This is a genomic window from Streptomyces sp. NPDC020965 (assembly GCF_044333555.1).
Taxonomy (GTDB): domain Bacteria; phylum Actinomycetota; class Actinomycetes; order Streptomycetales; family Streptomycetaceae; genus Streptomyces.
This window is the reverse complement of record NZ_JBIRRE010000003.1, coordinates 1-56,834: the sequence shown is the minus strand read 5'-3', so window position 1 is coordinate 56,834 and position 56,834 is coordinate 1. Positions and strand designations below refer to the sequence as shown.

Annotated in this window: 50 protein-coding genes (1 of these 50 running past the window's edge); 31 read left to right on the top strand and 19 right to left on the bottom strand. The window is 71.7% G+C overall.

All coding sequences use genetic code 11. From position 1 onward, the window contains the following. From ACH4S7_RS10685 to ACH4S7_RS10675, 3 genes are all read left to right on the top strand, one after another. Nucleotides 1–207, top strand: partial view of an ABC transporter permease gene (locus tag ACH4S7_RS10685; RefSeq protein WP_398520782.1) — the final stretch only. Its footprint begins 579 nt before the window's first position; 207 of the gene's 786 nt are visible here — the last part of the coding sequence; its start codon lies off the left edge, out of view; it ends in the stop codon at nt 205–207. A gap of 29 nt (nt 208–236) precedes the next feature. After that, a complete protein-coding gene (locus tag ACH4S7_RS10680; protein WP_398520781.1) occupies nt 237–1,205 on the top strand; it encodes an ABC transporter substrate-binding protein in 969 nt (322 codons plus the stop codon). Between the two features lie 93 nt (nt 1,206–1,298). Continuing rightward, a complete protein-coding gene (locus ACH4S7_RS10675; protein WP_398520780.1) occupies nt 1,299–2,393 on the top strand; it encodes a hypothetical protein in 1,095 nt (364 codons plus the stop codon). 86 nt (nt 2,394–2,479) lie between these two features. On the opposite strand, the gene ACH4S7_RS10670 is transcribed toward ACH4S7_RS10675, so the two are convergent. Together ACH4S7_RS10670 and ACH4S7_RS10665 are read right to left on the bottom strand one after the other, a co-directional pair. Then, the gene (locus ACH4S7_RS10670; RefSeq protein ID WP_398520779.1) at nt 2,480–3,622 is read right to left on the bottom strand and encodes an NADH-quinone oxidoreductase subunit D; all 1,143 of its coding nucleotides are present in this window, start codon (nt 3,620–3,622) and stop codon (nt 2,480–2,482) included. Nucleotides 3,623–3,673: 51 nt separating this feature from the next. Beyond that, nucleotides 3,674–4,678 (bottom strand): SAM-dependent methyltransferase, encoded by a 1,005-nt coding sequence (locus ACH4S7_RS10665; protein WP_398520778.1) that lies wholly within the window; start codon nt 4,676–4,678, stop codon nt 3,674–3,676. 90 nt (nt 4,679–4,768) lie between these two features. Between ACH4S7_RS10665 and ACH4S7_RS10660 the strand changes: the two genes are divergently transcribed. Together ACH4S7_RS10660 and ACH4S7_RS10655 are read left to right on the top strand one after the other, a co-directional pair. After that, nucleotides 4,769–5,965, top strand: coding sequence for a sensor histidine kinase (locus ACH4S7_RS10660; RefSeq protein WP_398520777.1), 1,197 nt, complete (start codon nt 4,769–4,771; stop codon nt 5,963–5,965). 174 nt (nt 5,966–6,139) lie between these two features. Then, nucleotides 6,140–6,817: a response regulator gene (locus ACH4S7_RS10655; protein ID WP_398520776.1), complete on the top strand. Its 678-nt coding sequence runs from the start codon at nt 6,140–6,142 to the stop codon at nt 6,815–6,817. Nucleotides 6,818–6,879: 62 nt separating this feature from the next. Here the strand turns inward: ACH4S7_RS10655 and ACH4S7_RS10650 are convergent, their stop codons facing one another. Beyond that, entirely contained in the window at nt 6,880–7,992 is a 1,113-nt protein-coding gene (locus tag ACH4S7_RS10650; protein ID WP_398521343.1) for a DUF5937 family protein, read from the bottom strand. Nucleotides 7,993–8,097: 105 nt separating this feature from the next. Between ACH4S7_RS10650 and ACH4S7_RS10645 the strand changes: the two genes are divergently transcribed. Then, nucleotides 8,098–8,358 (top strand): hypothetical protein, encoded by a 261-nt coding sequence (locus ACH4S7_RS10645; RefSeq protein ID WP_398520775.1) that lies wholly within the window; start codon nt 8,098–8,100, stop codon nt 8,356–8,358. 111 nt (nt 8,359–8,469) lie between these two features. Here ACH4S7_RS10645 and ACH4S7_RS10640 read toward each other — a convergent pair whose 3' ends face one another. Further along, complete coding sequence (locus tag ACH4S7_RS10640) at nt 8,470–9,639, bottom strand: threonine aldolase family protein (protein WP_398520774.1); 1,170 nt, start codon at nt 9,637–9,639, stop codon at nt 8,470–8,472. 116 nt (nt 9,640–9,755) lie between these two features. Here ACH4S7_RS10640 and ACH4S7_RS10635 point away from each other — a divergent pair, with 116 nt between their 5' ends. The 10 genes from ACH4S7_RS10635 to ACH4S7_RS10590 all read left to right on the top strand — a co-directional run bounded on the left by ACH4S7_RS10635 (nt 9,756) and on the right by ACH4S7_RS10590 (nt 18,657). Then, complete coding sequence (locus tag ACH4S7_RS10635; RefSeq protein ID WP_398520773.1) at nt 9,756–10,676, top strand: Rossmann-like and DUF2520 domain-containing protein; 921 nt, start codon at nt 9,756–9,758, stop codon at nt 10,674–10,676. Beyond that, nucleotides 10,673–11,962 (top strand): pantoate--beta-alanine ligase, encoded by a 1,290-nt coding sequence (gene panC, locus ACH4S7_RS10630; protein ID WP_398520772.1) that lies wholly within the window; start codon nt 10,673–10,675, stop codon nt 11,960–11,962. The genes ACH4S7_RS10635 and panC overlap by 4 nt, the downstream gene beginning before the upstream one ends. Before the next feature lie 113 nt (nt 11,963–12,075). Continuing rightward, nucleotides 12,076–13,902 (top strand): L-aspartate oxidase, encoded by a 1,827-nt coding sequence (locus tag ACH4S7_RS10625; protein ID WP_398521342.1) that lies wholly within the window; start codon nt 12,076–12,078, stop codon nt 13,900–13,902. Between the two features lie 2 nt (nt 13,903–13,904). Further along, nucleotides 13,905–14,897 carry a carboxylating nicotinate-nucleotide diphosphorylase gene (gene nadC, locus ACH4S7_RS10620; protein ID WP_398520771.1) on the top strand — a complete coding sequence of 331 codons (993 nt, stop codon included), beginning with the start codon at nt 13,905–13,907 and terminating at the stop codon, nt 14,895–14,897. Beyond that, entirely contained in the window at nt 14,897–15,694 is a 798-nt protein-coding gene (locus ACH4S7_RS10615) for a type III pantothenate kinase (RefSeq protein ID WP_398520770.1), read from the top strand. Before nadC ends, ACH4S7_RS10615 begins: the two co-directional genes overlap by 1 nt. 374 nt (nt 15,695–16,068) lie before the next feature. Further along, nucleotides 16,069–16,650: a hypothetical protein gene (locus ACH4S7_RS10610; RefSeq protein ID WP_398521341.1), complete on the top strand. Its 582-nt coding sequence runs from the start codon at nt 16,069–16,071 to the stop codon at nt 16,648–16,650. Nucleotides 16,651–16,718: 68 nt separating this feature from the next. Continuing rightward, nucleotides 16,719–16,892: a hypothetical protein gene (locus tag ACH4S7_RS10605; protein ID WP_398520769.1), complete on the top strand. Its 174-nt coding sequence runs from the start codon at nt 16,719–16,721 to the stop codon at nt 16,890–16,892. A gap of 187 nt (nt 16,893–17,079) precedes the next feature. Continuing rightward, nucleotides 17,080–17,592 (top strand): BlaI/MecI/CopY family transcriptional regulator, encoded by a 513-nt coding sequence (locus ACH4S7_RS10600; protein WP_398520768.1) that lies wholly within the window; start codon nt 17,080–17,082, stop codon nt 17,590–17,592. A gap of 9 nt (nt 17,593–17,601) precedes the next feature. Further along, entirely contained in the window at nt 17,602–18,123 is a 522-nt protein-coding gene (locus ACH4S7_RS10595; protein WP_398520767.1) for an amino-acid N-acetyltransferase, read from the top strand. Between the two features lie 198 nt (nt 18,124–18,321). Beyond that, nucleotides 18,322–18,657, top strand: coding sequence for an Lsr2 family protein (locus ACH4S7_RS10590; RefSeq protein ID WP_398520766.1), 336 nt, complete (start codon nt 18,322–18,324; stop codon nt 18,655–18,657). Between the two features lie 20 nt (nt 18,658–18,677). Here ACH4S7_RS10590 and ACH4S7_RS10585 read toward each other — a convergent pair whose 3' ends face one another. Beyond that, nucleotides 18,678–19,412: an SCO3374 family protein gene (locus ACH4S7_RS10585; RefSeq protein ID WP_398520765.1), complete on the bottom strand. Its 735-nt coding sequence runs from the start codon at nt 19,410–19,412 to the stop codon at nt 18,678–18,680. 432 nt (nt 19,413–19,844) lie between these two features. Here ACH4S7_RS10585 and ACH4S7_RS10580 point away from each other — a divergent pair, with 432 nt between their 5' ends. Beyond that, the gene (locus tag ACH4S7_RS10580) at nt 19,845–22,373 is read left to right on the top strand and encodes an ATP-dependent Clp protease ATP-binding subunit (RefSeq protein ID WP_398520764.1); all 2,529 of its coding nucleotides are present in this window, start codon (nt 19,845–19,847) and stop codon (nt 22,371–22,373) included. Between the two features lie 128 nt (nt 22,374–22,501). Here ACH4S7_RS10580 and ACH4S7_RS10575 read toward each other — a convergent pair whose 3' ends face one another. From ACH4S7_RS10575 to dacB, 3 genes are read right to left on the bottom strand one after another with little or no spacing between them, the layout of a single operon-like run. Then, nucleotides 22,502–25,597: an NACHT domain-containing protein gene (locus ACH4S7_RS10575; protein ID WP_398520763.1), complete on the bottom strand. Its 3,096-nt coding sequence runs from the start codon at nt 25,595–25,597 to the stop codon at nt 22,502–22,504. Further along, nucleotides 25,594–26,007, bottom strand: coding sequence for a trypco2 family protein (locus ACH4S7_RS10570; RefSeq protein ID WP_398520762.1), 414 nt, complete (start codon nt 26,005–26,007; stop codon nt 25,594–25,596). The genes ACH4S7_RS10575 and ACH4S7_RS10570 overlap by 4 nt, the downstream gene beginning before the upstream one ends. A 41-nt stretch (nt 26,008–26,048) precedes the next feature. Next, nucleotides 26,049–27,665, bottom strand: a complete 1,617-nt coding sequence (dacB, locus tag ACH4S7_RS10565) for a D-alanyl-D-alanine carboxypeptidase/D-alanyl-D-alanine-endopeptidase (protein WP_398520761.1) — start codon at nt 27,663–27,665, stop codon at nt 26,049–26,051. Between the two features lie 694 nt (nt 27,666–28,359). Here dacB and ACH4S7_RS10560 point away from each other — a divergent pair. Further along, nucleotides 28,360–29,028, top strand: coding sequence for a M23 family metallopeptidase (locus ACH4S7_RS10560; protein ID WP_398520760.1), 669 nt, complete (start codon nt 28,360–28,362; stop codon nt 29,026–29,028). Nucleotides 29,029–29,435: 407 nt separating this feature from the next. Here ACH4S7_RS10560 and cseC read toward each other — a convergent pair whose 3' ends face one another. The 6 genes from cseC to ACH4S7_RS10530 all read right to left on the bottom strand — a co-directional run bounded on the left by cseC (nt 29,436) and on the right by ACH4S7_RS10530 (nt 35,118). Further along, nucleotides 29,436–30,755, bottom strand: a complete 1,320-nt coding sequence (gene cseC, locus ACH4S7_RS10555; protein ID WP_398520759.1) for a two-component system sensor histidine kinase CseC — start codon at nt 30,753–30,755, stop codon at nt 29,436–29,438. 202 nt (nt 30,756–30,957) lie between these two features. Beyond that, nucleotides 30,958–31,656, bottom strand: coding sequence for a two-component system response regulator CseB (gene cseB, locus ACH4S7_RS10550; RefSeq protein ID WP_398520758.1), 699 nt, complete (start codon nt 31,654–31,656; stop codon nt 30,958–30,960). Between the two features lie 9 nt (nt 31,657–31,665). Next, the gene (locus ACH4S7_RS10545) at nt 31,666–32,352 is read right to left on the bottom strand and encodes a hypothetical protein (RefSeq protein WP_398520757.1); all 687 of its coding nucleotides are present in this window, start codon (nt 32,350–32,352) and stop codon (nt 31,666–31,668) included. After that, nucleotides 32,340–32,960 carry a SigE family RNA polymerase sigma factor gene (locus ACH4S7_RS10540; RefSeq protein WP_398520756.1) on the bottom strand — a complete coding sequence of 207 codons (621 nt, stop codon included), beginning with the start codon at nt 32,958–32,960 and terminating at the stop codon, nt 32,340–32,342. The genes ACH4S7_RS10545 and ACH4S7_RS10540 overlap by 13 nt, the downstream gene beginning before the upstream one ends. Before the next feature lie 167 nt (nt 32,961–33,127). After that, nucleotides 33,128–34,033 carry an A/G-specific adenine glycosylase gene (locus ACH4S7_RS10535; protein ID WP_398520755.1) on the bottom strand — a complete coding sequence of 302 codons (906 nt, stop codon included), beginning with the start codon at nt 34,031–34,033 and terminating at the stop codon, nt 33,128–33,130. Between the two features lie 452 nt (nt 34,034–34,485). Then, nucleotides 34,486–35,118, bottom strand: coding sequence for a phosphatase PAP2 family protein (locus ACH4S7_RS10530; RefSeq protein WP_398520754.1), 633 nt, complete (start codon nt 35,116–35,118; stop codon nt 34,486–34,488). A 184-nt stretch (nt 35,119–35,302) separates the two neighbouring features. Here ACH4S7_RS10530 and ACH4S7_RS10525 point away from each other — a divergent pair, with 184 nt between their 5' ends. Continuing rightward, complete coding sequence (locus tag ACH4S7_RS10525) at nt 35,303–36,142, top strand: hypothetical protein (protein ID WP_398521340.1); 840 nt, start codon at nt 35,303–35,305, stop codon at nt 36,140–36,142. Nucleotides 36,143–36,233: 91 nt separating this feature from the next. On the opposite strand, the gene disA is transcribed toward ACH4S7_RS10525, so the two are convergent. Both disA and radA read right to left on the bottom strand, forming a co-directional pair. Further along, the gene (disA, locus tag ACH4S7_RS10520; protein ID WP_398520753.1) at nt 36,234–37,358 is read right to left on the bottom strand and encodes a DNA integrity scanning diadenylate cyclase DisA; all 1,125 of its coding nucleotides are present in this window, start codon (nt 37,356–37,358) and stop codon (nt 36,234–36,236) included. Between the two features lie 194 nt (nt 37,359–37,552). Then, on the bottom strand, nt 37,553–38,983 hold the full coding sequence (gene radA, locus ACH4S7_RS10515) for a DNA repair protein RadA (RefSeq protein ID WP_398520752.1): 1,431 nt from the start codon (nt 38,981–38,983) through the stop codon (nt 37,553–37,555). A gap of 391 nt (nt 38,984–39,374) precedes the next feature. Here radA and ACH4S7_RS10510 point away from each other — a divergent pair, with 391 nt between their 5' ends. Continuing rightward, on the top strand, nt 39,375–41,204 hold the full coding sequence (locus ACH4S7_RS10510; protein ID WP_398520751.1) for a hypothetical protein: 1,830 nt from the start codon (nt 39,375–39,377) through the stop codon (nt 41,202–41,204). Nucleotides 41,205–41,262: 58 nt separating this feature from the next. On the opposite strand, the gene ACH4S7_RS10505 is transcribed toward ACH4S7_RS10510, so the two are convergent. Continuing rightward, nucleotides 41,263–42,069 (bottom strand): hypothetical protein, encoded by an 807-nt coding sequence (locus ACH4S7_RS10505; RefSeq protein WP_398520750.1) that lies wholly within the window; start codon nt 42,067–42,069, stop codon nt 41,263–41,265. Between the two features lie 40 nt (nt 42,070–42,109). On the opposite strand from ACH4S7_RS10505, the gene ACH4S7_RS10500 reads away from it, so the two are divergent. The 4 genes from ACH4S7_RS10500 to ilvD all read left to right on the top strand — a co-directional run bounded on the left by ACH4S7_RS10500 (nt 42,110) and on the right by ilvD (nt 46,556). Beyond that, the gene (locus ACH4S7_RS10500; RefSeq protein ID WP_398520749.1) at nt 42,110–43,042 is read left to right on the top strand and encodes a Ppx/GppA family phosphatase; all 933 of its coding nucleotides are present in this window, start codon (nt 42,110–42,112) and stop codon (nt 43,040–43,042) included. Between the two features lie 59 nt (nt 43,043–43,101). Continuing rightward, nucleotides 43,102–43,947 (top strand): sugar phosphate isomerase/epimerase family protein, encoded by an 846-nt coding sequence (locus tag ACH4S7_RS10495; RefSeq protein WP_398520748.1) that lies wholly within the window; start codon nt 43,102–43,104, stop codon nt 43,945–43,947. Beyond that, nucleotides 43,944–44,558: a TetR family transcriptional regulator gene (locus ACH4S7_RS10490; protein ID WP_398520747.1), complete on the top strand. Its 615-nt coding sequence runs from the start codon at nt 43,944–43,946 to the stop codon at nt 44,556–44,558. Before ACH4S7_RS10495 ends, ACH4S7_RS10490 begins: the two co-directional genes overlap by 4 nt. A 147-nt stretch (nt 44,559–44,705) precedes the next feature. Further along, the gene (ilvD, locus tag ACH4S7_RS10485) at nt 44,706–46,556 is read left to right on the top strand and encodes a dihydroxy-acid dehydratase (protein ID WP_398520746.1); all 1,851 of its coding nucleotides are present in this window, start codon (nt 44,706–44,708) and stop codon (nt 46,554–46,556) included. A gap of 276 nt (nt 46,557–46,832) precedes the next feature. Here ilvD and ACH4S7_RS10480 read toward each other — a convergent pair whose 3' ends face one another. After that, nucleotides 46,833–49,064 carry a PQQ-binding-like beta-propeller repeat protein gene (locus ACH4S7_RS10480; RefSeq protein WP_398520745.1) on the bottom strand — a complete coding sequence of 744 codons (2,232 nt, stop codon included), beginning with the start codon at nt 49,062–49,064 and terminating at the stop codon, nt 46,833–46,835. Nucleotides 49,065–49,201: 137 nt separating this feature from the next. Between ACH4S7_RS10480 and ACH4S7_RS10475 the strand changes: the two genes are divergently transcribed. The 7 genes from ACH4S7_RS10475 (at nt 49,202) to proC (ending at nt 55,268) form a co-directional block, all read left to right on the top strand. Then, nucleotides 49,202–49,561: a peptidase gene (locus tag ACH4S7_RS10475; protein WP_398520744.1), complete on the top strand. Its 360-nt coding sequence runs from the start codon at nt 49,202–49,204 to the stop codon at nt 49,559–49,561. 31 nt (nt 49,562–49,592) lie between these two features. Continuing rightward, complete coding sequence (locus tag ACH4S7_RS10470) at nt 49,593–50,117, top strand: hypothetical protein (RefSeq protein ID WP_398520743.1); 525 nt, start codon at nt 49,593–49,595, stop codon at nt 50,115–50,117. A 159-nt stretch (nt 50,118–50,276) separates the two neighbouring features. Beyond that, nucleotides 50,277–51,152, top strand: coding sequence for an RNA polymerase sigma factor SigJ (gene sigJ, locus ACH4S7_RS10465; RefSeq protein ID WP_398520742.1), 876 nt, complete (start codon nt 50,277–50,279; stop codon nt 51,150–51,152). Nucleotides 51,153–51,204: 52 nt separating this feature from the next. Next, nucleotides 51,205–52,350 (top strand): NAD(P)/FAD-dependent oxidoreductase, encoded by a 1,146-nt coding sequence (locus tag ACH4S7_RS10460; RefSeq protein ID WP_398520741.1) that lies wholly within the window; start codon nt 51,205–51,207, stop codon nt 52,348–52,350. Nucleotides 52,351–52,641: 291 nt separating this feature from the next. Continuing rightward, the gene (locus tag ACH4S7_RS10455; RefSeq protein WP_398520740.1) at nt 52,642–53,508 is read left to right on the top strand and encodes an ABC transporter ATP-binding protein; all 867 of its coding nucleotides are present in this window, start codon (nt 52,642–52,644) and stop codon (nt 53,506–53,508) included. Beyond that, nucleotides 53,505–54,242 (top strand): ABC transporter permease, encoded by a 738-nt coding sequence (locus tag ACH4S7_RS10450; RefSeq protein WP_398520739.1) that lies wholly within the window; start codon nt 53,505–53,507, stop codon nt 54,240–54,242. Before ACH4S7_RS10455 ends, ACH4S7_RS10450 begins: the two co-directional genes overlap by 4 nt. 216 nt (nt 54,243–54,458) lie before the next feature. Next, nucleotides 54,459–55,268: a pyrroline-5-carboxylate reductase gene (gene proC / locus ACH4S7_RS10445; protein ID WP_398520738.1), complete on the top strand. Its 810-nt coding sequence runs from the start codon at nt 54,459–54,461 to the stop codon at nt 55,266–55,268. 62 nt (nt 55,269–55,330) lie between these two features. Here the strand turns inward: proC and trpS are convergent, their stop codons facing one another. Next, nucleotides 55,331–56,326: a tryptophan--tRNA ligase gene (trpS, locus tag ACH4S7_RS10440; protein WP_398520737.1), complete on the bottom strand. Its 996-nt coding sequence runs from the start codon at nt 56,324–56,326 to the stop codon at nt 55,331–55,333. Between the last annotated feature and the right edge of the window lie 508 nt (nt 56,327–56,834).

Below are 56,834 nucleotides of genomic sequence, written 5' to 3'. Positions count from 1 at the left end.
GCGCTGCTCGCGGCGCTGCTGGCGCTGCTGGTGGAGGGGGTGCTGGTGGCCGCGGACCGGCTGATCGACCCCCGTCGCAGGGCGTCGGCGCGGTCGGCGTCGGCATCCGCGTCCCCGAAGGTCCCGGCGCCCACTGCGTCCTCGGGGCCCGCTGTGTCCCCGAACCCCCCGGCGGGTTCGCCGCGGGACCGGAAGACGGCCGTGTGAACCATGAGAATCCTTGGATGGAGAAGCTGATGAGAAAGCCCTCTCGTACCGCGGGAGCCGTGCTGGCGGTGCTGGCCCTGGCGGGCTCTCTCGCCGCCTGCGGCGACGGTGACAGCCTGGAGAAGTCGAAGGACGGCGCGGGCGGCGGCTCCGGCAAGAAGGGCTCGCTCGTCGTGGGCTCCGCGTCCTTCACCGAGTCCAAGGTGCTCGCCGAGCTGTACGCACGCGTCCTGGCCGACGCCGGCTACGACACGTCGGTGACCACGGTGAAGAACCGTGAGCTGTACGAACCCTCGCTGGAGAAGGGGGAGATCGATGTCGTACCCGAATATGCCGCGACCCTCGCCGAATTCCTCAACGCGAAGGTGAACGGCCCGAAGGCGCCCGATGAGAAGCCCGTCGCCACCAGTGATGTGAACACCACCGTCGCCGCGCTCACCAAGCTCGCCGAACCGCGCGGGTTGAAGATCCTTCCGGCCGGTCCCGCCGTTGATCAGAACGCGTTCGCGGTGAGCGAGGAATTCGCCGAGAAGAACAAGCTCAAGACTCTTAGTGATCTTGGAAAATCGAAGCTCAAGGTCAAGATCGCGGCGGGTGACGAGTGCGAGGTGCGGCCGTTCTGCGCACCCGGTCTGAAGTCGGTCTACGGCATCGCGGTCACCGGCGTCGACCCCAAGGGCGTCGGCACCCCGCAGTCCAAGCAGGCCGTCAGGGACGGCGTCGACCAGTTGGTGCTCACCACGACCACCGACGCGGTCCTGGACGGACTGGTCTTCCTCGCCGACGACAAGAAGTTGCAGAACGCGGACAACGTCCTTCCGGTGGTCAATGCGAAGGACGCGGGAGACGCCGGGATCGCCGATGCGCTCGGCGCGCTCACCAAGGTGCTGACGACGGAAGATCTCGCGGAGTTGAACCGCAAGGTCGATGCGGAGCGCGCCAAACCCCAGGATGCGGCGGCGGAGTATCTGAAGTCCAAGGGCCTGCTCAAGAAGTAAGAAACCGTCAAAAGCGCGCCCCGGGAGAGGCCGTGCGAGAGATTTGCCGGGCCGCTATCCCCCGCGGCTTCTCCGCACGGTAAATTTCAGGCCATGCCACGTGGACGCCACCGCCATTCCCCTCCCCTTCACAGGCTGCTGCCGCCGTCAGCGGTCGCCGGCGCGGCGGTGCTGTGCGCCGCCGGCGCGTGGCTGCTGACCGAACCCGTCATGCTCCGGGCGCTGGTCGCGGCGGCGGCGGCAGCGGCCGTCACCGGCGCGGTCATCATGCGCAGTTGGGACCGGGCGGCCGGCCGCCAGGTCGCCGACCTCACCCGGGGGCGCGCCAGCGACGCCTGGCAGACCGAGGAACGCATAGCCGAGCTGGAGGCCGACGCCGAGGGTTCGCGCGAGTTGCGGGCCAAGCTCGACGCCAAGCTGCGGGCCAAGCGGGTCGAACTGGCGGCACTGCGCGGTGAGCACGCCGCGCTGCTCCGCCGCTACGCGACCGCCGAGACGGAGCGGGCCACCGCGCTGGAGGGCCGCCGTCAGCTCGCGATCGAGGCGAGCGGCCCCGCCACCTCGACCGAGGCCACCGCATCCACCGCGGCCACCGACTCGACCGAAGCCACCGGGGCCGTGGGCACGGCCCCGGACAAGCCGACCGGCCCCAAGGCACTGCCCCCGGCCCGGTCCGCCACCCCCACCGCCGCCACCTTCCTGCGCGCCGCGCGGGCGTTGGACAACCTCTCCAGGACCGCGGCCGGTGCGGCCGGTGCCGCGGCAGCCGGGGACACGGCCGCGCCCACCGCGCGGACCGGAGAGGCGGACGAACCGCAGGGGAAGCCCTCGGCGGGCGCCGGGGGAGAGCAGCACACCCGCCCGACGACCGCCGCCCCCGCGCTCGCCCCGGCCCGACACTCCGCGCTCGCCGCCGCGATCGTCCCGTACGGACCGCGCCGTGCCCCCGTCCGCCACCGCCCCGACAACGGCTTCGACTTCTTCGGCACCCAGACGGCGGCCGGTCACCCGGCGAAGGCGATCGAGGCCGTGCAGGAGGAGGACCTTGCCGATGTGGTCGGCGAGGAGGCACTGGCCGAGAGCCGTTCCGGTGAGGCCCGCGCGGCCGGCGACGTCATCGATCTGACCGCCCACGACGAGACGGAGCAGTTGGACCTCGGACAGCTGAGGAACGCGGTCGGTTCCTGAACGTCAGATCCGCCCCAGGTCCACCTCATAGGTCCGCCCCAGGTCCTGTCCCTCCGGACAGGACCTGGGGCGGACCGCCGGTCGGGCTACTTGTCGATATCGCCGACGACGAAGAAGAGCGACCCCAGGATCGCCACCATGTCCGCGACCAGGGTGCCCGGCAGCAGCTCGGTGATCGCCTGGATGTTGTTGTACGACGCCGAGCGCAGCTTCAGCCGGTACGGGGTCTTCTCGCCCTTGGAGACCAGGTAGTAGCCGTTGATCCCGAGCGGGTTCTCCGTCCAGGTGTACGTGTGGCCCTCCGGGGCCTTCAGCACCTTCGGCAGCCGCTGGTTGATCGGACCGGGCGGCAGCTCGGCGATCCGGTCCAGACACGCCTCCGCCAGCTCCAGGGCGTTGTGCGTCTGATCGAGCAGCACCTCGAACCGGGCGAGACAGTCGCCCTCCTCCCGCGTGACCACCTTGAGGGTGTCCCGCAGTTCCCCGTAGGCGAGGTACGGCTCGTCGCGGCGGAGGTCGAAGTCGACACCGGAGGCACGGGCGATCGGCCCGCTGACGCCGTACGCGTGCACGGACGCGGCGGACAGGACGCCCACATCGCGGGTACGGCCCCGGAAGATCTCGTTCCCGAGCACCAGCCGGTCGTACACGTCCATGCGTGACCGCACCTCGGAGACGGCGTGCCGGACTCGTCCGAGCCAGCCGGCCGGGAGATCCTCCTTGAGGCCGCCGACCCGGTTGAACATGTAGTGCATCCGGCCGCCGGAGACCTCCTCCATGACGTTCTGGAGCTCTTCGCGCTCGCGGAAGGCGTGGAAGACGGCGGTGATGCCGCCCAGCTCCAGCGGGTAGGAACCGAGGAACATCAGATGGTTGAGCACCCGGTTCAGCTCGGCGAGCAGGGTCCGGGTCCAGACGGCGCGCTCGGGCACCTCCATGCCGAGCATCCGCTCGACCCCCATGACGACACCGAGTTCATTGGAGAACGCGGAGAGCCAGTCGTGGCGGTTGGCGAGCATGACGATCTGGCGGTAGTCCCGGGCCTCGAAGAGCTTCTCCGCGCCGCGGTGCATATAGCCGACGACCGGTTCGGCGTGCTGGATGACCTCGCCGTCGAGGATGAGGCGGAGGCGGAGGACGCCGTGGGTGGAGGGGTGCTGGGGGCCGATGTTGAGCACCATGTCGGTGCTTTCCGCGGCGCCGCCGATGCCGAACGTGGTCTCCGTCATGGCCTCAGTATCTCCCGCCCGGCACCGCCCAGGACCCGGGCCTCCCCCTCCTCAGCGCCCGGGCCCCCCGGGGCCCGGGACGGGCCTTCGCTGCTGGAGCCAGAGGAAGTCGCCGAGACCGCCCTGTGCCGTCAGCTCCGCGGCCTCGGAAGCCGCGGCGAGGGCCCGTACGTAGGCCGCGGGATCCGTCGACGCCAGCGTCAGCGGCGGCCGGGCGGCGGAGACGCCCAGCGCCCGGAGCGCGTCGCGCTGGGAGGTGAGGGTCGCGCCGGGCAGGGCGCACGCGTCCAGCGCCACGTGCGCGGTGAGGTCGCGGGTGCCGTCGGGCACCGGTGGCGCCTCCCGGCCCGCGCGGAACCCGGTCAGCGTGCCGAAGGGGGGTCGCGCGGCCGCCCGGTGCCCGTAGTCGACGGCGACCGCGAGACCGGCCCGTACGGTGGCCACCGCGTCCGCCCACGCCTCGTCGCGCGGCAGCCCGATCTCCGCCCGGGTCCCGGGCTCGGTCAGCGGCCACCAGCGGGCCAGCCACTCCGCGTCCGCCCCGGTCACCGGGGCGCCAAGGCGTTCGGTGCCGTCGGGGCAGACGAGCACCCGCCGCACCACTCCGTCCTCGTCCACCTCGGCGACGTCGACGGGCACGTTGTCCAGCCACTCATTGGCGAAGAGAAGTCCGGTGATCCCCCGCGGCGGCTCCCGGACCCACTCGATGCGCGGGTCGAGGCCGGCGGGGCGCGCCGCGCGCTCCACCGCGTACGCCCGTACCGCGAACTCTGGCGGGAGCGCCGCCAGCACCCCCGTCAGCAGCTCTCCCCGGCCCGCGCCCATGTCCACGATGCTGAGTTCGGGGACCGGTCCCAGCTCGTCCGCCGTGGTCAGCAGTAGCTGGGCGACCGCCATCGCGAAGAGGGGCGAGGCGTGCACCGACGTCCGGAAGTGTCCTGCCGGCCCCTCGGGCCGCAGATAGAACCCGTCCGGCCCGTACAGAGCGGCCTCCGCCGCTTCCCGCCAGCCCCGCCATCGACACGTCTCGCCCGCCGGCTCGTCCGTCACGGGCATAAGTCTCCACCTTGCGGAGTACGCCCACGTCCTTCGGATCGCTCTGGCGGTTGACCCCTACACCTGTCAGCCTTCCCTACTCTGGGTTACGTGCAGCGCGTCTATGACTTCCTCCGCGGACATCCGACGGGCGTCGACACCTTCTGGGCCGTCGTCCTCCTGCTGTTCTCCGTCCTCGGGCTGGCGACGGACTCAGTGAACGACAGCCCCGCCTGGGTCTCGGTGCCAGTAGTACTGGCGCTGAGTCTGGTGGTCGCGCTGCGCCGACGCATGCCCGAGAAGATGTTGGTGCTCGCGGTGCTGGCGGGCGTCGCCCAGCTCGTGCTGGACGTCCCGACCGCGCCGGGTGACTTCGCGATGCTGGTGATCATCTACACGGTCGCCGCGCAGGACTCGTCCCGCTGGGCATCCCGGCTGGCGTTCGTCGGTGGTCTCGCCGCGGCCCCGCTGTCCCAGCTCCGCTGGCCGGTGGAGGAGGTCAGCACGCTGGGAAGGATCTTCTTCACCGTCGTACTGACCGTGCCGTTCGCCCTCGCCTGGGTACTCGGGGATTCGATACGTACCCGTCGGGCGTACTTCGCCCAGTTGGAGGAGCGTGCGATGCGGCTGGAGAAGGAACGCGAGGCGCAGTCGAAGGTCGCGGTCGCGGCCGAGCGGGCCAGGATCGCCCGCGAGCTGCACGATGTCGTCGCGCACAACGTCTCGGTGATGGTGGTGCAGGCGGACGGCGCGGCCTATGTGCTGGACGCGGCGCCCGACCAGGCGAAGCAGGCGCTGGAGACCATCTCCACCACCGGCCGGCAGGCGCTCGCCGAGATGCGCCGGCTGCTGGGGGTGCTGCGCACCGGTGACGCCCCGGAGAGCGGTGAGTACGTCCCGCAGCCCGATGTGGGGCAGATCGAGGACCTGGTCGAGCAGGTGCGCAGGTCGGGCCTGACCGTGGACTTCAAGATCGAGGGGACGCCGAGGCCGCTGCCGAGCGGTGTCGAGCTGACGGCGTACCGCATCGTCCAGGAGGCGCTCACCAACTCCCGCAAGCACGGTGGCCCCGAGGTCGGCGCCAGCGTACGGCTGGTCTACTTCGACGACGGGCTCGGGCTGCTGGTCGAGGACGACGGCCGGGGTGCGTCGCACGAGCTCTACGAGGACGGGGGCGCCGACGGCCAGGGACACGGGCTCATCGGGATGCGCGAGCGGATCGGTATGGTCGGCGGCACGCTGGACGCCGGGCCGAGACCGGGCGGCGGCTTCCGGATCAGCGCCCTGCTGCCCCTCAAGCCCGCGTGACCCCCCTGATCCACCGATTCGCCTGCCCCCCCGCCTGCTGATCCCGACCGCCCCTTGCAGCGCTTGCAGGTCTTTACCCGCCCGTACTGCTCCCGCCCGTACTGCTCCCGCCCGTACCGCTCCCGCCCGTACCGCTTGGCCCGAGAATGACGAGAGAACGAGGACCCCGCTGACATGTCCATCCGTGTGATGCTCGTGGACGACCAGGTACTGCTGCGCACCGGCTTCCGGATGGTGCTCGCCGCCCAGCCGGACATGGACGTCGTCGCGGAGGCGGGCGACGGCGCGGAGGCGATCGAGATCCTGCGCTCCACGGCCGTGGACGTCGTCCTGATGGACGTGCGGATGCCGAGGCTCGACGGCGTCGAGGCGACCCGGCGTATCTGCGCCGCGCCGAATCCCCCGAAGGTACTGATCCTGACCACCTTCGACCTGGACGAGTACGCGTTCTCCGGGCTGAAGGCGGGCGCCAGCGGCTTCATGCTCAAGGACGTGCCGCCCGCCGAGCTGCTGGGCGCGATCCGCTCGGTCCACAGCGGCGACGCGGTCGTCGCGCCGTCCACCACCCGCCGTCTGCTGGACCGTTTCTCCCCGATGCTGCCGAGCGCCGGTTCGGAGCCGGGCAACAAGGACGTCGACCGGCTGACCGACCGCGAGCGCGAGGTGATGCTGCTGGTCGCCCAGGGCCTGTCGAACGGCGAGATCGCGGCGCGGCTGGTGCTCTCCGAGGCCACGGTGAAGACCCATGTGGGCCGCATCCTGACCAAGCTGAACCTGCGGGACCGGGTGCAGGTGGTCGTGCTGGCGTACGAGACGGGTCTGGTCCGGGCGGGCGGCGGCCCGGCCGCCTGACACCCCCTCCGGCCCCTCCACCCCCTCCGGCCCCTCCACCCCCTCCGGCCCCTCCGGGCCGGTCAGCGCAGCACGGTCTCCAGGAAGTCGCTGCCGATGCGAGCGACGGCGGAGACGTCGAGCTGGTGCAGGACGTACCGGCCGCGCCTGCGGGTGGTGATCAGCCCGGCCTTCTTGAGGACGGCGAGATGCCGGGAGACCTCGGGCGCGGTGATGTCGTACGCCTCGGCCAATTCGCCGGTCGTGTACGGGGTACGGGCGAGGTTCCGGCAGAGCCGCATCCGCATGGGGTGCGCCAGGGCCTCCATGCGCAGCATCAGCACCTCGACCGGGGCGGGTCCTGGGAGCGACGGTGAGCCGATCGGATAGTGGATCACCGGCCGCCAGCCGGGTGCGTTCAGCACCATCAGATGCGGCCAGCCGTAGCTGGACGGGAGGAGGGTGAGCCCCGCACCGACGGTGGGGTCGACGGCCGTCGTCCCGGCCGTGGCGAGTTTGTCGACGGTGATGCGGGACCGGTCCTCGTCCACCGTGATGGCGGCGGAGACGTCGTGCAGCGCCTCCGCGAGCCCCTTGCGGCGCAGCAGCTCGGTCTTGTGGCGGGCGTCGGCGGCGAGCTGGGGAGCGACCCGGCGCCAGGTGTCCCCGAAGAACGCCTGCTCGCAGTCCTCGAAGAGCCTGCGGACCCAGGCCCGTACGGCGGCCGGGTCCCGCAGCAGCCGTTGGGTGAAGTCGAGCGCCTGCGGACCGCGGGTGGCGGCGAGATCGAGGGCGCGGGCCCGGGTGACGGAGTTACTGAGGGCGGAGGGCCGGCCGCTGGTGTAACTGCTCGCGCAGGTGAACTCCAGGGCGGCGGAGACGAACCGCTCGTCGTCCAGGCGGTCGAGCAGGTCCAGATCGTCGGCGAGGGTCGCGCTCGGCCGGACGCGGTCAGCGGGGAGCCCGGCGAACGCCATGAACACGTCCGAGAAGGTCGACCGCCAGAGGAAGTCCGCCTCGTGCAGTCGATCGGCGAGATCGGGCTTGAGTGAGGCACTGGTGGCGGTGGCCCAGCCGTGCAGCCCGGGGTGGTGTCCCGGCTCGGAGAGGGCGTGCAGGGCCACACCCAGCTCGGCGAGGGGGGAGATGTCGAAGACGATGCGCTCCGGGGGGAGCCCGCTGATGTCGATGGTCACGCTCACCCCTCCATGGTGCCGGGCGCGCGTGACCTGCGGGGTGTCGGTTGACGGGGCTCGTCAATCGACGTGACGGGCGGGACGGGCGGGCGCAGCGTTGGGGCCATGAACGCGATGCATCAGTACATGCTGGACACCTATCGGGCGACCCGGCGCGGGGACCGGCTGCCGCCGCAGCCGGGGCTGAACGACTGGCAGGTGCTGCGGGAGCTGGGTGAGGGGTTCGCGAGCACATCCCCTTCGGCGGCGGCGCGGCCCGCCCGCTCCCGGGCGGGGCGCGCCGCCGCCGAAGGGGCCGGGGCGGGCGGGCTCAGAGGGGTGTGGAGACGACTCCGCCGCCGTGACCGGACGCGACGGCGCGGCTGAACCGCCCCTGGGGATGTGATGGTGTGGCCTGAACCGCCCTGAGGATGTGATGGTGTGGCCTGAACCGCCCTCGGGACGCGATGGTGCGGCTGAACCGCCCCCGTGGCCTTCTCACTCACTCAGCCCGGCGCGCTCCACCTGCGCTATCCGCCGTAGGAACTCCGCCACCGCCGTGTGGATGTCCTCCTCCTCCCACGCCAGCCCCTCCGCCGCCACGGTCATCTCCGTCACCGACACCCCCGGCGGCCGCCCCGTCGCGAACCACCTCCGGAACAGCGTCACCCCCGTCTCCTCCGCCTGCCGCACCGACGCCTCGTCCAGCACCTCGGGCCCGTACGGCAGCCAGACCTGGAACTGATGGGTCCGCGGAGGCGTCGGATGCACCTGGAACCAGGGCACGCCCCCCGCCCGGAGTGCCTCCGTCAGCGCCGCCGCCATCCGCCCCGCGTGCGCCACGTACGACGGCAGCCGGGGCAGCTCCCGCTCCAGGCCCAGCAGTGCCGACAGCGCCGTCGGGTACTGCTGGAACATCAGGCCGCCGTAGCGGTGGCGCCAGGCGCGGGCCTCCGCCATCACCTCGGCCGGGCCCGCCAGTGCGGCCCCGGCCAGCGCGTTGAGGGACTTGTAGAACGACACGTACACGCTGTCCGCCAGCGAGCCGATCTCGGCGAGACCCCTGCCGAAATGCGCCGCGCACTCCCAGAGCCGGGCGCCGTCGAAGTGGACCACCGCGTCCCGCTCCCGCGCCGCCGCCACCACCGCCACCAGTTCGTCCCAGGAGGGGAGCACGAAACCGGCGTCCCGCAGCGGCAGCTCCAGCATCAGCGTCCCGAAGGGTTCCTCGAACTCCGCCACCTCCGCCGCCGTCGGCAGCCGGGGCTCACTCGTCGGATGGACCGTTCGCAAGCCGCTCACCACCCCGAACGCACCCCGCTCGTGCACCTCGGGATGGCCCAGCGGATGCAGCGCCACGGTCGCGTTCCCCGTCCGCCCGGCCCAGCAGCGGAGCGCCACCTGCTGTGCCATCGTCCCGGTCGGGAAGAACACCGCGTCCGGGTGTCCGAGCAGCGCCGCCACCCGGCTCTCCACCTTCTCGACGACACCGTCGCCGTAGATGTCGGCGGGCTGGTCCAGGTCGTACACCTGCCCCGCGTCCGCCACGAGGGCGGTGAGCCGGTCGCCGATCCGGTGCTCCGCCGAGCCCCGCCACAGCACCCGGTCCGACCCGCGCCAGGCGGCCAGCCTGCGCCGCCGCTGTTCCTGCTCGCTCGTCTCCGTCATCCGCCGATCATCGCCCACAGGCTGTGGACAACTCGGGGGAGGGACGTGGCGCTGGCGTAGCATGACGGGCACATCGTCCGGTACCCCCCGCGGACTGGAACGGAAGGCCGTACCGCGTGAACCCCACAGCACCACACGAGCCGCTCGACGCCCGGGACCGGCCCGCCCGCCTCACCGTGGGCGTCGTCGGCGCGGGCCGGGTCGGCCCGGCCCTCGCCGCCTCGCTCCAGCTCGCCGGGCACCGGCCCGTCGCCGTCTCCGGCGTCTCCGACGCGTCCCGACAGCGCGCGGCGGCGCTGCTGCCCGACGTCCCGGTCGTCCCGCCGGCTGAGGTCCTCGCCCGCGCCGAGCTGGTGCTGCTGACCGTGCCGGACGACGCGCTCCCCGCGCTGGTCGACGGCCTCGTGGAGACCGGTGCCGTGCGCCCGGGGCAGTTGCTGGCGCACACCTCCGGCCGGTACGGCGCGCGGGTGCTGGATCCCGCCACCCGCGCGGGGGCGCTGCCGCTCGCACTGCACCCGGCGATGACGTTCACCGGCACCGGCGTGGACGTCCAGCGACTGGCCGGCTGCTCGTTCGGCGTCACTGCGCCCGATGAGCTGCGGCTGGCCGCCGAGGCGCTGGTCATCGAGATGGGCGGGGAGCCCGAATGGATCGCGGAGGAGTCCCGTCCGCTCTACCACGCGGCCCTCGCCCTCGGCGCGAATCATCTGGTGACGCTGGTGGCCCAGTCGATGGAGCTGCTGCGTACGGCGGGGGTCTCGGCGCCCGACCGGATGCTCGGCCCGCTCCTCGGCGCGGCCCTCGACAACACCCTGCGGGCGGGGGACGCGGCCCTGACCGGTCCCGTCGCCCGGGGTGACGCCGGCACCGTCGCGGCCCATGTCGCGGAGTTGCGCGCACACGCGCCGGGCATGGTCGCCGGGTATCTCGCGATGGCCCGCGCCACGGCCGACCGGGCGCTGGCGCATGGACTGCTCAAGGCGGAGCTGGCCGAAGACCTGCTGGGCGTGCTGGCGGAGGACGATCCACGATGAGCACCCATGCCACCGATCCCTCCGGCACCTCCGATCCCTCCGGTACCTCTGGTACCGCTGGCACGTCCGGCACCGCCGATCTCTCTGGCGCCTCCGGCACCTCCGGCACTCAAGCGGTGGCGGACACCGGCCCGGACACCGGCCCGGACACCGGCTTCGCGCTCGTGCCGACCGTCGCCGAACTGCACGACGCCATCGACCGGCACCGGAGCCGAAGCGCCGACCTGGACCAGAGCGCCGACTTGGACCAGAGCGCCACCGGGAGCCGAAGTGCCGACCCGCACCGCGGTACGGAACAGGACCGGAGCGCCGACCAGGCCCCCCGTACCCCCGCTCGCGCCGCCGCCCCCCGTACCGCTGTCGTCATGACCATGGGTGCGCTCCACCAGGGCCATGCCGCCCTGATCCGCGCCGCCCGGGAGCGGGTCGGCGCCGCGGGCCTCGTCACCGTCACCGTCTTCGTCAACCCGCTCCAGTTCGGCGCCGGCGAGGACCTGGACCGGTACCCCCGTACCCTCGACGCCGATCTCGCCACCGCCGAGCGGTCCGGCGCCGATCTCGTCTTCGCCCCCGCCGCCGCCGAGGTCTACCCCGGCGGCGAGCCCCTGGTCCGGATCAGTGCCGGCGGGATCGGTGCGCGGCTCGAAGGCGCCAGCCGCCCCGGCCACTTCGACGGAATGCTCACCGTCGTCGCCAAGCTGCTCCATCTCACCCGCCCCGACCTGGCCTTCTTCGGACAGAAGGACGCCCAGCAGCTCGCGCTGATCCGTCGGATGGTCCGCGATCTGAACTTCCCGGTGGACATCGTCGGGGTGGAGACCGTCCGCGAGGACGACGGTCTGGCCCGGTCCAGCCGTAACCGCTTCCTCTCGCCCGCCGAGCGGGACACCGCCCTGTCGCTCTCCCGCGCCCTGTTCGCGGCCCGCGACCGCCTCGCCGCCCAGCAGGCGCTGCTGGCCAGGGCGGAGGCCACCCCGGGCACCCTCGCCCGCGCCGCCGCGCTCTCCGCCATAGGGGAGGCGCGCGCCGCCGCGGACGCCGCCGCCGTCGCCCAGGCCGCCTCCGGTGGCGCCGCGGCGGTGCGGGCCGCCGCCCGCGCGGTCATCGACGAGGCCGCCCACGCCACCCCGCCCCTGGCCCTGGACTATCTGGCCCTGGTCGACCCGGCCGACTTCACCGAGGTCCCCGACGACCACACGGGGGACGCGATCCTCGCCGTCGCCGCGAAGGTCGGCGCGACCCGGCTGATCGACAACATCCCCCTCAGGTTCGGAGCCGCCTCGTGAGCACGCCCCGCACGACCGGCGCCCACCCCGACGCCCTCAGCGACCCCGGCGCGGGTTCCGCCACGGACTCCGGCGCGGCCGGCACCGGCCCAGGCGGCGCCCCCGGCACCGGGATACGACTGACCGCCCCCGCCCCCGGCTGGTCCATCGCCGCCGATGTCGTCGTCGTCGGCTCCGGCGTCGCCGGTCTGACCACGGCGCTCCGCTGCGCGGCGGCCGGGCTCGTCACCGTCGTGGTCACCAAGGCCCGCCTCGACGACGGCTCCACCCGCTGGGCCCAGGGCGGTATCGCGGCCGCCATCGGCGACGGTGACACCCCCGACCAGCACCTCGCGGACACCCTGGTCGCGGGCGCCGGGCTCTGCGACGAGGACGCCGTACGCACCCTGGTCACCGAGGGCCCCGGCGCCGTCCACCGGCTGATCGCCACCGGCGCCCACTTCGACACCTCCGAAGCGGGCGAGATAGCGCTCACCCGCGAAGGCGGGCACCACCGCCGCCGCATCGCCCACGCGGGCGGCGACGCGACCGGCGCCGAGATCTCCCGCGCCCTGGTCGAGGCGGTCCGCGACGCCGGTCTCCGCACCGTGGAGAACGCGCTGGTCCTGGACCTGCTGACCGATGCCGAAGGCCGCACGGCGGGGGTCAGCCTCCATGTCATGGGCGAGGGCCAGCACGACGGAGTCGGAGCGGTCCACGCCCCGGCCGTCGTGCTCGCCACCGGCGGCATGGGCCAGATCTTCTCCGCCACCACCAACCCCGCCGTCTCCACCGGCGACGGCGTGGCGCTCGCACTGCGCGCCGGTGCCGAGGTCTCCGACCTCGAATTCGTCCAGTTCCATCCGACGGTGCTCTTCCTCGGCACCGAGTCGGAGGGCCAGCAGCCGCTGGTCTCGGAGGCCGTACGGGGTGAGGGCGCCCATCTCGTCGACGCGGCCGGCACCCGTTTCATGCTCGGTCAGCACGAACTCGCCGAACTCGCCCCGCGCGACATCGTGGCCAAGGCCATCATGCGCCGGATGCGCGAGCAGGGCGTGGACCATATGTACCTCGACGCCCGGCACTTCGGCGCGGAGATGTGGGAGCGCCGTTTCCCCACCATCCTGGCGGCCTGCCGCGCCCACGGCATCGACCCGGTCACCGAGCCGGTCCCGGTCGCCCCCGCCGCGCACTACGCCTCCGGTGGCGTACGGACCGATCTGCACGGCCGGTCCACCGTCCCGGGCCTCTGGGCCTGCGGCGAGGTCGCCTGTACGGGTGTGCACGGCGCCAACCGGCTGGCCTCCAACTCCCTCCTGGAGGGGCTGGTCTTCGCCGAGCGCATCGCCGCCGACATCGCCGGCATCGCCGACAACGGACTGCTGGCGGCCGGCGCGCCCGCGGCCCCGGCGACCCCCTCCGGACTGCCGCTGATCGCCCCCGATGCGCGCGCCACCATCCAGCGGATCATGTCGCACGGCGTGGGGGTGCTGCGGTCCGCCGACAGTCTGACGGCGGCGGCGCTGGCACTGGACGAGGTACGCCGCGAGGCCGCCGAAACCGCCCCGGCCACGGCACCCGACACCGCCCCGACCACGCCCCCCGCCCCCGACGCGACCACGACCGCCCCGACCACGATCGGCAACGGGCTCAGGGACGCCGACGGGGCCACGGACGGCGACGGGACCACGGACGGCGACGGGACCACGGACGGCAAGACCGCCGTGCCCGGCGTGGATTCTTGGGAGACCACCAATCTGCTCTGTGTCGCGCGGGTGCTCACCGCCGCCGCCCTGCGCCGCGAGGAGACCCGCGGCTGCCACTGGCGCGAGGACCACCCCGACCGCGACGACCCGGCCGGGCGGCGCCATCTGGTCGTCCGCCTCGCCCCCGACCGTTCGCTCCTCGTCACCCGCACGGAGAGCACCGCATTTCCCCCGACAGGCATGAGGGAGTCGTAGCTGTGAGCACGCCCGAAGAACGTCCGCTCCCCGTGGACGTACCGCTGATCCAGATCGGCTGCGGGGACTCCTGCGGCTGTTCGGCCGACGCGGAGGAGTACGAGTGCGGACTCGACCCCGCGCTCGCCGCCCTGCTGGCCGGGGCCGGGCTCGACCCCGTACAGGTCGAGGACGTCGCCCATGTCGCGCTCAGCGAGGACCTCGACGGCGGCTCCGACGTGACCAGCCTGGCGACCGTGCCCGAGGACGCCGTCGCCACCGGGGACTTCACCGCCCGGGAGGCGGGCACCGTCGCCGGCATCCAGATCGCCGAGGCCGTGCTCTCGGTGGTGGCCACCCGCGAGTTCGCGGTCGAACGGCACGTCGCCGACGGCGACCGCGTCGAGGCGGGCCAGAAGCTGCTCTCCGTCACCACCAGCACCCGCGAACTGCTGACCGGCGAACGCAGCGCGCTGAACCTGCTGTGCCGGCTCTCCGGCATCGCCACCGCCACCCGCGCCTGGGCCGACACCCTGGAGGGCACCGGGGCCCGGGTCCGCGACACCCGGAAGACCACGCCGGGCCTGCGCGCCCTGGAGAAGTACGCGGTGCGCTGCGGCGGCGGCGTCAACCACCGGATGTCCCTGTCGGACGCGGCGCTCGTCAAGGACAACCACGTCGTCGCAGCGGGCGGTGTCGCGGCGGCCTTCAAGGCGGTCCGGCACGCCTACCCCGACCTGCCGATCGAGGTCGAGGTCGACACGCTGCACCAGGTCCGGGAGGTGCTCGACGCGGGCGCCGACCTGATCCTGCTGGACAACTTCACACCGGCGGAGACCGCCGAGGCCGTGGCGCTCGTCGCCGGGCGGGCCGTCCTCGAATCCTCCGGTCGCCTCACCCTGGACAACGCCCGCGCCTACGCGGAGACCGGTGTGGACTACCTCGCGGTGGGCGCGCTGACCCACTCGTCCCCGATCCTCGACATCGGTCTCGACCTCCGTGAGGCGGACCTCTGATGCTGCTCACCATCGACGTAGGCAACACCCACACCGTCCTCGGCCTCTTCGACGGCGAGGAGATCGTCGAGCACTGGCGCATCTCCACCGACGCCCGCCGCACCGCCGACGAGCTGGCCGTCCTGCTCCAGGGCCTGATGGGGATGCATCCGCTGCTCGGCGTCGAACTGGGTGACGGCATCGAGGGCATCTCCATCTGCTCGACCGTCCCCTCCGTCCTGCACGAACTGCGCGAGGTCACCCGCCGCTACTACGGCGATGTGCCGTCCGTACTGGTCGAACCGGGCATCAAGACCGGTGTGCCGATCCTGATGGACAACCCCAAGGAGGTCGGCGCCGACCGCATCATCAACGCGGTGGCGGCGGTGGAGCTGTACGGGGGCCCGGCGATCGTCGTCGACTTCGGCACGGCCACCACCTTCGACGCGGTCTCCGCCCGGGGGGAGTACGCGGGCGGTGTGATCGCCCCCGGCATCGAGATCTCCGTCGAGGCGCTCGGAGTGAAGGGCGCCCAGCTCCGCAAGATTGAACTCGCCCGGCCGCGGAGCGTGATCGGCAAGAACACGGTCGAGGCGATGCAGTCGGGGATCGTCTACGGGTTCGCCGGCCAGGTGGACGGTGTCGTCCGCCGTATGAAGCAGGAGCTGACGGACGACCCGGATGACGTGACGGTGATCGCGACGGGGGGCCTGGCGCCGATGGTGCTGGGCGAGTCGTCGGAGATCGACGAGCACGAGCCGTGGCTCACCCTGATCGGCCTCCGGCTGGTCTACGAACGCAATATCGCCCGTATGTAGCTCCCGCCGCCCGGCCCGGCCCGGCCCCGGAGTCGCTCACAGCGCCCGAGGCCGCGCGCCGGGCCACCCGCCGTACCTGAGGCCGTGCGCTGCACGTCACGCGCCGTACCTGAGGCGGTGCGCCGGGCCGCCCGCCGTACCCGAGGCCGTGCGCTGCACGTCACGCGCCGGGATGCCCGCATGTCACCTGCCGGGATGCCGGGATGCCGGGATGCGGGGACACCGGGGATGCCGTATGGCGCACGCCGCGCCTGACGCCCTGCGCGCCCGGCCGCCCGTCACACGCCGCGCCCGAGGTGCCCGTATTAAGTAGATTTAGCCCGCGTCGCACGTATCGTCGGGACATGCCCACGCCATACGGATCCCGCGGCGGCATGGCCTTCAGCGCGGACGAGCTGCGTGTGCTCCGACGCGCCCTCGCCATCGCCCTCCATCCGACGCCCCTCGCCGACGAGGACATCCAGGACTGTCACCGCCTGGCGGACTCCCTCGACGAGGCCACCCACGAGGCCGGGCGCCTGCGCGCCTTTCTCCTCGCCGACCTCGTCCGGTACCGCGACGCCCTCCCCGGCTCCGCGACGGGCTATCTGGAGCTGCTCCAGGACGTCCTGGCGGTCGGCTACGACCCCCGGCCCGAGGATCTCGCCGCGCTGCGCACCCTGCGCGGGCATCCGGCCGGCCCGGCCGTCCTCGCGCGGTGTCAGGACCTCGCCGAGCGGTCTGTACGGGCCAGGCTGGCCCTGCGCACCGCCCCCGCGCCCCGCACCAGGCTCCTGGCCCTCCCGGGTGGCCGCGCCGCCGATGAACCCCGGCCCCAGCCGAAGCCGAAACCGGAGCCCGCGCAGCCGCACCCCAAGGAACCGGTACCCGGTGAGCGCCCGGTGCCCAAGCCGTCCGAGGTCTTCCCGCCGCGCCGCCGCCCCCAGCCCCCGGCGGAGCGACTCGCCGCCGGCTAGGCCCCGTCCGGGCGATCGTCGCGGGCCCGACAGGATCGCCCGGACGGGACCTGGTTACCCTGGGCCTCATGGACTACGTATCCGCGCTCGTTCCGCCCGTGGTGATGGCCGGCCTCTTCACCGCCCTGATCGTGACGATCGTCAAGAGCCAGGGTGGCCCGAACAAGGCCAAGGAGGACGCGGCGGCGGATGCCGCCATCGCCCGCGTCGAGGCGTCCCGCCAGCCCGTCCGGGACAGCTAGTCCCCCAGCCCACCCGGGCTGTGTTGGCGCGGTTATCGCGGTTGTCGCGGCGCATCGCCGCAGGGACGTACGGCAGCCCTTCGGGGCATCTCTCGGGTCGCCTCACGGCTGACCTGGGAGATCGGCCGTGCGTCCCTTTTGTTATGTCATTACCGAGTATTCCGACTTCTCCCACTATGGTGGCAATGTGCCTCGCCAATTGGGAGAGCTGGAAGACGCCGTCATGACCCGCGTCTGGCAATGGAACCGTCCGGTAACCGTGCGGGAAGTCCTGGAAGACCTTCAGCAGGAACGGTCCATCGCCTACACGACCGTCATGACGGTAATGGACAATCTCCATCAGAAGGGCTGGGTCCGCAGGGAAGTCGAGGGCCGCGCCTATCGATATACGGCGGTCTCCACCCGCGCCGCCTACTCGGCCGCTCTGATGAACGAAGCCTGGTCCCGGAGTGACAACCCCGCCGCCGCTCTGGTCGCCTTCTTCGGCATGATGTCGCCGGAGCAGCGTGAGTCACTGCAAGCCGCTGTGCGTATGGTCCAGGACGTGGTCCAGGACGATCCGGCGGAAGGGCGGCCAGAAGGCCAGGCGGAAGGCCAGCCGGGCGATGTGGCGGCGGATGCGACGGGCGATGCGCCGGATCAGGGTGAGCCGGTCGAGGGCGCCGAGGGTGCCGGTGAAGAGTCGTCTCCGGGGCGATAACGTCACCGTATGCCTTATGCCGCAGCAAATGCCGTCACCGTCCGACGGGCCAGGACCGGTGATGTACCCGCCGTACGCCGGCTGGTCGATCCGTACGTCAGTGAAGGCATCCTGCTCGACAAAGCGACGGTCACACTTTACGAAGCCATCCAGGAGTTCTGGGTCGCGGAACGCGACGACGACGGTACGGTCGTCGCCTGTGGTGCTCTCCATGTGATGTGGGAAGACCTCGCGGAAGTGCGCACTCTCGCCGTGGACCCGCTCTTCCGCGGAACCGGCATCGGCCATCAGGTGCTCGACAAGCTCTTGGACACCGCGCGCGTGCTCGGCGTACAGCGGGTTTTCTGTCTCACCTTCGAAGTCGACTTCTTCGTCAAGCACGGCTTCGTGGAGATCGGTGAGACACCGGTCGACGGAGATGTCTACGCCGAGCTGCTGCGTTCGTATGACGAGGGTGTTGCCGAGTTCCTCGGGCTCGAACGCGTGAAGCCGAACACCTTGGGCAACAGCCGGATGCTTCTGAACCTGTGATCACCAGTAGAGGCGAACCAGAGACCAAGCAGAGGTCAAGCGGAGACCATCCGCTGGCGATCCGGATGCAGATCCCTATGTCCGAATCGCGCACGTTTCCCGCGTTCTTGAGGTTCTGAACCTCTCCCAAGGGTTTGTGTTTTTCAAGGAAAAGCGGTTTCCTTTCCGCGTACTGCATTTTCGATGAAAGGAAATCCGGTGGCACAGAAGGTTCAGGTCCTTCTTGTCGATGACCTCGACGGCGGCGAGGCGGACGAGACGGTGACGTTCGCGCTGGACGGCAAGACCTACGAGATCGATCTCACCACTGCCAATGCGGACAAGCTCCGTGGCCTCCTTGAGCCGTATGCCAAGAACGGCCGGCGCACGGGTGGTCGGGCGGCTTCGGGTCGCGGCAAGGGTCGCGCGGCGGCGAGCGGCAACAAGGACACCGCGGAAATCCGCGCGTGGGCGAAGGCGAACGGTTACGAGGTCAACGACCGCGGTCGTGTCCCCGCGACGGTCCGCGAGGCATACGAGAAGGCGAACGGCTGAGCGGCAGGCTCAGCGAACTCTTAGTCGGCCGAGTATTCGCAGGCCGCGTATTCGTCCGCGTTCGCACATCCATGCGCCCGCGCATTCGTACGCGGCAAACGGGTCCGGTGGCACTCAGTGGCCACCGCGTCCAGGAGTCGTACGAGATCGGGGCCCCCGCCCCGGTTCCCTCCCGCGCCGGACCCGAAGGGGGCCAGCGCGGGCAGCGTGGGCTCCACCTCGCGCCCCGGCACGGGGGGCCGCAGCCATCCGGCGGCCTCCCGCGAGCCGGTCCGTCCGCCGTGCCACCCGGCCGCCCGTCCGGGCGGCGGTGGGGCGGTCGTCACCCCTCCCGGGCCGAGGGCGGTCAGACTCAGGTCGAGCCCGCCCCACTCCAGCCAGTCGAGCAGCCCCGGCAGCTCGTCGGCGGTTCCCGCGGCCACCAGCAGGCGCATCGTGCGCCCGGCGAGCGCCACGGGCCCCGTGGCACAGCCGCTCGCGTCCAGTCGCCGCAGCGCGGCGGCCCCGGCCCCGGCCGGCAGCTCCAGGACGTCGAAGCGCAGCCCGGTCCGCAGTCGCACCGGGCAGCCGTCCGCGACCGCCCAGCCGAGGACGGACTCGTACCACCGGGCCCACGAGACGCAGGGCGCGCAGGAGGCCGAGGGTGCGCACGGGACGTGGGAGGCGCGTGGGAGGCACTCCGTGGCGATTCGGGCGAGCTGGGGGACGCACTCCTCGGCGAGTGGGGTGCGGGGGAGCGGAACGGTCCGAGCCATACCCCCGGGAACGCCCCCGCTGACACCCGGGTTACGCAGAGTGCTGAATCGAATGCGGTGCGTGTCGGGATTCACGGCGTTCGGGAGCATTCGACGGCGCGAAGTTGTTCGCCCGTAGCGGAGGGAACCCGGGCGCGCCGCATGTTCTGTCAGTGCTTGCGGGTAAGACATTCCTAGTGGGGAGGGGCGACACGCTCGCGAGGCGGCCTTACGTTCGCCATCGGCGTAGTGATGGTGAGGGTATCTGTCTGGCCTGCGGGAACATCGCCCAGCACCATCGGGTTGGAGCAGTTGTCGGCGTTCAGGGGTCAGGAGGCCACGGACGGGTGTCGGCAGTTGGAATGAGCGGTCCCTGCTTGCGGGACTAAGCTGCGGAAGGACAGGGAGGGGACCGACCCCTTACTGCCTGACCGCTCTGAGGAGCGATTAACGATGTTCGAGAGGTTCACCGACCGCGCGCGGCGGGTTGTCGTCCTGGCTCAGGAAGAAGCCCGGATGCTCAACCACAACTACATCGGCACCGAGCACATCCTCCTGGGCCTCATCCACGAGGGTGAAGGTGTCGCCGCTAAGGCCCTGGAGAGCCTCGGGATTTCGCTCGAGGCGGTCCGCCAGCAGGTGGAGGAGATCATCGGTCAGGGCCAGCAGGCCCCGTCCGGTCACATCCCCTTCACCCCCCGTGCCAAGAAGGTCCTGGAGCTGTCGCTCCGCGAGGCCCTTCAGCTCGGCCACAACTACATCGGCACGGAGCACATCCTGCTCGGCCTGATCCGCGAGGGCGAGGGCGTCGCCGCCCAGGTCCTCGTGAAACTGGGCGCCGACCTGAACCGGGTGCGGCAGCAGGTCATCCAGCTCCTCTCCGGATACTCGGGAGGCAAGGAGGCCGCCACCGCCGGCGGCCCCGCCGAGGGCACGCCCTCGACCTCCCTCGTCCTGGACCAGTTCGGCCGGAATCTCACCCAGGCCGCCCGTGAGTCCAAGCTCGACCCGGTCATCGGGCGCGAGAAGGAGATCGAGCGGGTCATGCAGGTGCTGTCCCGCCGCACCAAGAACAACCCCGTGCTCATCGGCGAGCCCGGCGTCGGCAAGACGGCGGTCGTCGAGGGACTGGCGCAGGCCATCGTCAAGGGTGAGGTGCCCGAGACCCTCAAGGACAAGCACCTCTACACCCTGGACCTCGGCGCCCTGGTCGCCGGCTCCCGCTACCGCGGTGACTTTGAGGAGCGCCTGAAGAAGGTCCTCAAGGAGATCCGCACCCGCGGCGACATCATCCTGTTCATCGACGAGCTGCACACGCTCGTCGGCGCGGGTGCCGCCGAGGGCGCGATCGACGCGGCCAGCATCCTGAAGCCGATGCTCGCCCGCGGCGAGCTCCAGACGATCGGTGCCACCACGCTGGACGAGTACCGCAAGCACCTGGAGAAGGACGCGGCCCTTGAGCGCCGCTTCCAGCCCATCCAGGTCGCGGAGCCGTCGCTGCCGCACACCATCGAGATCCTCAAGGGTCTGCGCGACCGGTACGAGGCCCACCACCGGGTCTCCATCACGGACGAGGCACTCGTCCAGGCCGCCACCCTCGCGGACCGCTACATCTCGGACCGCTTCCTGCCGGACAAGGCGATCGACCTGATCGACGAGGCCGGCTCCCGGATGCGCATCCGCCGGATGACCGCACCGCCGGACCTCCGCGAGTTCGACGAGAAGATCGCGGGCGTCCGCCGGGACAAGGAGTCGGCCATCGACTCCCAGGACTTCGAGAAGGCGGCCTCGCTCCGCGACAAGGAGAAGCAACTCCTCGCCGCGAAGGCCAAGCGCGAGAAGGAATGGAAGGCCGGCGACATGGACGTCGTCGCCGAGGTCGACGGCGAGCTGATCGCCGAAGTCCTCGCCACGGCGACCGGCATTCCCGTCTTCAAGCTGACGGAGGAGGAGTCCTCCCGTCTGCTGCGCATGGAAGACGAGCTGCACAAGCGCGTCATCGGCCAGAAGGACGCCATCAAGGCGCTCTCGCAGGCGATTCGTCGTACGCGGGCGGGTCTGAAGGACCCGAAGCGTCCCGGTGGCTCGTTCATCTTCGCCGGTCCGTCCGGTGTCGGTAAGACCGAGCTGTCCAAGACGCTCGCCGAATTCCTCTTCGGCGACGAGGACGCGCTGATCTCCCTCGACATGTCGGAGTTCAGCGAGAAGCACACGGTTTCCCGCCTCTTCGGTTCCCCTCCGGGATACGTCGGATACGAGGAGGGCGGCCAGCTCACCGAGAAGGTGCGCCGGAAGCCGTTCTCCGTCGTCCTGTTCGACGAGGTCGAGAAGGCCCACCCCGATATCTTCAATTCCCTTCTGCAGATCCTGGAGGACGGTCGGCTGACCGACTCCCAGGGCCGCGTCGTGGACTTCAAGAACACGGTCATCATCATGACGACCAACCTCGGGACCCGGGACATCTCCAAGGGATTCAACCTGGGCTTCGCGGCGCAGGGCGACGTCAAGTCGAACTACGACCGGATGAAGGTCAAGGTCAATGAAGAGCTCAAGCAGCACTTCAGGCCCGAGTTCCTGAACCGTGTCGACGACACCGTCGTCTTCCACCAGCTCACGGAAGAAGACATCATCCAGATCGTCGACCTCATGGTCGACAAGGTGGATGAGCGCCTGAAGGACCGCGACATGGGCCTGGAGCTGAGCCCCAACGCCAAGTCGCTGCTCGCGAAGAAGGGTTACGACCCCGTGCTGGGCGCCCGGCCGCTGCGCCGGACCATTCAGCGCGAGATCGAGGACATCCTCTCCGAGAAGATCCTCTTCGGCGAGCTGCGCCCCGGTCACATCGTGGTCGTGGACGCCGAGGGCGAAGGCACGGAGAAGAAGTTCACCTTCCGCGGCGAGGAGAAGGCGGCCCTGCCGGACGCCCCGCCGATCGAGCAGGCGGCCGGCGGCGCCGGGCCGAACCTCTCCAAGGAGGCGTAGGCCCCGGCTCCGAACCGGCAGTCCGGAGGCCCTGCCTCCGGCTCCGCCAGGGGCCCCGCAGTCCGACGAAGGGGCTGCCCCGGACCGTACCGAGAGGTACGGGCCGGGGCAGCCCCTTCGTCGTGTCCTCAGCCGCCCACCGAGCCCACCGTGAGGCGGTCGCCGAACGCCTCCCGGCCGACGAGCTTGCTCCGGGAGGGGCCGACGACGCTCAGCGTCAGCTCCGGCACGGCGGACAGCGGCAGCAGATCGAGCCGTCCGCCCGCCAACAGCGGATGGACGACGGTGAGCCGGCGCAGCCGGGGGATCTCCGCGAGGATCCGCAGATCGGCCGACGACAGGCGCAGCCGGATCAGGGTGAGGACTTCCAGCTCACCGAGGCCGGTTAGCGCGGTGAGGTCCTCCAGCGCGGGGCAACCCTGGATCAGCAGGGATGTCAGTGGGGCGCCGAGGGCGGGCAGCAGCGAGAGATCGGTGAGATGCCGATTGTGGGCGAGGGAGAGATGGCTGAGGCGCCGGCCAGTCCCAGTCCCAGTCCCAGTCCCGGGGTCGGGGAGGGGGCCGGGGTCGGCCGGTGGATGTCCGGCGAGTCCGGCCGTCAGGGCCGTGGGGGTGAAGTCACCCGCGATCTCGATCCGCCGTGCGTGCGGCAGCAGTCCGAGCCGGTTCAGTTGGTCCTGGCGGGTGATGACCAGCGACGACCGGCTCAGATCGAGCCCCCGCAGCACCCCGTCGGCGTACTCCTCGGTCGGGAACGCGGCCCAGGACCGGGCGAAGGAGTCGGCGAGCTGCGCCGAGCGGTGCGTGGCCCCCGCCAGTCGGCGCGCGTAGGGGATCGCCGCCTCGCCGCCGATGGCGCAGATCAGTGCGGCGGTCTGCTTCAGCTCGGGGTCGAGCAGTTCATCGGCGGAGGGCAGCAGCGGCAGCACCGAGGGGCCGAGCCGGGCGAGTATGTGGAGTTCGGTGGCGGTGCGCGGGGGCAGGACCGAGGCGATGGCCCCCCGTACCCGGCGGTGCACATGGTCCTCCATCCAGGCCGCGTGCTGCGCGCAGAGCGCCGCCAGGACATACAGGGTGGTGCAGTGGTGCTCATGGCCGCGCACCGAGTGGCCCGCCCCGAGCAGGCCGCTGACCAGCACCGACATCTCGCGCCGTGAGCAGTGGCCGGCCGACAGCAGCAGTACGTCGTGCCACTGCTGCTCGGTCGCGTGCTGGAGGAGTTCATTGAGTTCGTCGCCCTCGATGAACTCCTTCGCCGCCAGGAAGTCCTGGAAGGTGCGGTGGGCGAACTGGAAGACGTCCTTGGTCCGCTCCTGCAACAGCCCGCTGCGGTTGAGCAGATGGCTCAGGATCTGCTCGGGTTCGCCCTGTTCCCTGATCTGGGGCATCCCGGTGAGGGCCCGGGTGAGCTGGTAGAGCGCCTGCTCCCGGGTGAACTCGCTCTGTCCGCCGCGGACCAGCCAGATGGCGATCCGCTGGAGGAGTTGCTTGTGCTCCTCCACGGTCAGCGTGATGCCCTCCGGCCGGTTGACCCGGCAGTGCTGGTCCCGCTCGCCCAGCAGCATCTCCAGCGCCGAGCGGTACAGCGCCCAGCGGGTCTCCGGGAGCAGGCCCTCGCGGCGCCGGTGCAGTGCGCAGATGACCGCGCAGAGCAGGGGTGTGCGGGCCAGGTCCCGCAGGGCCGGGCTGAGCGCGAACTGCTGGACGAGGTCCCGCTGCCGTTCCCGCAGCGTCTCGTGGTCGTCGTCGTCCAGCCGGGCAGCCGCGTACCAGGCGGCGATGAATGCCTGGATGTCGCCCTCGCGCATGGGGAGCAGGCTCAGCTCCTCGAAGCCCTCCGACTCCAGCCAGTCCGGGGGGACCGCGAGGGGGCGTACGGTCGCCACGCACCGCGTCCGGGGGTAGCGCCGCAGGAGGGAGGAGAGCCAGCGGTGGGCCTCCTCCCGGTCGTCGTACGGCACCTCGTCCAGGCCGTCGACGAGCAGCAGGGCCCGCCCGGAGCCGAGCACCCGGCCGGCCCAGCCCTCCGGCGCCCGGTCGATCACCAGCCGGGACGCGCCGGGCAGTTCGTCGAGTCCCGGGTAGCTCGCGCCCCGGGCGCGCAGGGTGCGCAGCGGGACCACGAACGGCACCAGTCCGTTGAGCTCGGCGAGCCGGGAGTCGAGGGTGCCGGCCGACGCCTGGGCGGCGAGCCACCAGAGCAGGGTGGTCTTCCCGGCCCCGGCGTCACCGCGCAGCAGGACGCGGGGGCGGCTGGGGAGCAGCGCCTCGATGCGCCGGCAGGCGCTCTCGGAGTGCACGGCGGAGGGCAGCGAAGGGTGCGCGGCGGAGTGCGGGGAGGAGTGCCCGGCCGGGTACGGGGCAGGATGCGCGGTGGTCGAGGCGTCGGGGCGGTGCGGCCGTTCCCTGGGCATGGCCTCCAGGCTCAGATAGGCCGTGTTGAGGTCCCATTCGCAGTCGCGTTTGCTCAGCTCGTTCAGCCCGAAGATCCGGGTCTTGCGGTACTCGGCGCCGAGCGCCTCCGCGTACTCCTCCTCGTAGTGCGGATCCTGGGGGTGGATATGGGTGAGCTGCTCCAGCGGCGGCAGCCGGCCGGGGGCACCGGGCCGGTCGAACCAGTCGCGGAAGCCGGGGTGGCAGAGCATCAGATCGATCGGCACGCACTCCACCCGGCGGTGGCCGCGCCCACTGGGGACCCCTCGGACGATGGCGAGCAGCGTCTCCCCCGCGTACACCGGGGCGCCGGAGAGCCCGGCCAGGGGTGAGCTGCCGTCGGCGCGTTCGGTGGCCGGCGGGCGGTCGAACTCGAAGACCATCGTGCGGCGGATGAGGCTCGCGAGCGGGAGCACGGTCCCCGAGAACTGGTCGACGTCGAGCTTCCGGCCGTCGTACCGCTGGATCTCGGGGAAGCCGACGATCAGACAGTTCGGGATCGGCAGGGCGGTGGTGACACTGCTCGCCCGGACGAGCATCTCCTTGAAGGAGGCGAGATGCCGTATGGGGGCGTGCAGCAGGGCCGCGTCCAGCCGGGTGTCCGACCAGACGACCTGACAGGGCACTTGTTCGTTGGTGCCGGGCAGCGCCACCCGCGCGGTGTGGGCGGAGCCGATCACATGGGCGCAGGTGAGGACGGTGCTGGGGGTGAAGAGGGTGCCGCTGCCCTGCTGTTCCCCGAGTACGGCGACGGTGCGGCGGGCCAGCGGGGCGTCCTGGGGCCGGATCACGGCAGGCTCGGGCGGGTTCCGCCGAAGTCTCCCGTGTCGCCGCCGCCGGGGGAGCCGACCAGCCAACCCGCGCCGGTCCGTGCGTTCCGCGGGGTGAGGGTGAGCGCGATCCGATGGGCCCGCCCGGTGCCGTGGACGACCCCCGCGCCCGCGTCCAGCACCCAGGCCCGTACCTTCCCCTCGCCGGTGGTCTCCCGCCGCATCTCGATGGTGAACTCCATCTCGATATCGCCCACGTCGAAGACGACGGGCCGGTCCGTGGCCCGGGTCGCGGCGTCGACGAGCTGGTCCCGGAGCGATGCGATGGCGTCGGCCAGCTCGATAGCGGCGCCGGAGGCGGAAGCGGGGGCTGCGGGGGTACGGGTGGGGGCGGGGCGGTCGGCGGAGGGGCTGGCGGTGGAGTCGGTCATGGCCCGGACCGTACCGAGGCACGGTCCGGGCCGGGGGCCGTTCAGCAGATCGCCGGCTTCCGCCAGGAGCATTCGTGATCAGTGGGCGCGTTCGGGGTGGGTACACGGCGCGGTGTGGTGGTCGTGATCGCGCCCCCCGCGGTGTTCGAGCGGGCCAGCGTGACCACGATCGCGTCCTCGACGCTCTTCACCGACGGCGCGAGGTAATCGTTCAGGACGATGCTGTAGACGAGTTCCCGGCCGCCCGCGTCCGTGACGTATCCGGACAGTGCCGAAGCGCCCGTCAGGGAGCCGGTCTTGGCGCGGGCGTTGAGGGCGGCGGGCGTGCCGCAGAGCCGGGTGCGGAGGGTGCCGCCGACGGCCCGGTCCGGGGCGCAGGCCACCGGGAGGGAGGCGTACCAGTCCGCGTACCAGGGTGCGTCCCGGGCCGACAACAGCAGCCGGACGAACTGCTCGGCCGGGAAGAGGTTCATCCGGGACAGCCCCGAGCCGTCGACCTGGCGCAGCGTGCTGGTGGTGACGCCCTCCTTCCGCAGGAAGCCGTCGATGCCGGCGAGCCCCGCCGCCCAGGTGCCGCGCCCGGCGGTCGCGTGTCCGATGGCCTTGGTCAGCGCCTCGGCGTGCATGTTGTTGGAGAGCTTCATGAACGGGAGCACCAGCTCCCGCAGGGGCATGGAGCGGTGGGTGGCGAGGGCGCGGGCGCCCGGCGGGGTGGCCACTCCGAGACGTGGGGCGCCGCCGTCGATCCGTACGCCGTGGCGGGTGAGCGCGTCGGTGAAGACGGCGGCGGCGTAGCCGGTGGGCTCCCAGACGGTCACCCACTCCTTGGTCGCGGCGCCGCCGACCGGGACGGTGCCGGTGACGGCGATGGTGTTGCCGCCGTGGCGCCGTTCGATGGCGAGGGTGTCGGGCTGTCCGGCCGCGACGGTGGTGCCCTGGATGTCCAGCCGTACGTAGGCGGTCTTCGGCGTCACCGTCACCCGGGGCCGGTCGCCCGCCTTCGCGCCGGGGAGGGCCTCGACGATGACGGTGCCGGAGTCGTAGTCGGTGTCGGGGGCGACCGTGAGCGCGGAGATCTGCGCGGAGTAGTACGACGACTCGTCGTCGCCCGCCCAGCCGCGGCCGAGGCGCTGGGTGTCGAAGCGGGTGTCGTCGGCGATCAGCCGGCCGGTGACGCGGCGGACGCCGGTGGCGGCGAGGTCGGCGGCGAGCCGGTCGTAGTCCTTGGCGAGGGTGGTGGGGTCGCCGTCGCCGCGCAGGTAGAGGTCGCCGTCGAGGGTGGATCCCTTGCGGCTGCCGGGGGAGAGGACATCGGTGGTGAAGCGGTGGCCCGGGCCGAGGATCGCCAGCGCGGCGGCGGACGTGGTGAGTTTGGCGTTGGAGGCGGGCATCGCCCGCTCGTCGCCGTCGCGCTGGTAGAGGCGCTGCCCGGTGGTGGCGTCCGCGACGACGACACTCGCGCTGCCGCCGTCCAGCCGGGGGTCGGTGAGGATCGTGTCGATGGCGCCCTTCAGCCCGCTGTCGGAGGGGCCGGCGCCGGCCGGGGCGCTCCAGCTCAGCGTGGTGGTGAGGACGCATACGAGTCCGATGAGCAGAGGGCGGACGCGGCGCCCGCCGCGGCGGGCGCGTCGGTCGGTGGGGTGCGCGGGTCTGGTCATGGCACAGGAGGATCCCGTACCGGGGGGTGGGCGGGAAGGAGGCGGACGGCCGGGTCCTGACCGGTTCGGGGGCCGGGCGGGGGTCGGGCGGGGGGTGCGTCCAGGCCCCGCACCTCCCGGATTCTCCGCCCCCAGGCCATAAGGGCAGGTCAGAGGGGCTACGGGCGGGGGTGGCACCCCGGCGCCCCCTGCTGTCGGCGCTCCGCCGCCCGCTGTTCCGCGTACCGCTCCCGGTCGGCCGTGACCGGCCCCGATCCGCCCTTTCGGCAGTGGCGCGGGCCACAACCGGGGCCTCGGCCCGGTGACAAGGCACACAGGCCCATCCGGACCTACGAGCCGGAATAGGAGCGTTGTTCACGCCCGACCGGGTCCGCCGGTGGTTCCGGTACCCGGCGCCCCGGCGGGACTTTGGTCCCGCGGGTCGTCGACGGGTACCGGGTGGCGGCGGGGGGCCGATTCCACCGGGCCGTACCTGCGGTCAAACCTCTTCCGGTACGGAGATCTCGGCTGTTTTCCGGTGCGGCCCCGAGCATGGTCAAAAGGTGTCAAGGGTGTGGATCACGGGCGTATTGGCTACGACGTAATGTCGTAGTTGGGGTGTTTGAGGTGAAGTGGGGGGTTCGGTTACCAAGGGATGGCACCACCACCCGACACAGTCCCCGTGCCGGGTTCCCTTATTGCCGGAGGCTTCTGTATGTCGCGCGTTTCTTCCACCCCCCGCCCGTCCGCCATCCGTACCCGCACGGCCGTGCTGGTCGCCGCAGGTCTGGGAGCGGCCACGGTGCTCGGTACGGGAGCCGCGTTCGCAGCCGAGACCGGTACGCCCACCGGCGTCCCCGTCAAGATGACCACCGCGAGCGCCGTCGCCGCGCAGGCCAAGGCTCAGGCCGCCGCCGCGAAGCAGTCCGTGACCGCCAAGCCGGTCGCCGCCGCGAAGTCCGCCTCGGGCTGGACCAAGCCGGTCAGCAACTACGTCGTCAGTGCCACCTATGGCAAGGGCGGCAACATGTGGGCCAGCAACCACTCCGGCCAGGACTTCGCCGTCCCCACCGGTACCACGGTCAAGTCCGTCGGTCCCGGCACCGTGGTGAAGGCCGGCCCGAACGGCGCCGGTGACGGCTCCGCGTACGGCAACGCCGTCGTGATCAAGCACGACTCCGACACCTACTCCCAGTACGCGCACCTCTCGCAGGTGAACGTGCAGGTCGGCCAGCAGGTCAAGGGTGGTCAGACCATCGCCCTGTCCGGCAACACCGGTAACTCCAGCGGTCCCCACCTGCACTTCGAGATCCGTACCACCCCGAACTACGGCAGTGCCATCAACCCCGTGAGCCACCTGCGCTCCGAGGGCGTCACCATCTGACACCCTCCGGAATCCGGCCCGGTCCCACGGGCCTGATCCCCCTGGGGACCCTCAGGGGTCTCCGGCACTGACCACCGACGGCCCCCGGCGCGAGATGCGCCGGGGGCCGTCGGCCGTCTGTCCGGGTGGCTGCCTGTCCGGGGTGACCGTCTGTCCGGGTGGCTGCCTGTCCGAGGTGGCTGGGGCCGTCACGGTCAGTAGCTGGGCCCGTGCTTGCTGGTCCGGTCCGGTCCGGTCCAGTCCGGTCCGGTCCGGTCCGGTCCAGGTCGGTCAGCAGCAGCACCCGGCAGCGGGTCAGGCACCCCTCACCGGCCACCCAGCGGCTGCTGACCGGCACTGTGCGGCCGGTCAGCGGCCGGTCACAGCAGCCGCTCAGGTCCCGCTCATGGGCCGCTTTCGGTGGCCGGTCAGTCGTCGATCGCCAGGATCGGGAAGCTACCGGTGGTGGTCGGCGCGTGTTCGGGCAGCCAGAGCACCGCGATGGCGCCCCCCGACTCGCCCAGCGGGTCCGTGCCCTCCGGAGCCGCGTTACGGAAGGTGAGCCGGGCGCCGAGCACCCGCGCCTGCCCCGCCGCGATGGTCAGCCCCAGTCCGTGCCCCGTCCCCGCCCGGTCGCTCGCGCCGGTACGGAACCTGCTCGGCCCCTCACGCAGCAGCGCCTCCGGGAAACCGGGGCCGTGATCCCGCACCCGTACCACCCGGCCCTCCACCGTGACCTGGATCGGCGACCTGCCGTATTTCCCGGCATTGGTCAGCAGATTCAGCAGGATGCGCTCCAGCCGCCGCGGATCGGTGCTCACCCAGGACTCGTGCACCACCTGGACGATCACCTCCGGGTTCAGGGCCATGACCCGCCGGGTGACGAACTCACCGAGCGCGATCTCCTGGAGCTCCGCCCGCTCGGACGCGCTGTCGAGCCTGGCGACCTCCAGTACGTCCTCCACCAGCGTCCGCATCGCCTGCGCCCGGTCCCGCACCAGCTCGGTCGGCCGGCCGGGCGGCAGCAGCTCGGCGGCCGTCAGCAGCCCGGTGACCGGAGTGCGCAGCTCGTGCGCGATATCCGCGGTCACCCGGCGCTCGGCCTGGATGCGCGCGTTCAGCGCGTCCGTGAGCGCGTCCACCGCGCGGGCCAGCTCATCCGTCTCGTCCCGGACGACCCCGCCGATGGCGTCCCGTACCCGTACCTCCGTATTGCCCTCGGCGACCGTGGCGGCGGCGGTCGCCGCCTTCCGCAGCCGCCGGGAGAGCTGGCCGCCGATCAGCACGCCCAGCGCGCAGCCGCCGAAGACCACCGAGACCGAGCCGATGATCAGCGCCCGGTTGAGATCGTTCAGGATGTCCGCACTGCGCCCGGCGAACCGGGTACGGATCGAGAGCACGCCCCCGTCGGCGAGCGGTACGGCGGCCCAGATCTCCGGGGGGCCGTCGTCACGGTCCCGGATGTAGGTGGCGCGCCGCTTCTCCTTCATCAGCTTCTGGAGGTCCCGGGGGAGTGCCGGATCGTTGACCTTGGCGCTGAAGCGGGGGTCCTTGTTGGTGGAGGTCTCGTACAGGCGCTGGGCGAGTCCGATCCGCTCCAGTTGCACATCACGGGCGCTGTCGAGCATCGACACCCGGGCGGCGTTGTGTACGACCAGGCTGAGGGTCAGCGCGATCAGGGCACCGACGGCCGCGATGGCGATACTGATCTTCCAGCGGACACCGGTCCGCAGCGCGAACCGCTTCATACCGCGCTCCCGGCGTCACTCCGCACGCGTCCCGCGGGGCGCCATACGTATCCCGCGCCGCTCCGTACGCATGGGGTGCCGTTCCGTGCGCGCCCTCGGCCGTCGTCCCGTCCGTCCCGTCCGTCCCGTCCGTCCTGTCCGTCCGGTCCGCGCCGTGTGCCGCTCCGTGCGTATCCGGCGTCGATCAGGGATCCGGTCCGGTTCATCCCTTGAGCTTGTAGCCGAAGCCGCGGACCGTCTCGATCCGGTCTTGGCCGATCTTGGTGCGCAGCCGCTGGACATGGACGTCCACCACCCGGGTGTCGCCGCCCCAGCCGTAGTCCCAGACCCGCTCCAGCAGCTTGTCGCGGGAGAGCACCGTGCCCGGCGCGGAGGAGAACTCCAGCAGCAGCCGCATCTCCGTCGGCGTCAGCGCCACCGGCTCGCCCCCCTTCCGTACCTCCATGCCCTCCGTATCGACCTCCAGCTCACCGAAGGTCAGCAGCGCGCCCGCCCCGGCGCCCTGCCCCGGCGCCCGCTCGCCGCCGCCCGCATGGCCGAAACGGCGCAGCACCGCACGGATGCGGGCGACCAGCACGGCCCCGTCGAAGGGCTTGGTGACGTAGTCATCCGCGCCGGCCTCCAGGCCGAGCACCACATCGATCGAGTCCGCGCGCGCCGACAGCATGATCACCGGCACGGTCGACTCATCCCGGATGCGCCGGCACAGGCTCACCCCGTCCAGCCCGGGGACCATCACATCGAGCAGCGCGATGTCCGGCTGGTCGGCCCGGAACGACTCCAGGCCCTGGAGCCCGTCGGGCTGGGCGGTGACCACGAAGCCGTGACGCTCCAGCGCGAGCTGGGTCGCCTCGCGAATGACATCGTCGTCCTCGACGAACAGGACATGGATCTCGGCCATCCGGTGCTCTTAGTCCTCGGTCGGTACGGTCGTGGTCAGGGAGGGGGGCACCCATTCGCCGCCGCCCCCACCCGCCCCGCTGAAATCGTTCCGCACCCAGTGGAGCTGGGTGAACTTGCCCCCGGCCCAGCGGTACGTGGTCACTTCCTCGGCGGAAGGACCGGCGAACGGGTCCTCCCCGTCGTCCCACACCTGCCGGGTCACCACCAGCTCGCTCCGGTCGATCGCGGAGTAGACCGCGGGCTCCTCGGAGGCGAAGACGTTCTCGTACCGCACGCCGTTCGCACGGTACACATAGGTACCGACACCGACCTTCTCGTCGCAGCTCACCACGTTGACGACGACATCGGGCGCACCGCCGCCGGTGAGGTTCCCGTACGAGGTGTCCACCGGGTAGGTGCTGCCCTCGCACGGTTTGAGATCGGCCCGGAGCCGTTTGTTGACCTTCGGATCGTTCTTGATCAACTGGACGACATCGACCCGCACCCGCGCCTTCGCCGCGTCGCTCGGGGAGGGCGCGGGGGTGCTCTTGGGGCTCGCCTCGGCATGGGCCGATCCCTCGTCCTGCACTCCGGTGCCGCCGGTGGAACAGGCCACGGTGAACATGCCTATGGCGGCGAGCCCGGCCATCGCCGTGGTGCTCGCCGCCAGTGCAGCCCTGTCGCGTCTCTTCCTCAGGCCCTTCAGGCCGCGCACCGCTCCCGCCCCCGCTCGTCGTCCCTACGGCCACGCCATACGTCGCGGACCCCGCCCACCTCACGCACGTCACGCACGGCGCCGTGGACCTCGTCGTAGTCGGGAGCGCTCGCGTCCGCGGCTCTGCTCTCCAGCTCCTGGCGGAGCCGGGCCAGTGCCCGGTGCAGTGTGCTCTTCACCGTACCCGCAGACATCCCCAGTGCGGCAGCGGTCTCCTCGGTGCTCATCTGCTCCCAGTGGCGCAGCACCACGACACTGCGCTGCTTGGGCGCCAGCACCTTCAACACGTCCATCAGCAGGGCGCGGTCCGCGCGCTGGTCGCTGCCGTCCTCCACGCTCGCGTCGGGCAGCTCATCGGTGGGGACCTCTTCGAGCTTCCGCGCCCGCCACCACTCCGTACGCGTATTGATCATCACGCGGCGGAGGTAGGCGTCGGCGAGCGACTTGTCGGCTATGCCTTCCCAGCGGCGGTACGTGCGGACCAGCGCGGTCTGCAACAGGTCCTGGGCGTCGATGGGGTCGGGGACGAGGCGCCGGGCACTGCGCAGCAGGGCCTCCTGCCGGGTGCGTACGTACTCTTCGAACTCAAGCACCTCGCCGTGCGCCATTCCAACCGCCTCCGCCCCGTGAAAAGCACCGCGTTCCGTTACGTCTCAGAAGCTACGGAGCGGTTGTCACGGGCCTGTGCGGGGCAGCCGTCGAAGGGCGCACGGCCATCCATCGGTTGTGTAACAGCGGATGTTTCGGAGCTGGTTGTGAGGGGAAAGACGCCTGCTCAGCCGGGCAGTCGGTAGGTGCCGTCCTCCCACGGCTCCACCAGACCGTCCGCGACCAGACCGTCCAGCGCCCGGGCCCGCTGGAGCGGTTCGTGCCAGACCGCGTCCAGCGCGGACCGCGGCACCGGAGCCGACGACTCCCGCAACACGGCGAGCAGCTTGCCCCGCACCTGGCGATCGGTACCCGCATAGGTCTGACCACGCCGTGCGGCGCCCTGGTGGGCGGGCTTCCCGGCCAGCCGCCAGGCGCAGGCGGCCGCGATCGGGCAGCGCGCGCAGTCCTCGTTCCGCGCGGTGCACACCAGCGCGCCCAGCTCCATGGAGGCCGCCGCCCAGCGGGCCGCGATCTCCTCGTCGTCGGGGAGCAGCGCCCGCGCCAGCTTGCGCTCGGCGGCGGTCGTCGCCGTCGGCGGGTACTGCACACCACTGGCCGCGCGGGCGAAGACCCGCCGCACATTGGTGTCGAGGACGGCATGACGCTGCCCGTACGCGAAGGAGGCCACGGCCGCCGCCGTGTACTCACCGATCCCGGGCAGCGCGAGGAGCTGCGCGTGTTCGCGCGGCACGTCGCCGCCGTGGCGCTCCGCTATCGCCTGCGCCGCTCCGTGCAGCCGCAGCGCACGGCGCGGATACCCGAGCCGGCCCCAGGCGCGGACGGCCTCGCCCGGAGCCTCGGCCGCGAGATCGGCCGGCCGGGGCCAGCGGGCCACCCACTGCTCGTATACGGGGAGCACTCGGCTCACGGGAGTCTGCTGCAGCATGAACTCGCTGACCATCACACCCCAGGCGCCCGCATCGGGGCGCCGCCAGGGCAGGTCACGGGCGTGCTCGTCGAACCAGGCGATGACGGGGGAGTGGAGGGACGCGGCATCGGTGGGAGAGAGATCTGTGCTGGTGTCAGTCATGGCACCTCCGATCCTGGCACGTCCGGGCGAGCGGGGTGCGCATCCGCCCCGCCCCATGGGCTAAGCGGCGCATCCCCCACCCCCCTCCCAGCCTCCCCGCCCCAGCCCGGGCCCGCCGATCCAGCCGGCGCCCGCCGATCCAGCCGGGGCCCGCTGATTCAGCCCGGGTCCGCCGATCCAGCCGGGGCCCGCCATCCAGCCCGTCCGGCGTTTGAGGACGGACCCTCGTCCCCAGGTCGCTGGGGTGTCCGAGTCCCTCGGTCCCGGAGGTGCGGCCCATCCAGCCGGCGCCCGCCATTCAGCCGGGGCCCGCCCGATTCAGCCGGGGCCCGCCATTCAGCCCGTCCGGCGTTTGAGGACGGACCCTCGCTCCCAGGTCGCTGGGGCGTCCGGGACCCCCCGGCCCGGAGGCCGCGCGAACAGCCCGTCCGGCGCTTGAGGACAGAGCCCCCTCAGACCTTCCGATGCGCCCCCACCCGCCGCCCCGGCCCGGCGAACCATGCCAGCACCCCCGTCCCACTCCCCCGCATCGTCATCAGCACCGCCCCGGCCGGTTTCGTCAGCACCTTCACGAACAGCACCGTCACCACCGCCCCCAGCACCAGCCCCACCACCACGTCGTGCGGATAGTGCACCCCCACGAACACCCGGGAGAACGCCATCAGCAGCGCCATCGGCACGGTGAACAGCGCGATCTTCGGCCAGGCCAGCGCGAGCGCCACCGCCGCGGCCCCGGCGATCGTGGAGTGGTTGCTCGGGAAGGACCAGTCACCGACCGGCGGGCAGGCGGCGAGCGAGGTGGCCGCCTCCGTGACCGTGCGACAGGGCCGTTCCTCATCGACGATCGATTTGAAGGACTCGCTGACGACGTAGCCGGTCGCGGTCGCGAGCGGCGCGAGCACGGCCACGGCTATCGCGGCCGAACTCCCGCTTCTCGCCCGCCACCAGACGACGACGAAGAGCGCTCCGAAGATCAGCAGCCCCGCCTCGGTGAAGAGTTCGAAGGAATGCTGGAACCAGGTGGGGGTGGAATGGGCGAAATCGGTGATATCGCGGTAGAGGCCGCGGGTGATGCTGCTGTCCATGATCAGGGACCGTACCGGTTGGGCCGCACGGGGTATCCGCGGCGGTCGACAGGGGCCCATTCCGGCGGAGGACGGGGCCGGCCGGCCCCCCGTCCGGGATGATGATCCGGAGAACTTGCGAACTGGGCGGCGGGTGGGACCGGAGTTGGCCGCGTTCTCTCGTAGAGTTTGAGTCGTGGGATCTATGCGCAATCCGATCGGGCCGCTCCCCTCCTCCATCTACTGGCGCCGGAGGGCGATCGCAGCATCGCTGGTCGCGCTGCTCGCGGTGCTGGCCGTATGGGCCGTCAGTTCCAGCGGAGGGGACGGGGGCAAGGACGACAACGCCAACGGCGAGTCGTCGTCGGCGCCTTCGACCATCGCGCCGGGCCCGTCGCGGTCCGGGCCCGCCATCGACGAACAGCCGGGCGGGCGCGACGACTCCGGCGGCACCGGTTCCGGCCCCGCCGAGAGCAGCGGCAGTGGCAGCGGCAGCGGTGACGCCGGCACCGGCGGCAGCACGGGCTCCGGGTCGAACACCGGCACCGGGGGCACCAGTTCCGGCACCGGTTCCGGCAGTGGCTCCGACGGCGGCACGGGAAGCGGCGGTTCGGCGCCCGAGCGGGTCCCGGCCGGCTCGGCCCTCCCCAACTGCCCCTCGGGCGCGCTGACCTTGACCCTGCGCACCGCCAAGGTCTCGTACGGTCCGGGCGAGAAGCCCTCCTTCCAGCTCACCGCGTCCAACGCGTCGACGACCACCTGCAAGGCCGACTTCGGCCCGACGGCCGCGGTGCTCACGGTCACGGGCGACGGTGACGACGAGGTCTGGTCCTCCAAGGACTGCCCCCGGCCGGCCGCGAGCCTGCTGCTGAAGGTCCCCGGTGGCGGTTCGGTCACCCACACCGTCGAGTGGGACCGCAGGCAGAGCGAGCCGCGGTGCGCGACTCCGCCGGCCGCGCCCGTGACGGCGGGGACGTATCTGGTGGAGGCACGCTTCCCCGGCGAGACGGTGCTGCCCGCCTCGTTCCGCCTGGAAAAGAACTAGACCCCCGCAGACAGAGGAGGGGCCCGGGGCGAAAGCCCCGGGCCCCTCTCACTTCCGCCTTCGAAACTTCCGCCTTCGAAGAACCGGGCGGTCAGACGTACCGCTCCAGGATGGACGACTCGGCGAGCCGGGAGAGCCCCTCCCGCACGCTACGGGCCCGCGCCTCGCCCACCCCGTCCACCGTCTGTAGATCGTCCACACTCGCGGCCAGTAGCTTCTGCAGCCCGCCGAAGTGCTCCACCAGCCGCTCGATGATCGTGCCGGGCAGCCGCGGCACCTTCGCCAGCAGCCGGTAGCCGCGCGGGGAGACCGCGGAGTCCAGCGTCTCCGGGGAGCCGCTGTGACCCAGCGCCCTGGCCACTATGGGCAGCTCCAGCAGCTCGGTGTGGGTGAGGGCGTCCAGTTCGGCGAGTGCCTCACCGACCGTGCGGGACCGCTTCGCGGTGGGCTCGGGCACATAGTCGCGTACGACCAGCTCGCGCTCGGGCTCCACGCCCGCGATCAACTCGTCCAGCTGGAGGGAGAGGAGACGGCCGTCGGTGCCCAACTCCACCACGTACTCGGCGATCTCGGTGGCGATGCGGCGGACCATCTCCAGCCGCTGGGCCACGGCGGTGACGTCCCGGACCGTCACGAGGTCCTCGATCTCCAGCGCGGAGAGCGTGCCGGCGACCTCGTCCAGCCGGAGCTTGTACCGCTCCAGGGTGGCGAGTGCCTGATTGGCGCGCGACAGGATCGCGGCCGACTCCTCCAGCACCCGGCGCTCCCCGGCCACGTAGAGCGCGATCAGCCGCATCGACTGGGAGACGGAGACCACGGGGAACCCGCACTGCCGGGAGACCCGGTCCGCCGTACGGTGCCGGGTGCCGGTCTCCTCGGTGGGAATGGACGCGTCCGGGACGAGCTGCACACCCGCCCGGAGGATTTTCCCGATGTCCTTGTCGAGGATGAGCGCGCCGTCCAACTTGCACAGCTCACGCAGCCGGGTGGCGGTGAACTCCACGTCCAGGACGAATCCGCCGGAGCACATCGACTCCACGATCTTGTCCATGCCGAGGACGATCAGGCCGCCGGTGTTTCCCCGGAGGATGCGCTCCAGTCCGTCGCGCAGCGCGGTGCCGGGGGCGACCGCGCTGAGGGCGGCGCGGATCAGTGCTTCGTTGCCGGAGCCCGCGCCCGACTTTCCGGGTGCTGATGCCCGGTCGTTGGCTGCCACTGCACTCCTCCGGCTCGTACGGATGGGCGAGACCAGGGCAAAGTCTACCGGCGAGTCTCGTCGTCCCGTGGGGCGTCCGCGCGCACTCGGCGCGGGAGGTCCGCCGGGTAGCACCTTACGGAGCCCCGGGCCGGGGCCGGGCCCCCGCCCCCGGCCGCGCGTGCCGCCAGGACCTGTCTCCCGCCGCCGCCCTCCTAACCCTCGCCGCGTGCCGCGCCTCCCGCCGCACCCGCTCCGGCTCCGGCGCCCCGGGCCCGGCCGCGCGGCAGCACCCTCAGGGCGTCGCCCATATCGGCCACTTCCGTGACCTTCATCCCCGCGGGCACCCGGCCGGGATCGGAGGGCACGAGAGCGTGGGTGAACCCGAGCCGATGGGCCTCCGAGAGCCTGCGCTGGACACCCGTGACCCGTCGGACCTCGCCCGCCAGGCCGACCTCGCCGATCGCCACCAGATTCTTCGGCAGCGGGGTGTCGCTGGCCGCCGACGCCAACGCGAGGGCGATGGCCAGGTCGGCGGCGGGCTCGGAGAGCTTCACCCCGCCGACGGTGGCGCTGTAGATATCGCGCTTGCCGAGGGCGGTGATCCGGCCGCGCTGCTCCAGCACCGCGAGCATCATCGAGACCCGGGAGGTCTCCAGACCCGATGTGGTGCGCCGGGGCGACGGGATCTGGGAGTCGACGGTGAGCGCCTGCACCTCGGCGACGAGGGGCCGCTTGCCCTCCAGCGTGACGGTCAGACAGGTGCCGGGCACGGGAGCGTCCCTGCGGGTGAGGAAGAGGCCCGAGGGGTCGGCGAGCCCGGTGATGCCCTCGTCGTGCAACTCGAAGCAGCCGACCTCGTCGGTCGCCCCGTAGCGGTTCTTGATGCCGCGCACGAGACGGAGGCGGGCGTGCCGGTCGCCCTCGAAGCTGAGGACGACATCGACGAGATGCTCCAGCAGTCGCGGTCCCGCGATGGCGCCGTCCTTGGTGACATGGCCGACGAGCAGGGTCGACATACCGCGCTCCTTGGATGCGCGGATCAGGGCCCCGGCGACCTCCCGGACCTGGGCCATGCCGCCGGGGGCGCCGTCGATCTCGGGGGAGGCGACGGTCTGCACGGAGTCGAGGATCAGCAGGGACGGCTTGACCGCGTCCAAATGACCGAGGACGGCGGAGAGATCGGTCTCGGCGGCGAGATAGAGATGGTCGTGCAGGGCGTTGATCCGGTCGGCGCGGAGACGGACCTGACTGGCGGACTCCTCGCCGGTGACATAGAGCGTGCGGTGGGTCTCGCTCGCGGCCTTGGCGGCCACATCGAGGAGCAGGGTGGACTTGCCGACGCCGGGCTCCCCGGCGAGCAGCACCACGGCCCCGGGCACCAGCCCGCCGCCGAGGACCCGGTCCAACTCGTCCACACCGGTGGAGCGTGCGGTGGCCTGCCGTCCGTCGATCTGTCCGATGGGCACGGCCGCGGTGGACACCCGCCCGGCCGCGGTGGTGCGCACGGCGGGCGCGCCGTACTCCTCGACGGTCCCCCATGCCTGGCACTCGGGGCATCGGCCGAGCCACTTGGCGGTGGTCCAGCCGCACTCGGTGCAGCGGTAGGACGGCCGGTCCTTCGCGGATTTCGTACGGGCAGCCATACGCAGACCGTAGCGGCCCCCACTGACATCCCCGCCACCCCCGCTCGCACCCACCCCTGCCCGCACCCGCTGACACCCGCACCAACTCACCCGCGCCCCGTCCCGCTGGACACCCCCCCCACCACCCCTCACCCCTCTCACCACCCTCGTCCCATCTCCCGATCGCCCCGCGCCCGCACAACTCCCAGCACACCCCTCAGCACACCCCCGCGCACCGGCGCGCTCCGGGCGCCTGGCGCGCTCTCCGGAGCCCCCGGGCGCTCTCCGGAGCGGCCAAGAGGGTGGCGCGACGGATTGGTGTCCCCCTTTGAGCGAACTGTTCACCCGTAAGGATTAAAAGCATTCAAGAGGTGCGAACCGGATCTCGTCCTACGCCTACCGTCACGGCGTGATGAGCAGCAGGCGGGAACCACCGACGCACACCACCGGCGCACACCAGGCGCACCGGCGCGCGTCGTGGTCGGCCGTCCGGCAGGCGCGAGCGCGCCACGAGCCCCATCTCGACGGGCTGTTCACCTACTGCCTCTCCATGCTCCGCGACCACGACACCGCCGCGCTGGTCCTCGGCGACACGCTCGCCGTGGCCGACCGACACCGGGGGCGCCGTCCCACCACCGAGCCCGAGAGCGTGGCGTGGCTGTACGCGCTGGCGCGATGGGCCTGTCTGCGCCGACTGGCCCAGGAGCGAAGCACCCACAAGGGATCGCACAGCACGGAGCGACCCGTGCCCGTGGAGCCCACCCAGCCCTGGGAACCCGCCGTGCCCGCCACGAAGCCCGCAGGCCCCACCCCGCCCGCAGAACCCACCCAGCCCACCCAGCCCACGAAGCCCGCAGGCCCCACCCAACCCGCCGCGTCCGCCCCCCGCCGTCAGGCCGGGATCGCCCAGACCGTCCAGACCGCCCAGACCGTCGAGCTGGCCCTGCTGGCCTGGCCGGAGGCGACCGGCATCTCCCCCCGACAGCGGGAAGCCCTGGAGCTGGCCGTCCGTCACGGGCTCGCCCCCCGCCAGGTCGCCGCCGTCCTCGGTCTGGCCCCCCTCGCCGCCCAGGAACTGCTGGCCACCGCGGCCTGCGAGGTCGAGCGCACCCGCGCCGCCCTCGCCGTCGCCGAGACCGGAGACTGCCCCTCCGTCGCCCGTCTCGCCGAGGACCACCGGGCCCCGCTCTCCCCGGCGCTCCGTGCCGAACTCGTCCGCCATGTCGACGACTGCCCCCGCTGCCGCCGCGCCGCCGAGCGGGAGGGCGCGCGGGGCCCGTGGCCGGGATCGGCCGTCACTCCCGCCGCCCTGCCCCTCGTCCCGGCACCCGCCGCGCCCTCGCCCCATGCGCCACGCCGGGCCCGCCGCCGCGGCCGGGTCGCCGCGCCCCGCTTCGGCCCCGACGGATTTCCCCTGGACCCCAAGGACCACGCGGCCCGCCGCGACCGGCTGCGCACCCGTGCCCTGACGACCACGGTCGTGGCGACGGTCGTGGCCGCCCCGGTACTCGCGCTGTGGGCGGCCTACCGGAGCGGCCCGACGGCGGGGGAGGGGCGGCACGGCGCCTCGGTCAGCGCCACCGATTCGGAGATCCGCGAGGAGCCCCGGCGTGACCCGCGTGACCCGTACGACCCGCACGATCCCTATGACCCGTACGACCGCCACGAGAGCACGGGCAACGCGGAGCCAGGACCCGGCGGGCGCTTCGCGGCGGGCTCCGGCGCCCCGGAGGTCTCGGTGGAGGTCGTCAGCACGGGCCGGCCCGCGCCGCCGACGCTCCCCGGCCACCGGGGGCCAGGTCGGCTCACGGTGCGGGCGGAGCCGTCAGACGGTACGAGCCGGATCACGCTCAGGGCGTCCGGTGGCAGCGCGGTGCGGTGGGCCGTGTGGGCGGACGCGTCCTGGCTGCGCCCGAGCCGGACCTCGGGGGTGCTGCTGCCCGGCGCGGCGATCGCGGTCCGTTTCGTGGTGGACGCCGCGCGGCAACCAGCGGGGGCGTGGCGGGCGCGGGTCGGCGTCGATCCCTCGGGCGCGCTGGTGGAGATCGTCGGGCAGGGGCCGCACGGCCCGCCCCGACCGCCGTCGCCGCGCCCCCCGACGTCACCGACGCCGAGCCCGTCACCGCCTTCCCCCACGCCGAGCCCGTCGGACCCGTCACCGTCGCCGACCGAACCGGAGGGCGCGCCGACATCGCCGCCGCCGTCCCCCTCCCTGTCGGAGGCCCCGACCCCGTCGCCCTGACCCCGTCGCCCTGACCGTTCCGGGCGCCGGCACCACCCGCCGCGGGCCCCCCGACCGGCTACGCGTCCGCGGGGTGCGGCGCCACCAGCGGCAGCAGCGAGGAGAGCCGCGCCTCGCACAGCCCCACCAGCACGTCGTACGCCTCCTGCCCCATCAGCTCCACCAGCTCCGGCCGGTAGGTCACATAGACCGGGTCCCCGGCCCCGTGCGCCGAGGTCGCCGAGGTGCACCACCAGTGCAGGTCGTGACCGCCAGGGCCCCACCCGCGCCGGTCGTACTCCCCGATCGAGATCTGCAGCACCTTGGTGTCGTCCGGGCGCTCGATCCAGTCGTAGGTCCGCCGCACCGGAAGCTGCCAGCAGACGTCCGGCTTGGTCTCCAGCGGCTCCCGCCCCTCGTTCAGCGCCAGGATGTGCAGCGAACAGCCCGCGCCCCCGGCGAATCCCGGCCGGTTCTGGAAGACACACGACCCCTTCCAGCGCCGCGTCTGCCGCTCACCGTCCTCGTCCTCCTCGGTCCACCCCGACTCCGTACCGACGTCGTGGAACTGCCACACCTCCGGAGTGAGCCGCTCGACATGCTCGGCCACCCGCTTCTCGTCGTCCTCGTCGGAGAAGTGCGCGCCCAGCGTGCAACAGCCGTCATCGGCCCGGCCCGCCTGGATGCCCTGGCAGCCGCTGCCGAAGACACAGCTCCAGCGGGAGGTCAGCCAGGTCATATCGCAGCGGAAGACCTGTTCGTCGTCGGCGGGGTCCGGGAACTCCACCCAGGCCCGGGGAAAGTCGAGACCCTTCTCGTCGCCCTGCGTGTTCTTCGGGTGCGCGGGCTGAACTTTGCCCTGCTTCGCCTTTTTCGTCTTTGGCACGGGTCAAGCGTATGTCCGCGACCGCAGTAGCGTTCGGTGCATGAGACTCGGAGTCCTCGACGTCGGTTCGAACACAGTGCATCTGCTGGTGGTGGACGCCCACCCCGGCGCCCGCCCGCTGCCCGCCCATTCCCACAAGGCGGAACTGCGTCTCGCCGAGCTGCTGGACGAGAAGGGCGCGATCGGCCCCGAGGGCGTGGACCGCCTCATCGGCATCGTCGCCAGGGCCCTCCAGGCCGCCGAGGACCAGGGCTGCGAGCAGGTGCTGAGCTTCGCGACCTCGGCGATCCGCGAGGCCACCAACGCCGACCAGGTGCTGGCCCGGGTCCACGCCGAGACCGAGGTCCACCTCGAAGTGCTCACCGGTGAGGAGGAGGCCCGCCTCACCTTCCTCGCGGCCCGCCGCTGGTTCGGCTGGTCGGCCGGGAAGCTGCTGGTCATCGACATCGGCGGTGGCTCGCTTGAGATCGCGTACGGAATCGACGAAGACCCCGACAAGGCCGTTTCGCTGCCGCTCGGCGCCGGCCGGCTGACGGCGGCGGCGCTGCCGGGCGACCCGCCGACCCCGGAGGACGTACGGGCGCTGCGCCGGCACATCCGGGCCGAGATCGCTCGTACGGTGGGCGAGTTCAGCCGTTTCGGCAGGCCGGACCATATCGTGGCGACCTCCAAGACCTTCAAGCAACTGGCCAGGATCACCGGCGCCGCGCGCTCCACCGACGGGGCCCACGTCCAGCGGGAACTGAGTCGTAAGTCACTCCAGGAGTGGGTCCCCAAGCTCGCCGCGATGACGGTCGAGGAGCGGACGGCCCTGCCCGGGGTCTCGGCCGGTCGGGCCCGCCAACTGCTGGCGGGAGCCCTGGTCGCGGAGGGCGCGATGGATCTGTTCGGCGCGCAGGAGCTGGAGATCTGCCCCTGGGCGCTGCGCGAGGGCGTGATCCTGCGGCGCCTGGACCACCTCCCGGTGCCCTAGGTCCCCCCGCCGGGGCGCGCGGCCCACGTCGTCCGCCACGGGCCCGTACCCTATGTCCCGTGGCAGAACCAGTGACGCGTGTCCCCGATGCGAAGGTTGTCCTGTCGACCGCCTCCGTCTACCCGGAGTCGACGGCGACAGCCTTCGAGACCGCCGCGCGTCTGGGGTACGACGGTGTCGAGGTCATGGTCTGGACCGACCCGGTCAGCCAGGATGTCGAGGCGCTGCGCCGGCTCTCCGACTACCACCGGATGCCGATCCACGCGGTGCACGCGCCGTGTCTGCTGATCACCCAGCGGGTCTGGTCCACCGATCCGTGGACCAAACTCCAGCGCGCCAAGGCGGCGGCCGAGGAGCTGGGCGCATCGACCGTGGTCGTCCATCCGCCGTTCCGTTGGCAGCGCCAGTACGCGCGGGACTTCGTCAGCGGCATCTGGCGGATGGCGGACGAGACGGATGTGCGGTTCGCGGTGGAGAACATGTACCCGTGGCGGTACCGGGACCGCGAGATGCTCGCGTACGCCCCCGAGTGGGACGTCACCAAGGACGACTACCGCCACTTCACGATCGATCTCTCGCACACCGCGACCTCCCGCGTCGACGCCCTGGCGATGGTGGACCGGATGGGCGACCGCCTCGGCCATGTGCACCTCGCCGACGGCAAGGGTTCCGCGAAGGACGAGCACCTGGTTCCGGGGCGCGGTGACCAGCCGTGCGCGGAGCTGCTGGAGCGGCTGGCCCGCAGTGGCTACGACGGCCACGTGGTGATCGAGGTCAACACCCGGCGGGCGATGTCGTCGGCGGAGCGGGAGGCGGATCTCGCCGAGGCACTGGCCTTCACCCGGCGACACCTGGCCGCCGTGACCGCCGCCGACGCGGGGGTCCGGGGGGTCCGCGGCTCATGACCGGCGCGACGACCCCGCGGCGGCGCGGACGCCCGTCCCGTACGGCGGCGGACGAAGGTCCCGGGGCTCGGGAGCGCATCCTGGACGCGGCCCGTACGGAGTTCGCCGAGCGTGGTTACGACCGGACGAGCATGCGAGGAGTCGCCCGGGCCGCAGGAGTGGACCCGGCCCTCGTCCACCACTACTTCGGTACGAAGGACGAGGTCTTCGCGGCTGCCATCGAGGTCTCCTTCGAACCGGCACTGGTCGTCCCGGTGATCCTCGGGCAGGGGCCCGACGGCATCGGCGAACGGCTCGCCCGCTACTTCATCGGGGTGTGGGAGAACCCGGACTCCCGGGCGCCGATGCTCGCGATCATCCGGTCCGCGCTCACCCACGAGGAGGCGGCGAAGGTCCTGCGGGGCTTCGTGCTGCGCCGGCTGCTGGAGCGGATCGCGGCCGACCTGGCGGTCCCGAACCCGCAGTTCCGGGCGGAGCTGGCGGCCGCGCACATGATCGGCATCGCGATCATGCGCTATGTGATCCAGGTGGAGCCGCTGGCGTCGGCGGACCCCGAGGAGATCGTGACCATGGTGGCCCCGACGCTCCAGCGCTATCTGACCGATTCCTGAACCGATTCCTGAACCGATTCCCGAACCGGTTCCTGAATTACTGTCCGAGCCCTGAGCCAGTCGTCCCATATTTCGGACATTGTGTCCAGATCTTGGTCGTCGGGCGTACGCTTTCCAGACCGACCTTCTACCGAGGAGCGAGCGACGATGCCCGAGCTGAGGTCCCGCACAGTCACCCACGGCCGGAATATGGCAGGTGCGCGCGCGCTGATGCGCGCATCGGGCGTAGCGAGCGCGGACATCGGCAAGCCGATCATCGCGGTCGCCAACTCCTTCACCGAGTTCGTGCCCGGCCACACCCACCTCCAGCCCGTCGGCCGGATCGTGAGCGAGGCCATCAAGGCGGCCGGCGCCATCCCCCGCGAGTTCAACACGATCGCCGTGGACGACGGCATCGCGATGGGCCACGGCGGAATGCTCTACTCCCTGCCCTCCCGCGACCTGATCGCGGACAGCGTGGAGTACATGGTCGAGGCGCACTGCGCGGACGCCCTCATCTGCATCTCCAACTGCGACAAGATCACCCCCGGGATGCTCAACGCGGCGCTCCGCCTCAATATCCCCACCGTCTTCGTCTCCGGCGGGCCCATGGAGGCCGGCCAGGCGACGCTCGTCGACGGCACGGTCCGCAAGCTGGACCTGATCAACGCCATCTCGGACGCGGTCAACGAGAACATCTCGGATGAGGACATCCTCCGCATCGAGGAGAACGCCTGTCCGACCTGCGGCTCCTGTTCCGGCATGTTCACCGCCAATTCGATGAACTGCCTGACCGAGGCGATGGGCCTCGCCCTCCCGGGCAACGGCTCGGTGCTCGCCACCCACACCGCACGCCGCGCGCTGTACGAGAACGCCGGCCGTACGGTCGTCGAGATCACCAAGCGGTACTACCAGGACGACGACGCGAGTGTCCTGCCGCGCAATATCGCCACCCGGGCCTCGTTCGACAACGCCATGGCGCTGGACATCGCCATGGGCGGCTCGACCAATACGATCCTGCACCTGCTCGCCGCCGCGCAGGAGGCCGAGCTGGACTACGACCTGGCCGACATCGACGCGGTGTCGCGGCGGGTGCCGTGTCTGGCGAAGGTCGCCCCGAACGTCGCCCCCGGCGGCACGTACTACATGGAGGACGTGCACCGGGCCGGTGGCGTCCCGGCGATCCTCGGCGAGCTGTACCGGGCGGGCCTGCTGGACGAGGACGTGCACACCGTCCACTCCCCGTCGATCAAGCAGTGGCTGGACACCTGGGACGTCCGGGGCGGCTCCCCGTCGCCCGAGGCGGTCGAGATGTGGCACGCGGCCCCCGGCTGCCGCCGCTCCGCCGAGGCGTTCTCGCAGTCCGAGCGCTGGGAGACGCTGGACACCGACGCGTCCGGAGGCTGCATCCGGGACGCCGCCCACGCCTACAGCCAGGACGGTGGCCTGGCGGTCCTCAAGGGCAATCTCGCGGTCGACGGCTGCGTGGTGAAGACGGCGGGCGTCGACGAGTCGATCTGGACCTTCGAGGGCCCGGCGGTGGTCTGCGAGTCACAGGACGAGGCGGTCGACAAAATCCTCCGCAAGGAGATCAAGGAGGGCGATGTCGTCGTCATCCGTTACGAGGGCCCCCGTGGTGGCCCCGGTATGCAGGAGATGCTCTACCCGACGTCCTTCCTGAAGGGCCGGGGCCTGGGCAAGGCGTGCGCGCTGGTGACGGACGGCCGCTTCTCGGGCGGTACGTCGGGCCTGTCGATCGGCCACGCGTCCCCCGAGGCGGCCTCCGGGGGCACGATCGCCCTGGTGGAGGACGGCGACCGGATCCGTATCGACATCCCGAACCGCTCCATTGAGCTGCTGGTCGCCGAGCCGGAACTCGATCGGCGCCGGGAGGCCCTGGCCGGGGTCTACGCGCCGAAGAACCGTGACCGCAAGGTCTCGGCGGCACTGCGGGCGTACGCGGCGATGGCGACGAGCGCGGACAAGGGAGCGGTCAGGGACGTCTCCCTGCTCTCCTGAACCCCGACCCCACGCCGGAAGCGGCCTGAGCTGCTTCCTGGAGTCAGCTTCCAGCCGGAGACCTGAGCCGGAGACCTGAGCCGAAGACCTAGGCCCGGTCTCCGGCTCTCTCCTGTGCGCCGGGGGCGCCGAGGGCGCCGGGGAGATCCAGCCACCGGTCTCGGGCCGACGGTCGCGGCCGGCCCCGGACGCGAGCCCGCCGCGCGACTGTCCGCCACCAGCCACCAGCCACCAGCCACCAGCCCGCCCGCGCCCCAGGCCGTCAGCCGTCAGCCGTCAGCCGTCCCAGCGTCCCTTGGCCTTGGCGTTCACCGCGAACACCGATCCGTCCGGCGCCGCCCCGTACACCCGCCCCGCCTCCGCCACCGGCGCCGGCAGCGACGGGACGTAGGTGTGCCGACCGTCGTCCATCCGCGGCGGCGTCTGCCGGGTCAGGACGCCGCGCCGGGCGTCGATCGCCAGCAGCCGCCCGTCCCCGGCGGTCACGTACACCGCACGGGTGTCGGCGGCCGGCCGGGACAGATTGGTCACCGCGGTCTCCAGCCGCCACAGTTCGGCCTTCCGCTGGACGTCGAGGGCGAGCACCGAGCCCCCCGAACCGCTCAGATAGACGATGTCGCCCACGACCGTCCCCTGCGCCTGATCCACGGGCGCGCCGAGCGCGAGAGTCCGTACGGTCCGTCCCTCGGCCGCCAGGTCCAGCCGGACGACCGCGCCCGTGAACCCGTCCTTGTCCTCGGTGACCAGATACAGCGCGTTCCCTGAGGCCCCCACCGGCCGCAGTGACCCCTTGTGCCGCTTCTCCCACAGCTTTTCGCCGCTCACCGGATCGACCGCGGTGATCCGGGTCGAGCCGCCGTCCGCGGACGGGGTCGCACCGAGGGCCGGCCCGGTGCCCCCGGGGGTCGCGAGCCACTGGGTTCCGACCCCGCCGTGACGGCGTTCCCAGCGCTTGGCGCCGGTCGCCGCGTCGAGGGCCCGTACCCGCCCGCTGTCGCCGACCAGCAGGACGGTGTCGCCGACGTGCCGCACGGTCGCGTACGACGAGGTGTCGGCGGTCCAGCGCACGGCGCCCGACACCGGGTCGAGCGCATCCAGCCGGCCGGCGCCGACGGGTACGACATGCAGGAGCCCGCCCGCGGGCACCGGGATCATGCCCAGGTCGCTCCGGGCGACGGCGTCGCCTTTGGCCGCCAGCGACCAGAGGAGTTTCCCGTCATCGGGGTCGAGCCGGGCGGCGGTGATCCCTGGCGCGGCGCAGTACAGGGCGGTGAGCTTGGGCCCGGCCACACAGCCGGGTGTCTTGTTCTCCGCGCCACCCTTGTGCAGGGCGACGCTCCAGCCGCGGAAGTCCCGCGCCGGGTGGGCGGGTGTGGCCGGGGCGTCGGGTTGTCCCGCCCCGTGCAGGGCGACGCCCCCGGCGGTCACAAGAACCACCAGCGCCGCGCCGACGGCCCCCCACACCCACAGCCGTCGCCGCTTCTTCCTCGCCAGCCCCTCTTCCTTTTCCCTTCCCTTTCGCCCCTCCTCCCCCTTTTTCCCCTCCTCCCTTGTCTTCCTTGTCTCCCTTGTCTTCGTTTCCTCCTCCCGGACGGCGCGGGCGAAGTCGATGACGGGCGCGCTCTCCCGCGGATCCGGCGTCCGGGGTACGGGGATGTACGCCTGGGTGTCGTACGACGAGGAGGGCGTCGACTCCCGCAGGGCGACCATCACCTCGTACGGCGTCGGCCGCTCGACCGGATCCTTCGCGAGACAGCGTCGGAGCAGGGGTACGAGATCGGTGGGGACCCCCGTCAGATCGGGCTCGTCGTGCACCACCTGGTACGCCACGATGTACGGGCTGTCCGAGTCGAACGGGCCGCGCCCGGTCGCGGCGTGCACCAGCACCGACCCCATGGCGAACACATCCGCGGCCGGCCCGACCTCCCGAGGTCGCTGGAACTGCTCGGGCGCCATGAACGGCGGTGTCCCGATCAGTTTCCCGGTCTCCGTACGTAGATCACTGTCCGTAGGTCTGGAGATTCCGAAGTCGATGACCTTCGGCCCGTCCGGAGCCAGCAGCACATTGCTGGGTTTCAGATCGCGGTGGACGACACCGGCCCGGTGGATATCGCGCAGCGCCTCCGCGAGCCCGGCGCCGATACGGCGCAGCTCCATCTGGTCCAGTGGATTCCGCTTGACCCGCTCGGAGAGGGTGGGGCCGTCGATGAAGAGGGTGGCCATCCAGGGGCGGTCCGCCGTCGGGTCGGCGTCGACGACGGACGCCGTGAAGGCGCCGCTGACCCGGCGGGCAGCCGCGATCTCCTGTCGGAAGCGCGCCCTGAACTCCGGGTCCGAGGCGTGCTCGGTGTGAATGACCTTGACCGCGAGCCGTAGTCCGGAGGCGGAGGTGGCCAGATGCACCACCCCCATGCCGCCCGTACCCAGGCATCCCTCTAGGCGGTACTGCCCGGCATATTCCGGACGCTCCGCTTCCGGAGACTGTCCGGTATCGCGCAGCGGTGGCATGTCGTACCCCCGTGGTTTCAGTGCGCACATGCGACGCGTCGAGCCTAGTCGATGGTGCGTGCGATCCAGGGGTGGCTTGCTAGCCTGCGTGCCACGTACGGTGCGTATACGCACATACAACAACGGGGGCGATTTAGATGGCACTTGAAGAACTACGTCCAGAAACCGACGCTGGTGATGGCGTCGAGGGCATCAGTGGTGCCGAGGACGTCGGGGGCATATCCACGCAAACCATTACGGCCGATTCGGTCAAGCGGTACCCGGTCGCACCGGGTCACCGCGTCAACGTCCGCAGCGGACCGGGCACCAATTACCGGCTGGTCAAGGTGCTGGCGGTCGGGGCCCGGGTCCCGATCAACTGCCAGAAGCCGGGGGAGCGGGTCAGCGGTCCGTACGGCACCACCAACGTCTGGGACTGCATCGCCAACGGGCAGTTCGTCTCCGACGCCTACGTCCAGACCGGCAGCGACGGATATGTGACCATCCGCTGCACCTGACCGGGGGACGCTCCCGGGGATAATCGACCCTGTGAGCGAGCAGAGAAGCACCATCGAGCACACCGGCGGCGGCGAAGGCCCGCAGCCCGAACCCATCCGTTTCTTCGGTACGACCTGGGTCGACCACGACGGGGGGTATGGGCCACGGCGGGCCGGCGTCGCCGTCGGCGCGCTGGCCGCCGCCGTCGCGGGCTGCCTCGTCCTGCGCTTCGCGTACCAGGGGCTGGTGATCGCGGAGGTCGGCGGGTTCGTCAACATGCTGGTCATCGTCATGTTCGCGGTGTCCAGCGCCATCGCCTTCCGGAAGACCTGGGAAGGCTTCGGCCGTCGCCCGGGCGGAGCGGCGACACCGGACGCGCTGCGCAGCCTCCGGCTGGTGGGCTTCGTCGGAGTGTTCCTCGCCTACTCGTTCCGCGCGCTGCTGGAGGCGCCGGGCGAGAAGCTGCACCGCGAGGAGTACGAGACGGCCCGCGCGCGGTACGAGAAGCGCCGTGGCACCCGCACGGGCAACCCGGCGGCCAAGCGGACGAAGAGTGGCAAGCGCAAGCGCGCATAACGGCAGGCACCACGGGGAGGACGCCGCTCGCCGTCCTCCAGCCGGCCCGGTGCGCGAGGAGTACGCGACCGGGCCGACTGTCACACTCCGCCAGGCCGCCCCGTCCACCGGGTGACGCCCGCGAGCCGGCGGAGAGAGCGGAGAGAGGGGCCGGGAACCATGGCCGAGCTGGCCGAATTCGAGAAGCAGCGCAGCCGACTGTGGGGCATCGCCTACCGAATCACCGGATCGGTCGCGGACGCGGAGGACGCCGTCCAGGAGACCTGGCTGCGCTGGCAGCGACTGCCGGACGGGACGGCCGACGACCCGCGGGCGTATCTGACGACGGTGGTCAGCCGGCTCTGCTACGACCAGCTCACCTCCGCCCGCGCCCGCCGGGAGACCTACGCCGGCCCCTGGCTGCCGGAACCAGTGGTCACCCGCGACAGCCCGGAGGACCGGGTCACCCTGGACGAGTCTGTGGGCGTCGCCCTGCTGACCGTGCTGGAACGGCTCACCCCCGCCGAACGCACGGCCTTCATCCTCCACGACGTGTTCACCGTGCCGTTCCCGGAGATCGCCGAGGTCGTGGGCCGCACCCCCGACTCCGTCCGGCAGTTGGCGTCCCGCGCCCGCCGTCGCGTCCGCGCCGAGGCGCCGCGCCGCTCGGTGGACCGGGCGGAACACCGCAGGGCGGTCGACGCGTTCCTCACGGCCGTGACGGGCGGGGACTTCGAGGGGCTCCTGGAGATCCTCGACCCCGAGGTGGTGTGGCGCTCGGACGGCGGCGGTAAGGTCACCGCGGCCCGGCTGCCGGTGCTCGGCAACACCAAGGTCGCCCGTTTCATCGAGGGCCTGATGCGCGGCTTCGTCCCGGGCCGCACCTGGCTGGCGGTACGGGAGGTCAACGGCGCCCCCGGCCTGATCATGGCGGACCCCGGGACTGGCATGACCGCGGTGTACGCGTTCACGGTCGACGCCGGCCGCATCACCGAGATCGGCGCCACCCTCAACCCCGACAAGCTCACCCACCTCGATTTCACCGCCCTCCGCTGAACTGCGACGGCCACCACCGTCACAGTCTGGTGCGCTGCGTCGTCTCCCTGGCATGACCAACCGACCGAAGCCGAAGAAGTCAGCGAAACAGCAGGTCACCGTGGTGGGGGCCGGGTATGCGGGACTGCTCGCCGCCCTGCGACTCGCCCCCCACGCCCAGGTGACGCTGATCGACCCCAGCGACCGCTTCACCGAACGCGTACGCCTGCACGAACGCGCCGCCCACCCCCGCGAGGTGACCCATCCGCTCCGGGACCTCCTGTGCGGCACCGGCGTACGGCATCTGCCCCGGCGCGCCACCACCCTCGACCCGATCGCGCGCCTGGTCACCACGGACGACGGACAGCACCTCGCCTACGACCGGCTGGTGTACGCACTCGGCAGCCGCACCGCCCTCGCCAATCCCACCACCGACCGCACCGCCGGCACCGCCGACGAACGCGTCTACACCGCCGAGTCCACCGACCGCCTGCGCCAGCGGATGCGGGACGGCACGGGCTCGGTGGCGGTCGTCGGCGGCGGACTGACCGGAATCGAGCTGGCGGCCGAACTGGCCGAGGCCCACCCCCGCTGGACGGTCCGCCTCCTCTCCGCCGGCCCGGTGGCGGCTGGCCACTCCGCTCGGGGCCGGGCACATGTCCTCGCCGTCCTCACGGCGCTCGGGGTTCAGGTCGATGAGGGCCACCGGATCGCCGACCCGGCCGCCGTGGACGCGGACGCGGTGGTCTGGGCGGCCTCGATGGTCCCCAACACCTCCCTCGCCGCCGACGCCGGCCTGCCGCTCGACCCCCGGACGGGCAGGATCACGGTGGACGACACCCTCCGCTCGATCGCCCACCCCGAGATCTACGCGGTGGGCGATGCCGCCGCCGCTCACTCACCCCTGGCCGGCCCGATGCGCATGGGCTGCGCCGCCGCACTCCCCACCGGCGCCGCGGCGGCGACCTCGATCATCGCCGAGACCCGCGGCCAGGCACCGAAACCGCTGAGCTTCGGCTATGTGATCCAGTGTGTGAGCCTCGGCCGCCACGACGGACTGATCCAGCTCGTCCGCCCGGACGACACCCCTCGCGACCGCATCCTCACCGGCCGTCGAGCGGCCTTCATCAAGGAGCGCGTCGTCCGCTCCACCGTGCTGACCCTCCGCCTGGCCCGCCGCCACCCCACCGCGATCCCCTTCCTTCCCGGCCTGGGCTAACACCTCCCCTTCCTCCCGGCCTGCGCCGCCCGCACCCCTGAACCTCGGCCCGCCCCACCTCCTTGTCTCCCCGCCCCCTATCTCTCCACCTCCCCGTCTCCGCACCTCCCCGTCTCTGCCTCCCCGACGTCCGCCAGCCGGGGAGGCACCCCCGCCGAGCCGCCTTCGGCGACCAGTGCCCCCTGCCCCCGAGGCAGGGGGGCACCGGAGTCCCCTGCCCCCCGCCTGATCCCTCCCCGTCCGATCCCTCCGGCCTTGACGCCCCACACCTCCAGGAGGATTATTCATCACATGATGAATTTCTCTGGAGCCGCCGTTCTGGCCCGTGGGCTCTCCGTCGTACGAGGCGACCGCACCGTGCTGCACGCCATCGACTTCACCGTCCATCCCGGCCGGATCACCGGCCTTCTCGGCCCCTCCGGCTGCGGCAAATCCACCCTGATGCGCTCGGTCGTCGGCACTCAGGCCCATGTCACCGGCACCCTCGACATCCTCGGCAAGCCCGCGGGCGACGCCTCCCTCCGCTCCCGTATCGGCTATGTCACCCAGGCCCCCTCGGTCTACGACGACCTGACCGTCCGCCAGAACCTGGAGTACTTCGCCTCCGTCCTCCACCCCGGCCGCCACCGGCGCGAGGCCCGGCACGAACACGTCACCCGCGCCCTGTCCGACGTGGACCTCACCAGCCACGCGGAAGCCCTCGCCGGCCGCCTCTCCGGGGGACAGCGCAGCCGCGTCTCCCTCGCCGTCGCCCTGCTCGGCACCCCGGAACTACTCGTCCTCGACGAACCGACCGTCGGCCTCGACCCCGTACTCCGCCGCGACCTGTGGGACCTCTTCCACCGCCTCGCCGACGAACGCGGCGTGACCATCCTCATCTCCTCCCATGTGATGGACGAGGCCGAGCGCTGCCACCGCCTCCTACTGATGCGCGAAGGCGAGATCCTCGCCGAGGACACCCCCGACGACCTCCGCTTCCGCACCGGCTCACAGACGGTCGAGGCGGCCTTCCTCCACCTCGTCGACGAGGCCGACGCCCGCCCCACCGCCACCGACAGCGGCCCCGTCATGGGCGCCACCACCCCCGGCCCCGACCGCCGCTCCACAGCAACCGGCACCCACCCGCCGGCCGACACGGTTCAGGAGGACGTCCGATGACCGCTTCCCGCACCCTCGCCACCGCCGCCCGAGTCCTGCGCCAACTCCGCCACGACCCCCGGTCCATCGGGCTGATGGTCCTCGTCCCCTGCGTGATGCTCTTCCTGCTGCGCTATGTCTTCGACGGCAGCCCGGAGACCTTCAACTCCATCGGCGCCTCCCTCCTCGGCATCTTTCCGCTGATCACGATGTTCCTCGTGGCCTCCATCGCCACCCTGCGCGAGCGCACCTCCGGCACCCTGGAACGACTGCTCGCCATGCCCCTCGCCAAGGGCGACCTCATCACCGGATACGCGCTGGCCTTCGGCCTCGTCGCGGTCGTTCAGTCCCTCCTCGCCACCGGCCTCGCGCTCTGGGTCCTCGGCCTGGATGTCATCGGCTCCCCCTGGCTCCTTCTCCTCGTCGCCCTCCTCGATGCCCTGCTCGGCACCGCCCTCGGCCTCTTCGTCTCGGCCTTCGCCGCCTCGGAGTTCCAGGCGGTCCAGTTCATGCCGGCCGTGATCTTTCCGCAGCTCGTCCTCTGCGGCCTGTTCACTCCCCGCGAGGACATGCAGCCCGTCCTGGAGGGGATCTCGAACGTCCTGCCCATGTCCTACGCGGTGGACGCCATGACCGAGGTCCTGCGCCAGCCCGACGCCACCGGCACCTTCATCCGCGACATCCTGATCGTCGCCGCCTGCGCGGCCCTGGTGCTCGCCCTCGGCGCGGCCACCCTCCGCCGCCGCACCGCCTAGCGGAAGCCCCACCAACCGGCCGGGTGCAGGCGGAGATGAGTGCGGGACTCCGGGCGTACACCCCGCTCCCGCCCACGACCGTGAGCATGATCCGGGCCCGGCCTCGAATCACTGAGGCCGCACCAGCACCCGTACCGCCCCTCGGACACGACGGCACCACCACGTCCCCGGTGCAAGGATGTGCGCACATCCCCCACCGGCGAGGTGAACAGAACCATGACCCAGACAGTCGCAGTCCTCGGCACGGGCAAGATCGGCGAGGCCCTCCTCAGCGGCATGATCCGTGCCGGCTGGCGATCCGTCGATCTGCTGGTCACCACCCGCCGCACGGAACGCGCCGACGAGCTGCGCGACCGCTACGGGGTCGAATCGGTCACCAACGCCGAGGCGGCCAAGCGCGCCGACATCCTCATCCTGGCCGTCAAGCCCCAGGACATGGGCAGACTCCTTGACGAGCTGGCGCCGCACATCACCGCCGACCGCCTGGTCGTCAGCGCCGCGGCCGGTATCCCCACCTCCTTCATCGAGGAGCGCCTGACCTCCGGCACCCCTGTGGTTCGTGTCATGCCCAACACCCCCGTACTCGTCGACGAAGGCATGTCCGTGATCTCGGGCGGAAGCCACGCCACCGCCGAGCACCTCGCCCACACCGAGGGAATCTTCGGCAGCGTCGGCAAGACCCTCCGGGTCCCCGAGTCACAGCAGGACGCGGCCACCGCCCTGTCCGGCTCCGGACCCGCGTACTTCTACTTCCTGGTCGAGGCCATGACCGACGCGGGCATCCTCCTGGGCCTGCCCCGCGCCCAGGCCCACGACCTCATCGTCCAGGCCGCCATCGGCGCCGCGGTGATGCTCCGCGACAGCGGCGAACATCCGGTCAAGCTCCGCGAAGCCGTCACCTCCCCCGCGGGCACCACGATCAGCGCCATCCGCGAACTTGAGAACCACGGTGTACGCGCCGCTCTCATCGCCGCCCTCGAAGCCGCCCGCGACCGCAGTCGTGAGCTCGCCTCCGGCAACGGCTGACCTCCACTCCTCTCTTTCACCGCGGCGCCACGGTGAAAGAGAGGAGCAGGGCCGCCGGTCCGCTACCTGGGCAGCAGCCCGATCGCCGCATAGGCGGCATCGACCCTTGGCCGGGCCATCCCCCTCGCCCGGTCGGCCCCCTTCCTCAACACCTCGTCGACGTATCCCGCGTCCGCCGCCAGCGCCGCATGTCGCGCCCGCACCGGTTTCAGCAGCTCCACCACCGCGTCGGCCGTATCCCTCTTCAAGGCCCCGTACGACTCATATACACCGGCCAGCTCGACGGGGTTCCCTTCCGTGCAGGCGGCGAGGATCTCCAGCAGATTCGCGAGACCGGGACGGCCCTCGGGGTCGTACTCGACCTCACGTCCGCTGTCCGTGACGGCCCGCATGATCTTCTTGCGCACCAGGTCCGCCTCGTCGAGCAGATAGACGATCCCCGCCCCCGACTCGTGGGACTTCCCCATCTTCGAGTCCGGATCCTGTAGGTCCATGACCCGTGCCGCCACCGGCGGCCGCGTCGCCTTCGGCACGGTGAAGGTGTGCCCGTACCGCTGGTTGAACCGCACCGCGAGATCCCGGGTCAGCTCCACGTGCTGCGTCTGGTCGTCGCCCACCGGCACCTCATCGGTCCCGTAAGCCAGGATGTCCGCCGCCATCAGCACCGGATAGGTCAGCAGCGACAGCCGCACCCCTTCCCCGGCCGCCTGCGCCCGCGTGCTCTTCTCCTTGTACTGGATCATGCGCCGCAGCTCGCCGTCCGCGGCCGTGCACTCCAGCAGATACGACAGCCGGGCATGCTCGTCCACATGGCTCTGGACGAACAATGTGCACCGCTCCGGGTCGAGCCCCGCGGCAAGCATCAGCGTCGCCGCCTGCCGACTGAGCCTGCGCACCCGGGCCGGATCGTGCTCCACCGTCAGCGCGTGCAGATCGACCACGCTGAACAATGCGTCCGCCCGGTGCTGGTCGGTCTCCACCCAGCGACGCAGGGCGCCGAGGTAGTTGCCCAGCGTCATATGTCCCGTGGGCTTGATACCGCTGAAGATCCGAGTCATCCCGTTCTCCGTCCGTCTCTCGGTCGAAGCCGCCGCGTCCAGCGGCCCGGCCCCCGAGGTCGGAGAACGAAAAAGGCCGCCGAAGCGGCGGCCGTTGAATGTGCGCGCAGGTGCCGGCCGCCGTCAGGCGGGCCACCACTGGAGGGAGCACGTACGCGTAGTCACGAGGACGACAGTACGGGCTGGAGCCCCAGGTTGACAGCGACTTGCCGTCATCCGTAGTGTTCTCCGAGTTGTCCGACGTGAGCGCCGACTACGGTTGGTCCCCGGACAGCGATTCCGCAAGATCCATTACGGCCGGGTGACGTCATGTCACATGTCCGTGGTGTTCGTTTTGCGGAATGAGGAATCCGCGCTCGAAGGAGCGCAGCCCCGATTGGCGTCAGGGTGAACGATTCCGCTAAAGTCTCACTCGTCGGAACGGCCCAACAGCCGGAAAGACAACCCGATTTCGACCGGGAGTCAGGCCCGAAAGGATCTGATAAAGTCGGAGCAGCCGAAAGGCGAA

Coding starts and splice junctions, on each gene's coding strand:
- ACH4S7_RS10585 (WP_398520765.1), bottom strand. CDS start 19,412: ATGGCTCGGACCGTTCCGCTCCCCCGCACCCCACTCGCCGAGGAGTGC.
- ACH4S7_RS10580 (WP_398520764.1), top strand. CDS start 19,845: ATGTTCGAGAGGTTCACCGACCGCGCGCGGCGGGTTGTCGTCCTGGCT.
- cseB (WP_398520758.1), bottom strand. CDS start 31,656: ATGGCCGAGATCCATGTCCTGTTCGTCGAGGACGACGATGTCATTCGC.
- ACH4S7_RS10670 (WP_398520779.1), bottom strand. CDS start 3,622: ATGACGGAGACCACGTTCGGCATCGGCGGCGCCGCGGAAAGCACCGAC.
- ACH4S7_RS10460 (WP_398520741.1), top strand. CDS start 51,205: ATGACCAACCGACCGAAGCCGAAGAAGTCAGCGAAACAGCAGGTCACC.
- ACH4S7_RS10610 (WP_398521341.1), top strand. CDS start 16,069: ATGGCCTTCAGCGCGGACGAGCTGCGTGTGCTCCGACGCGCCCTCGCC.
- ACH4S7_RS10540 (WP_398520756.1), bottom strand. CDS start 32,960: ATGGCGCACGGCGAGGTGCTTGAGTTCGAAGAGTACGTACGCACCCGG.
- ACH4S7_RS10605 (WP_398520769.1), top strand. CDS start 16,719: ATGGACTACGTATCCGCGCTCGTTCCGCCCGTGGTGATGGCCGGCCTC.
- sigJ (WP_398520742.1), top strand. CDS start 50,277: ATGGCCGAGCTGGCCGAATTCGAGAAGCAGCGCAGCCGACTGTGGGGC.
- ACH4S7_RS10665 (WP_398520778.1), bottom strand. CDS start 4,678: ATGCCCGTGACGGACGAGCCGGCGGGCGAGACGTGTCGATGGCGGGGC.
- cseC (WP_398520759.1), bottom strand. CDS start 30,755: ATGAAGCGGTTCGCGCTGCGGACCGGTGTCCGCTGGAAGATCAGTATC.
- proC (WP_398520738.1), top strand. CDS start 54,459: ATGACCCAGACAGTCGCAGTCCTCGGCACGGGCAAGATCGGCGAGGCC.
- ACH4S7_RS10645 (WP_398520775.1), top strand. CDS start 8,098: ATGAACGCGATGCATCAGTACATGCTGGACACCTATCGGGCGACCCGG.
- radA (WP_398520752.1), bottom strand. CDS start 38,983: ATGGCTGCCCGTACGAAATCCGCGAAGGACCGGCCGTCCTACCGCTGC.
- ACH4S7_RS10535 (WP_398520755.1), bottom strand. CDS start 34,033: ATGACTGACACCAGCACAGATCTCTCTCCCACCGATGCCGCGTCCCTC.
- trpS (WP_398520737.1), bottom strand. CDS start 56,326: ATGACTCGGATCTTCAGCGGTATCAAGCCCACGGGACATATGACGCTG.
- panC (WP_398520772.1), top strand. CDS start 10,673: ATGAGCACCCATGCCACCGATCCCTCCGGCACCTCCGATCCCTCCGGT.
- ACH4S7_RS10475 (WP_398520744.1), top strand. CDS start 49,202: ATGGCACTTGAAGAACTACGTCCAGAAACCGACGCTGGTGATGGCGTC.
- ACH4S7_RS10560 (WP_398520760.1), top strand. CDS start 28,360: ATGTCGCGCGTTTCTTCCACCCCCCGCCCGTCCGCCATCCGTACCCGC.
- ACH4S7_RS10615 (WP_398520770.1), top strand. CDS start 14,897: ATGCTGCTCACCATCGACGTAGGCAACACCCACACCGTCCTCGGCCTC.
- ACH4S7_RS10640 (WP_398520774.1), bottom strand. CDS start 9,639: ATGACGGAGACGAGCGAGCAGGAACAGCGGCGGCGCAGGCTGGCCGCC.
- ACH4S7_RS10450 (WP_398520739.1), top strand. CDS start 53,505: ATGACCGCTTCCCGCACCCTCGCCACCGCCGCCCGAGTCCTGCGCCAA.
- ACH4S7_RS10455 (WP_398520740.1), top strand. CDS start 52,642: ATGATGAATTTCTCTGGAGCCGCCGTTCTGGCCCGTGGGCTCTCCGTC.
- ACH4S7_RS10530 (WP_398520754.1), bottom strand. CDS start 35,118: ATGGACAGCAGCATCACCCGCGGCCTCTACCGCGATATCACCGATTTC.
- ACH4S7_RS10525 (WP_398521340.1), top strand. CDS start 35,303: ATGCGCAATCCGATCGGGCCGCTCCCCTCCTCCATCTACTGGCGCCGG.
- ilvD (WP_398520746.1), top strand. CDS start 44,706: ATGCCCGAGCTGAGGTCCCGCACAGTCACCCACGGCCGGAATATGGCA.
- ACH4S7_RS10595 (WP_398520767.1), top strand. CDS start 17,602: ATGCCTTATGCCGCAGCAAATGCCGTCACCGTCCGACGGGCCAGGACC.
- ACH4S7_RS10680 (WP_398520781.1), top strand. CDS start 237: ATGAGAAAGCCCTCTCGTACCGCGGGAGCCGTGCTGGCGGTGCTGGCC.
- ACH4S7_RS10655 (WP_398520776.1), top strand. CDS start 6,140: ATGTCCATCCGTGTGATGCTCGTGGACGACCAGGTACTGCTGCGCACC.
- ACH4S7_RS10570 (WP_398520762.1), bottom strand. CDS start 26,007: ATGACCGACTCCACCGCCAGCCCCTCCGCCGACCGCCCCGCCCCCACC.
- ACH4S7_RS10675 (WP_398520780.1), top strand. CDS start 1,299: ATGCCACGTGGACGCCACCGCCATTCCCCTCCCCTTCACAGGCTGCTG.
- ACH4S7_RS10480 (WP_398520745.1), bottom strand. CDS start 49,064: ATGCCACCGCTGCGCGATACCGGACAGTCTCCGGAAGCGGAGCGTCCG.
- ACH4S7_RS10510 (WP_398520751.1), top strand. CDS start 39,375: ATGAGCAGCAGGCGGGAACCACCGACGCACACCACCGGCGCACACCAG.
- ACH4S7_RS10490 (WP_398520747.1), top strand. CDS start 43,944: ATGACCGGCGCGACGACCCCGCGGCGGCGCGGACGCCCGTCCCGTACG.
- ACH4S7_RS10500 (WP_398520749.1), top strand. CDS start 42,110: ATGAGACTCGGAGTCCTCGACGTCGGTTCGAACACAGTGCATCTGCTG.
- dacB (WP_398520761.1), bottom strand. CDS start 27,665: ATGACCAGACCCGCGCACCCCACCGACCGACGCGCCCGCCGCGGCGGG.